Raw genomic sequence first — 56,428 nt, forward strand, 5'->3', positions numbered from 1 at the left:
GTCGCCACATAACCGGCCATGCGCACCACTGCCTCGCCATACTGGCCGGCAAACACCGCGGCGAGCATCGCCACGATAAAGACCGCAAGCAATCCGAGTAGTGGTTTCATCTAAGAGCCCCTCCGCAGTTGGCTCAAGAACCAGCGTCACATCTGAATAAGAAGCGTAATGGATGAAACGCGCAAGTGCGGCAAACCCGAAACGTTGGCGACGGCTGGTTGCGAGCGAACGGCTGGCGGTTGCCTGCTTAAGGATCGCGCAGTTCGCCGCAACCGCCGTGTGCCTGGCTGCCAAAACCTAGCTTCCAGAATAGAGATTGCAGAAGCTGACCGGACCGACGCAATCCGCTGCCTTGAGCGGCATGTGGGCACCGCTTGAACTGGAGCCCGACATGGCGCCGCCCACGCTCGCCGCATCGACGGACGCGTCATTCGCGACGCGCTCGTTGCCTTGAGCGGCAAGCTTCGCTTCGGCAGCCTGAACGTCGGCCGGATAGCTCGTGTCGCTCGACGCGGCGGGATTGTAGCCGGCTTGCTCGACACGCACGAGGTCGGCGTAGACCTCGGCACGGCTCGTTCCCTGTGCGAAGGCAGTTGAAAACACGCCCGTCGAAGCGAGAAGGGCAACCGAAAGGGTGATCTTTGCAAAGCTTTTCATTTCAAACTCCTAACTGATAGTGGGTGGGTGACGCATTCATCGAGGTGAACATCAAAACTGCGTCGGGTATTCCAGATTTTTCAACAAAATCTAAACAGAAATATCTTTCTCTTACTGATTCGCACTACTACCTGATTCGTAGACGGCAGCAATCTTGCCGTCATTTGCCGACGATGCCCGCGCCTGTTGCTGCAGCCGCTCCACCTGTTGCGCGAAGATCGGGTTGACGTCCGGGTATGACGAGTCGGTCACATAGCCAAGACCGTTTTGTTGCGCTTCGATCAGTTCCCGATACACCTGAGCCCGTGTCTTTCCTTCGGCGAAAGCGCTCGATGAAGCGAGTACGGCGACAGACAACACGGCAAATGCGATTTTCTTCATGATGAACTCCAGTGAGTTTGGGTCGGCCTACGTGATGGAGAACCCAACTTGCACAGGGTTTATTCCCGGCAAAGCAAAAAAAGACGTGCAACGGAACGTCGCTATGCGCCTGGAACGCCGTTTAAGCGCGAAACGCAAGATCCCGGGGAATAAACCGCCTCGTCATCGTGTTAGCGCAATTGGCACAGGCTGATCCTTGCGGACGCGCCAGCGGTTGTGCGTCGAAGCATGGCTCTGCATGCCATTTTCGTCAGAGGAAACGCTGGTCAGGATGAAAGCGCTGTTGGGCAGGCGTTCGAATGCGTCTTGTCCGAGGACGCGAGGACGATGCTGGGGAATACCGGTTGCAAGGCCGCACGCCACCGCCTGGCACTCGACGCAGCAGAGTGGCTACCAGTCAAGCGCCACCGCATGGGCTGTCCGGCTCGGCGCACCACCCGGTCCGGCAGGATCGGGATTGCCGAAACGCGGCAGGGCGCCGTCCGAACGGGCACGCTCGACCTCCATGCGTACCTCGGCGCGGGTTTTCGGCGCCTGAGTCGACACCGTTGGCGTCGGCGCGCGCACGGGATCGCTTTGCGTCGTCTGCACAACGTGTGTCGCCGGCGGTGGGAGCGCAACCGATTGCGCGGAGGCTGACACTTCGGCGGCTGGCTGGGCCAACACGGGCGAAGCAATAGCTAACTGCGGACTCGCCGGAATGGAACGTGATTCTTCAGGCTTATTGCTCGTTCCGCTTGCCGATTCGACTTCGGGCGTCCACGTACTCCGCGCGTATTGCGGCGGACGACCCGCACGCTCGTGGCTCAACGCCAGGACGCGGTGCGCATGCTCCATTGGAGACGAGGATCGCGAGGCAAACCGATGCGGGTGCAACGTTGCCGGTGCCTCGACCACATGCCCAGGCGGCAACGCACGGTTCACGCCGCCTTCGCGCGCCTGCAATTCGCTTTGCAGCGCGATGAGCCGCGGATCGTCTTTGTAAAGCGTCTGCTCTGCACCCAGCAACACCCTCGCCGAAGCAAGGTCGTTACGTTGCAGGCTTGCGCGAACAGCATCAAGAACGGCCGCATGGCTCGCGTCCAAACGGCGATCTGCCTGGACCGCGACCTTGCCCGTCGCCAGCCATGCGGCATGCGGACCATCCGGAGCACCGGCAGGCAGCACGCCCCGATGCTCAAAACTGGCCGGATCGGCGGGCAAGCCGCCCTTGCCCGGACGCAGCATAAAGACTGTGACCGTGAGCGCGCCCATCAGAACGCTAGCCAGAATCGCTACCTTTGGATTGCCGATCGGGTTTGTGATCATGAAGCCGGTTCCGTTAAGCCTTGGACGGGATACGCGCATTGCCGCGTCGCGCTATGTCCACGCGCTTTATCCAAGCGCTGTGTCCACGGTATGCCTCTACCCAGGTAACGTACGGAGTCACATATCGATTGGATGCGTCAAGCTTTAGTCGCTATCCGCCAACATCAGGGTTGCAGCCGGTGTGCAATCAGGATCCCGCCTCCCCCGGCTGGGCCGCGGGCACCGTGGGCTGCGCCGCTTCCACCACCTCGGTGAGATCCCGTCCGCGTGTCTCCGGCAGCATCCATGCCGCTGCCACCACCAGAAAGTACGACAGCGCCGCGCACAATCCCATTGCCGCGCCCAACGGCATGCTCGCACTCAGGACGCCGACTAGCGTCGGCATCACCGCGCCCAGTGCGCGACCCGCGTTACCGCAGAGGCCCTGCGCCGAGCCGCGGATGCTGGTCGGGAACAGCTCCGCGATATACGCCCCCGTGCCGGCTGCCGTCCCCGATTGCAAGGTACCCAGTACGAAGCCGAACAACATCGTCACGCCAAGACCGATCGGCGCAAAGGTATAGATCGCGACAGCAACAGCCTGGCAGCAGGCGATGGTGATAAACGTACGGCGGCGTCCGAAGCGATCGGCCATCCAGCCGTTCAGAAACGCTCCTGCGAAAGAGCCCAGGATATTCAACGCCAGATAACCGCCGACGTCATTGATCGACAGATGCAAGCCGAGCTTCAGATAGGCGGGCAGCCATGTGATCATCACATAGTTGCCGCCGTAGATACCGAACGTGAGCAGAATGGCTTTGAGGGTGGTGCCGCGCAACGGCGCTGCAAACACGTCCCACATGCTCGCAGTACTGCGTTGGCGCTGCGCGTGTGTCCTGGCATAGACAGGCGCCTCCTGAATATTGCGCCGGATCCATAACACCAGCACGGCGGGCAAAATCCCCAGGCCAAACAGGACACGCCATGCGATAGCCGCAGGCAGATAGTCGAACATGACGGTAGACAACAGGACGGCAATGCCGTAGCCGACCGCCCAGCCCGCCTGCAGCGCGCCCACCACCCGGCCGCGCACTTCACGGTTGATGGTTTCGCTGATCAGAACCGCACCCACTGCCCACTCGCCGCCGAAGCCGATGCCTTGCAGGCTACGCGTCAGCATGAGTTGCCAGAACGAACCGGTGAAGGCGGACAGCAGCGTGAACGCGGAAAACCATACGATCGTCCACTGCAGCACGCGCACGCGGCCATAACGGTCGGCCAGAATACCCGCGCCCCAGCCGCCCAGCGCCGCCATGATGAGCACCGTCGTGCCCAGCAGTCCCGCTTGCCCGCGCGTCATGCCCCACAGCGCGATCAAGGTCGGAATCGCAAGGGCATACATCTGGGTGTCCATGGCGTCGAGGCCCCAGCCGCTGAAACAGGCCCAGAAGGTGCGCTTCTCGGGCGTCGACAATTGCGTGAACCACTTCAGCATTGCGTGTCTCCTGTGGGGTCGGCGACAAGCGGCGACCCTCTATATCTCTGTGGCAGGCGGCTATTCCGGTCCGCGCCCATCCGATGAGCATAATAGTGGCACGCAGGCGGTCACATCCGCTAGCCAACACGGTTGCGATCTCTTTTGTTTGTCATCTATTTTGCTTATCCCTACCCCGCGGTGCGTCTCCGGTCGCGCTGTTCAAACGTCGTGCCCGGGATTGTCATAAAACCTTATTCAAGCGGCGCTTTGTGACATCTGCGCTGGGCGCTCCCGCAACATGACGATCACATCAAGCCGCTTTTCACGCGTCGAATCTGGTTAACCCGCACTTTCGGAGCGCAGTGGCTTTTCTATATCTTCGCGTCTCAACGTATCGTGGTTCGTCTCCGATGCAACCCGATACGGAACAGGACGCCGCTCAAAAAAAAACAAACCGGTTCATTCGATTTGCAGTACTAAAACAAGTAAGGAGATCTTCAAGCATGAGAAACAAGCAGCGCACGTTGGCGGTCCTCGTCGGGGCCTGCGTGACGACAGCGGCACACGCGCAGAGCAGCGTCACCCTGTTCGGCATGGTGGATACCGGTATTACCTACGTCAGCAATCAGTCCGGTCAACATAACGTGAAAATGGACGACGGGGTCAACGGACCGAATCTCTGGGGTTTCCGCGGCGTTGAGGACCTGGGTGGCGGTACCAAGGCCATCTTCGAACTGGTCGACCAGTTTCAGGTCGACAACGGCGAGTTCATGCCGAATTCGAGCCTGTTTAGCCGGCTTTCGTTTGTCGGGCTGGTGGACGACAAGCTCGGCAAGGTCACGATGGGGAACCAGTACGACTTCATGACCGACTCGCTCTACTTCGCCGGTGACGATCCGGCGGAACTCTCCGGACACTTTTACGACTTCCGCGCCGGCCCGTTCACGAAGCTCGATCTGCCCAGCAACGCGACCGGTGCTTTCGACTGGGACCGCATGGCTGGCGAGCGCGTAACGAATTCGCTCAAGTACGTCTCACCGGTCTTCGCGGGTTTCAGCGCAGGCGCGATGTATGGCTTTGGCGGCGTAGCCGGATCGATCGGCGCGGGCAACTCCACGAGCTTCGCGCTCAACTATGCTGCCGCGTCGTTCGGCGCCAACGCGGCCTTTACCAACATCAAGTACTACACGGCCGGATCGCCGCAAGTCAGTGTGCGTAACTGGGGTGTGGGCACGCATTACCGCTTCGGCGGCTGGGTAGCGAATGCTTTGTTCACGACGGTCCACAACTCCGCCAACGGTGCTGCGGTGTATGAAGGCTCGGCCGGCGTGCACTATAACTTCACGCCTGAGCTGAGTGCAGGTGCCTCGTACATGTACATGAAAGGCAATGAGACCGTCGACAACAATCACGCTCACCAGATTGCCGGCATCCTCGACTACGCACTCTCCAAGAGCACCGACGTGTACGTACTTGGCGTCTATCAACGGGCCAATTCCGGCGCAGACGCGCAAATCAACGGCATGAACGATTCGGGTGACGCCTCGGACACGCCGACCCAGGCCGTTGTCCGGGTCGGTCTGCACACCCGCTTCTAGGCACGAGGCATCCTCGTTCCAGTGGCCGCGATCACGCTTGCGGGATCGCGGCCACTGCCGTTGAAGCGGGTCCGGTTCCTGCAATGAGCGCCGCGATCATGCAGACGGCCGGTTTAAGCGCGATGCCGCTCCGCGCTATGCCGGCTCCATGCCATGACGACGCTTGGCGGCGTCAGCCTCGGGTGAGGCCAGGAAGGCGAGCAGCGCCGCCACAGCCGCTTGCTGCGGCGAGCTCCTGCATACCGCCGCCGAGAAAACGGTAACGGCCTCGATCTCTGGCGGCAAGGAGCCGATCACATCGATACCCGGCAAGTGCATCAACTCGCTCCATTGCTGGAAACCCAGTTCGACCTCCCCGCGTGCGATCAGCGTGCCCACCGGCACACCGGGGGGAGCCTGCACGATGCGCGGCGCGATCGTCTCAGCGATATCCCAGCGCTCGAACAGGCGAGCCAGGTGCGAACCGCTCGGTCCCGTCGAATAGCCGATGCTGCGCGCGGCCAGAATGGCATCGCGCAGCGACCTTTCAGTGCGGATGTCGGGGCGCGGCGCGCCGCTTGCCACCGCCACAGCCACGCCCGAACGGGCCAGATCGACCTTGCTCCCCGGATCGATCCTGCCGGCATCGGCCAGCCGATCGATTGCGTCGGCTGCAAGCACGGCCACGTCGAACGGCTCGCCGTCCTGCACACGCCGGGCAGCCTCAACGCCTCCGACCGACTCGATGACGACCCGCTGCCCAGAACGCCAGTGATACTCTTCGACGAGTTCGGCCAGCACGCCACGGGTGGCCATCGAAGAGATGCCGGCAAGCGGCTTCGAAATCTGATCCATGACCCGGTTTGCCGTCATGTTCAGTCGAGATAGCGCAGCCCGGCTTGCCGCAACGGTTCGCGCATGTTGTACATGTCGAGACCAAGCACCCCGCTCGCCAGCTTCGCGCGCTTCTCGCTTTCGAGGGCTTCACGCGCCGCCGCCTTGTCGAGCACCTTCCGCGCGGATGCCGCGGGCACCACGGCCACACCATCATCGTCCGCGACGACCACGTCGCCTGGATTCACCAGCGCCCCAGCGCACACCACCGGTATGTTTACCGACCCAAGCGTCGCCTTGACCGTCCCTTTGGACGAGATCGCCTTGCTCCATACCGGGAAGCTCATCTCCGTGAGCACGCGCACATCGCGCACGCCTGCGTCGATAATGAGCCCCCGCGCGCCGCGCGCCTTGAAGCTCGTCGCCAGCAGGTCGCCAAAGAAGCCGTCAGTGGAATCCGCCGTGACCGCGGCAACGACGATATCGCCCGGCCGGATCTGCTCGGCCGCAACGTGCAGCATCCAGTTGTCACCCGGCTGCAGCAGGACCGTGACGACCGTGCCACCCACCTGCGCGCCAGAATAGATTGGACGCAGATAGGGCTTCATCAGGCCCACACGCCCCATCGCCTCGTGGACGGTCGCGGACCCGAGCGCGCCAAGCGCGGTGGCCGCATCGCCATCGGCGCGCTGAATGTTTCGGTATACGACTCCCAGTTCATACATGATCACTTTCCTTTCGTTTTGAGCGCTGCGTCGAGGCGCGGATAGACACGTCGTGCGTTACCCTCGTAGATCTTGTACCGCTCGTCTGCATCGATATGCGCGGCTTCGATATAGCGCTTCGTGTCGTCGAAATGGTTGCCCGTCTCCGGATCGATGCCACGCACCGCGCCGATCATCTCGCTCGCGAACAGGATGTTGTCCACGGGAATGACGCGCGTCAGCAGGTCGATGCCCGGCTGGTGATAAACACAGGTATCGAAGAAGACGTTGTTGAGCAAATGGTCCTTCAGCAACGGCTTTTTCAGCTCCTGCGCCAGCCCGCGGAAGCGGCCCCAGTGATACGGCACAGCGCCGCCGCCATGCGGGATCACAAAGCGCAGGCTTGGAAAATCGCGGAACAGGTCCGAGGTGAGGCACTGCATGAATGCCGTTGTGTCCGCGTTCAGGTAATGCGCGCCCGTGGTATGAAAGCACGCGTTGCAGCTCGTGCTGACGTGGATCATCGCGGGGATGTCGTACTCGACCATCTTCTCGTAGATCGGGTACCAGTAGCGGTCCGAAAGCGGCGGGCTGGTCCAATTCCCCCCCGACGGGTCCGGATTGAGGTTGACGGCAACGTTGCCGTACTGCTCCACACACCTGACGAGCTCGGGGATGCAGGTGGCGATATCCACGCCAGGGCTTTGCGGCAACATCGCAGCCGGAATGAAATGATCGGGAAAAAGCCGGCTCACGCGATGGCACAGCTCATTGCAGATCGCAGCCCAGGTGCTGGAGACTTCAAAATCCCCAATGTGATGCGCCATAAAGCTGGCACGAGGGCTAAAGATGGTCAGGTCGAGACCGCGCTCGCGCATCAGGCGCAACTGGTTGCTTTCAATCGACTCTCGCAACTCATCGTCGCTGATGTGCAATTCCGACACCATCGGCATCGCGGACGGTGTGCCAATGGCCGCAATCTGGCGGTTACGCCATGTCTCCAGCGCTTTCGGCGCGGTCGTGTAATGGCCGTGAATGTCGATGATCATCGTTGCTTCCAAAAAATGAATTCATTGCCGGCGCGCTTTCCTGAGTGTCCCGCGCGCCGGCTTCCCTAGTGTGCCGCGTTGACTTGCACAGCAGCCTCGGCGATTCTGGTGCGCTGGGCCAGCAAGATCGCAATCGCAGCCAGCGCGGCGGGAATGGCCAGCATGGCCAGAATCGCGCCAAACTGCCAGCCGAGCCCAAGCAGCGCGCCGCCGATAGCAGACCCGAAGATGCTGCCGAAGCGTCCCATGCCTAACATCCAGCTCACCCCGGTCGCACGCGCCGCGGTCGGGTACCGGCCCGGTGCAAAAGCATTCAGCCCGGTCTGCGCGCCACTCATGCAAAAGCCCGCGAGGAAAACCAGCAAGGTGAGCGACGAAGACAAAGCGCCGATCCATCCCAGACCGAGCACACACAGCGCGCCGCCGACATAGGCAGCACTGATCACGGGTGCCGGGCGGATCTTGTCCATCGTCCAGCCGACCAGAATCGCGCCAATCGTTCCGCCGATCTGGAACATGGCCGTAGTGTTGGCGGCCGTGGTCACACTCAGGCCGGCGTCCTTCATCAAGGTGGGCAGCCACCCGGTCAGCAGATAGATCACCAGAAGGCCCATGAAATAGGTGACCCACAAGGCCACCGTCATCAGGCCATAGCCGTGCGAGAACAGTACACCGATCGGCTTGCGCGTGGGCAACCGCGGTTCGTTGGAGACGAACACCTCGTCGCCGGAAAAGCGCGCGCCGCATACCCGGGCGAGGACAGCGCCGATACGCGCGGACGGTGCGCCGCGCACCGCCAGCAGACGGGCCGACTCCGGCAGCAGCCACAGTTGCAGCGGGATCAACGCCAACGGCAGGGCGCCACCGAAAATCAATACCGAGCGCCACCCGTGGGCGGGAATCAGCCAACCGGCAGCAAAGCCGATCAGGGCCGAGCCCAGGTTGAAACCGGTGAACATGATGGTGATCAGCAGCGAACGCTTGCGCTGTGGCGCGTATTCCGACAGGAGCGTCGTCGTATTGGGCATGGCGGCGCCGAGGCCGATGCCGGTCAGCAGTCGCAACAGGGCCATCGCCATCGGCGACTGGGTCAATGCCGTCGCAATCGTAAACACGCCAAACAGAGACACCGAGGCGATCAATACCCCCTTGCGCCCGACACGATCGGAAGCGGGCCCTGCTGCCAGGGCGCCGATCACCAGACCAATCGGCGCGGCGCTCATCACCAGGCCGAAAGCGGGGCGAGAAATGCCCCAGTCATGGATGATCGACGGCGCCACAAAACCCATGATGGCGACGTCCATCCCATCGGCAATCACCACGAGGAAACACAGCGCCACCAGTAGCCACTGGTAAGGCGCGATAGGTCGCTCGTCGATAAAGGCCTTGATATCGATCATCTTTCCATTTGTCATCACTACTGTCTCCGTCCCATGCAATAGGGTTGCGATTTATTTGCGTTGTTATGTGCGTGGTTATGTACGCTGGTACCGATCAACGCTTTGCTTTATCCGCACTGTCCCAATCGAGCTTTCCACCTGTCTTTCCCGCTACCGAATACAGTGCGCCGGGCGCGTTACGGGTGCGCTGGAAGGCTTCGAGGGTTTCTCCGCGCATTGCCGCGTAGATGTGCAGATTCGACACGCCGGTCACCGCCCCAAGCTTTTCGAGCATGAAGAAGATCACGCCGTAATGCAGCAGGCCGCGCCAGTCACGCCGGCGGATCAGATCCCGCTCCTCTTCGCTCAGGCCGGCCGCCTCGAAGCTGGTCTCGGGGTCGCGCTGGAAGGCTGTGCGATGGGCCGGCTCCACCATCCGATGCAGATAGTCGTTGATGCGGAACGCCTTCACTGCTGTCTCTAGCGTGAAGGGATAGGTGCCCTCGAGCTTCTCGACGCCGGTCAACTGAAGCGCCATCTGCTGCCGATGGCGTTCGAGAATCGCCGGGTTCGTCTCGCCAGCGGTGCTCTCGTAGATTGCGGTCGCAATGCCTGCCATCGACGGCAGGTAGTAGCTGCGATGCTTGCAGACGACGTTCGCCGGCAACGCCCCGCGCATGGTGAGCCACATGACAACCTCGGCGCCCTCGAATCCGCCAAGCTCGGCGTATTCGGCAATCGTCATCCCGGCCAGTTGCTCAGGGTCGCTTTCGAACAGGTCGAGAAAGCGCTGGTCCCAATCCGTATTGTTGAAACCGGCGCGCTCGCCATGCACCTGGTGCGACAAGCCACCTGTTGCGACGATCGCGACCTTGAGATCTTCAGGATAGCTTTCGATTGCGCGTCTTAGCGCCTGGCCCAGCTTGTAGAAACGTCGCGCACTGGGGATCGGCAATTGCAGCACGCCCATCTGCAACGGCACGAGCTTGACCGGCCATTCGGGCTTGTGCGGGAAAAGCATCGACAAGGGTGAAAAGCAGCCATGATCGAGCGCCTTGTTCTGAAAGAACGACATGTCGAACTCGTCGCTCATGAGCGAGTTGCCGATATGCGCGGCCAAACCCGGATGGCCTTTGATAGCGGGCAGATCGCGCGCCCCACCGCCCTCGTCGGCGACGGGCCACTCGGGCCCGACGCCTAGTGCAAACGCCGAGTAGTGATCGAAGAAAAACGAGGTGACATGATCGTTGTAGATGGTCAGGATCACGTCGGGACGCTTGTCGGCGAACCACTCGGCCAACGGTGCGAAGTTCTCGAAGATCGGCGCCCAGACGGGATCGTCACGCTTGTTCTTGTCGAAAGCAAAACCGATAGTGGGGGTGTGCGAGGCAGCGATGCCTCCGATGATCCTTGCCATACCTGTAGTCCTTGAAAAGCCCGCTCAAACCGCCAGAAAAACCGTCAAACCCTGCGAGTGCGGAATGCAGCAGGCGTTGCACGCCTTCGATGCGTCTCGATGCGATGCGTCACCGCGCAGGCGAAGCCAGCATCCTCTTCACGATGAGAGCAAGCGGAACCGTGAAGCAGAAGTGAGACATGAACCCGCCGATGATCACCGCGGGATCGTAGTAATTGGGGTGGTTGTCCGAGGCGATCGAGATGGCTACGTGCATTACGATCCAGGCGAAGATCGCGTAGAACAGCGCCACAAGCGTTGCCTCATATCCGCGCTGGCGGAAGTAAGGCCAGATCGCGGCGAACAGGATGCCCCACGCAATCGAGAAGGCGAAATGGATTCCAGTGCCGAGCACATAGGCCCAAAAACCTATCGATTCCTGAAATGCCTTGCCAAAGACCAGACCCGTGGCATTGCGCGGAATGCCGGCTAACGGCATCAGGTGTTGTGCGCCCACCCAGACAAGGGCCTCGTAAATCCAGATGCAGACAGCCCCTGTCAAACCTCCGGCGATGCCCGCCCGAATGATTGCCCGACGGCCCGGTTCTGCCGTTGCGTCCGACATCCAACTCCCGTTGAATCCGTTACCGCTTGTGCCAGGACCGCTGCGCATGTCTGTCTCCTTGAATACTCGGACTAAAGATAAACAAGTCGCATTGCTTGGCGAAAGTACGGGTTAACGCCAGGAAAGCACACTTATCGTGGGATCTTTGGCGCCGCTCTCATCACCGTTGCAAGGCTGGAAAACTCGGGAAGCCACGCCCATCAACGCAAAGACCCGGTCAGCCCGGATTTCCGGGCCAAAGCAGTCAAGACGCGGTGAACCAGGGCAGCCCATAAACAAATCAGATGGCGAAAGTACCAAGTCGCAAGACGCGAGTCGCGCGTGGTGAGGCGGTGAACATCTGGCTATACTTGCGCCAGACGAAACGGGTCGATCTGATTGCCGGCGCGCGGCATGGCTGCCGGCGTCAATCATGCCCCTGTCATCGGACTCCACGCATCGGCACCTCATCCGTGAGCAACAGCGAACTTCTCAATCTCGCCCATCTGCGTGCCTTCAAGCTCGTTGCCGATACGGGCAGCGCGACGCGCGCAGCCTCGGCACTGTTTCGGGCTCAATCCGCCGTCACGCGCTCGGTGCAGGAACTGGAAGCCGCACTCGGCGAACAGCTCTTCGAGCGCAAACCGTCGGGGATGTTGCCGACGCCAGTCGGCCGTGCCGTGCTCGAGCGTTGCGAGCGGATCTTTGCCGAACTCGAAGAGCTCGCGCGGTGGTGTGCCGTGCGGCAAGTCCGGCGACGCGCCCTCGCGGAAGGCACACTGCCGGCCTATCTGCTGAATGCACGCCGGCTCCAGTTGTTCGTCGCGCTCGCACGTCATCGGCACATGCCGACGGCTGCCAGCACGTTCGGCATCAGCCAGCCGGCCGTGAGCAGCGCCATCCGGGTCCTCGAAAGCGGCTCGGGGCTGCGCCTGTTCCATCGAAACCCGCGCGGCATTCTGCTGACCACCGAAGGTGAAACCTTCCTGCTGCATGTACGCCGTGCATTGAACGAGTTGCGGCATGTGCCGGACGATATCGCCGCGTTGCACGGCAGCATCCAGGGCGCGGTAACGGTCGGCGCGCTTCCGCTTGGCAGGACACTGATTCTTCCGAATGCGATTGCGCGGATGACCGCGCAGCATCCCGGCGTGCGCGTGGTAACGGACGAGAGTGCCTACGAAACGCTCGTCGCGGGGCTGCGTGCAGGCGACATCGACTTTATTCTGGGCGCGCTGCGTAGCAACGATGCGGCGAGTGGTCTTCAGAACGAGCGCCTGATGTCGGAGGAGATGGTGGTGCTGGTGCGCCGGGATCACCCTCTGGCAGCGGCAAGGCGGCTGACCATTGCGGACCTGCGCGATGCGCAATGGATACTGCCGCGCAGCCACGCCCCGGCACGCGCACTCTTCGAATCGCAGTTCCGCCGTTTGAAGCTGAGGCCGCCCATGCCTACCGTCGAAACGGCCGACCTTGCCGTGATTCGCGGCCTGCTGCTAGGGACCGACATGGTGGCGGCGCTGTCCGCGCAGCAGCTGTACCACGAGTGCGAATCCGGCCAGCTCGCGGTTCTCGACATTGCGCTGCATAACACCCAGCGCGACATCGGGCTCACGGTTCGCGCCGAGGGGACGCCTTCGCCCGCTGCGCGTGCACTTATCGACGCAATCCGGCTCTCGGTCTCCAACGTCCCGCGGGCAGTGCGAAGCGCCGATCGCAAATGAGCCTCGCCACAGACGGATGCCGTTACAGGCGGCCATAGCGTTCGCCCGGCATCTCATTGCGGCCAAAACTCCATCGCCCCTTCATTCCCGATTTCGGTAATAAGGCCCGATCCTTGTCGCTATTCATCGGATCAATCGACGGCGCAGTCAGTATGATCGACTGTGGGTAGCTACGACGATTGCGTTGTGGTTGCCCACACACATGCTCCAAACACACCGATAAACAAAATGCCAATAATTAAACTTCGAACGCTCGTAGCTTTCGCCGTGTTCGCCACGGATCTCGCCGCGCTCACGCCGGCTCATGCGGCACTGGGCAGCAGCCCGACATACGCCGTCATCTCTAACGCCGGTAACGCCGCAAGCAGCGCCACCGCGCGGCTCGCGCAAGGCGCGAGCAGTAGCGCAGGGGGCTACACCGTCAACCAGACCACGCTCGCCTCGGGCACCGTCGTCAACGAATACGTGACGGCCAACAACACCGTGTTCGCGCTGAGCTGGCAAGGCCCAACGCTAGCGCCGCTGCAAACGCTGCTCGGCGACTACTTTCCGACCTACGTGCAGGGTCTCTCCGCAGCGCATGCCGCGAACGGCGGCGGCTATGGGCCGGCGGCAGTTCGTCAGTCGGCGCTGGTAGTCGAAAGTGGCGGTCACATGGGCGCGTTCCACGGGCGCGCCTATTTGCCCCAGGCATTGCCGCAGGGCGTAAGCGCCGACGACATCAAATAAGCAACCAATAAAAATATCGAGGAAACACTATGCGCCAAATCGCGTGGATCATCGCCGCGACGCTCGGACTCTCCATGGCTGCCTGCGGCGGCGGAGGCGGAGGCAGCGACGCACCGGCAAGCACCGCTGTATCGGCTACCCCAGCGAGCAGCACCACGTCGTCGACCGGTTCGAGCACTACCACGAACACCAACGGCACGAACTCCAGCACCTCGTCAACCAACGTGCTGGCAGCGGACGCAACCGCCGTGCCGACGACTGCCGGCCTCACCAACACACTGGCGGTCTCGGTGTCGGGCACCGGCATCCATAATCAGCCCATGGTCAGCGTCACGATCTGCGGCAGCAACACGGGGGCCTCGGGTAACTGCACGACCATTCCGAATGCGATCGTCGATACCGGTTCGTACGGGCTGCGCCTGTTCCGCTCGGTCATTCCGGATGCGACATTCAATACGCTCGCAGCGGTGCCGGATTCGTCCAACCAGACGCTCGCCGAATGTGCCGGCTTTACCAGCGCTTACGGCTGGGGCACGGTGCACCTCGCGGACATCAAACTGTCCGGAGAAACCGCAACCGCAGTGCCGATTCACGTGTTGCAAGACCCGTCACTGACCACCGCCGTACCGAACACCTGCAAGTCCGGCACCGCGCTGACAACACCGGCCGCGCTCGGCGGAAACGGCATCATGGGCATTGGTGTGAATCTGCAGGACTGCGGGACCCCGTGCGCACTGGGGCTGGTATCCGGTGTGTATTACACGAACGCCGGCGCCGTCACGACGGTGCCCGTCAACCAGCAGGTGGCCAACCCCGCCGCGATGCTGGCGCAGGACAACAACGGCGTGATCCTGGAAATGGCGCAGGTCGCCGACAGCGGCAGCGCGACAGGGAGCGGCACCCTGGTGTTCGGCATCGATACGCAGAGCAACAACACGCTATCGGGTGCGGGCGCAACGCTATTCCCCAACGCGGCCGGCGGCAACTTCACGGCGGCCTACAACGGCACCACGTACACCAACGAAGCGTACTTCGATTCGGGATCGACCGCCCTGTTCCTCCAGGATACGTCGATTCCTCACGACGGCAGCAGTCTGCTCTATATACCGACCACCACGCAGGGCCGCACTGCTACGCTAAACGCCAGCGGTTCGAGCACTGTGACGCTCGGCTTCAACATTGCAAACGGGAACACGCTGAGTACGTCGGGCAACAACGCGTTCAACGACCTCGGCGTGTACGCAACAGGTGCGCTCGACTTCGGCCTGCCGGCCTTTTACGGACGGCATGTGTATTACGGCTTCCAGGGTCGCACCTCCACGGGCGGCGGTACCGGGCCTTACGTCGCTTATGTTTCGAACTGAGAACTGAGTCGCGTTTGATGGATTGATGATTTAACGCTGCGCGTTGGCGGGTCCAGCGGGATTCGCCAACGCGCGGCGCTACGGATGATCGGGCGCTCGCAATCAATCGTATTGCATGCGGTATTATGGTCAAAGGATTTAACATTCTCCGGTATTCTCCGGAGTAAAAACTCCACCGCTCCCTCCATCAGCAGCATCAGGTTCTCTGACGCCGGACGCGCATGAAACGAGGTTTTTACACGATCATTGCCGCGCAGTTCTTCTCATCGCTTGCCGATAACGCGTTGCTGATCGCGGCCATTGCCCTGTTAGCGGAGCAGCATGCGCCGCCGTGGATGACTCCCGTTCTGAAGCTGTTCTTTGTGCTGTCCTATGTCGCGCTGGCGGCATTCGTGGGCGCGTTCGCCGATGCCTTCCCTAAAGGCCGCGTCATGTTCGGCACCAATCTGGTCAAGGCAGCGGGTTGCCTCGCTATGCTGGCGGGCATTCCGCCGCTGATCTCATATGGCGTCGTGGGTCTGGGCGCGGCCGCCTACTCCCCGGCCAAATACGGCATTCTTACCGAGCTGCTACCACCCGACAAACTGGTCGCCGCCAACGGCTGGATGGAAGGCACCACGGTGTTGTCGATCGTCCTCGGCACCGTGTGCGGCGGCATCCTGATCAGTCCGCATATCGTGCATCACCTGCTGCACAAGGCGCTGCCGTTTGCGGACCATGCGGCGAGGCTGGCGATCGTCTTTATTACGGCAATCTATGCGATTGCCGCCCTCTTCAATCTGCGCATTCCGGACACCGGCGTTCGTTACCCCCCGCAGCAACACGGTCCCATTCGCCTCGTGCAGGATTTTGCCAACTGTTTTACGGTGCTGTGGAAGGACCGGATTGGACAGATATCCCTCGCGGTGACCACCTTGCTGTGGGGTGCCGCGCAGACATTGCAGTTCATCGTCCTGCAATGGGCTCAGCACTCGCTCGGGTTGTCGCTCTCGCAGGCTTCGATATTGCAGGCGTTTGTCGCGATCGGCGTCGCAATCGGCGCGGTTGTCGCGGCAGCGAAAATTCCGCTTCGACGGGCGTTAAATACGCTACCCGTGGGGCTGGCGATTGGCGCAGCAATCCTGCTCATGGCTTTCTTCTCGCGTGATCTGTTCCCCGTTGCATGGGTCATCCACATCGGCCACTTGCATATACCGGCCTATATTGCGGTAGCGTGCCTGTTCCTTGCGTTCATCGGCGCGCTATCCGGGTTCTTTGTCGTGCCGATGAACGCCGTGCTGCAACACCGCGGGCATGTCCTCCTTTCGGCTGGACATTCGATCGCCGTGCAGAACTTCAACGAGAATCTGTCGATCCTCGTTACCCTGTGCCTGTACACGGTGCTCGTGTGGTTTCACATTCCCATCACGACGATCATTGTCATTTTCAGCTCGTTTGTGATCGGCGTGATGTTATTGATCATGCGGCGGCATCGGGCGAATCAGTTGCGCGATCAGGCCATGCTTTGAAGAGATCCCAAGGACGGAGAATACGATGACGACCGAAACGTGGAACGCGGTAGACGACTACTTTTCGCGCGGACTGGTCAAGTCCGACGCGGCGCTCGACGCAGCGCTGCAAGCCAGTTCGCGGGCCGGCTTGCGTGCAATCAACGTGGCGCCCAACCAGGGCAAGTTTCTGCACCTGCTGGCGAGAATCCACGGTGCGCGCAGGATTCTGGAACTCGGCACACTGGGCGGATATAGCGCCATCTGGCTCGCTCGCGCGCTGCCCGAAGGCGGCTCGCTCATCTCGCTCGAAGCCGATCCGGACACCGCCGACGTGGCGAGGAAAAATATTGCCGTGGCGGGCCTCGCCAGCAAGGTTTCAGTGATCACCGGGCTGGCCGCGGAAAGCCTCGAACAGATGATTGCCAGCAAGACGCCGCCGTTCGATTTCATCTTTCTCGATGCGGACAAGGTCAGCTACCCAGAGTACCTGCGGCTCACATTGCAGCTATCGCGGCCAGGCACGGTTATCGTCGCAGACAACGTCGTACGTAACGGCAAGGTAGCCGACATGGCCAACGACGAGCCCGACGTTATCGGTGTGCGCGAGTTTTTCGACATGCTTGCCGCTAACCCGGAAACGGATACGACGGCGGTGCAAACGGTGGGCGCGAAAGGTTGGGATGGTTTTTCGATTACGATCGTTTCGGCGCCGCCGGGCATTACGGACTCTCGTACGTCGCGCTGACCGTGGACCCCGGCAATCCTGCGTCGCAAACGGTGATCGGGGCGAACAAGGATCAAGGACCGGGGTGAGGACGCGGGGCACAGCCGCCGTGGCGTCCTGAGCCGCCCGGCACTTGCACAATCGTTCAAGACAACTCCCGCCGCCGGGCCTACCATCCCGGGTTGATGCCTCATCGCAGGCAGCGGCTTCAGCAAAGGATGGAGAAAGACATGGACATTGGCTTTATCGGTCTTGGCGTCATGGGACAGCCCATGGCGCTCAATCTGGCTCGCGCGGGTACCAGACTGATCGTATGGAACCGCTCGGGCGAGCGCAGCGAACCGTTGCGCGCGGCGGGAGCGACGCTTGCCAGCCACCCTGCGGAGGTGCTCCGGCAAGCCCCTGTGGTAATCCTGATGCTGGCCACCGGCGAGGCAATCGACGCCGTACTCGGCCGCGGCACGCCGGCGTTCGGCGACAACGTCGCACAGCGCACCATCGTCCACATGGGGACCACTTCGCCCGAATATTCGCGTGGCCTCGAAGCCGCGATTCGCGAAGCCGGCGGAAGCTATGTGGAAGCCCCGGTCTCCGGCTCGCGCAAGCCTGCCGAGGCCGGACAGCTTGTTGCGATGCTTGCCGGTGATCCCGCCGCCATCGAGCGTGTGCGTCCCCTGCTTAAACCCATGTGCCACGAGACGATTGTGTGCGGCGCCGTTCCGAGCGGACTGCTGATGAAGCTCGCGGTCAACGTGTTTCTGATCACCACGGTCACCGGCCTCGCGGAGGCAGCGCATTTCGCGCAGCAAAGCGGCCTGGATATGCAGCAGTTTCGCGCCGTCGTCGACGCGGGTCAGATGGCAAGCAGCATCTCGCGCGTCAAAGTCCTCAAACTGGTGACGCGCGATTTCGATGTGCAGGCCTCTATCACCGATGTGCTAAAGAACAACCGGCTGATTGCCGAAGCCGCGCGTGAGGCCAAAATCGCGTCGCCGCTTCTCGACGTCTGCTATGCGCTGTTCGGTGAGACGCTGGCGCTCGGACACGGCCACGAGGATATGGCGGCTGTGGTCCACGCAATCGAGGCCAGAACCGAATCCGGCGCGTAACCGGCTTCGCGTTCCAGAGCCTCCGTCCGGGTCCGGCGTGAGCGGCGCGAGCGGCTATGAGCGGCTATGAGCGGCTAGCCTAGCGCCTCGGCCCATTTCGCCGGCGTAAGGCCATAGGCACGCTTGAACTGCCGCGACATATGACTTTGATCGGCGAAGCCCGCATCGAGCGCGGCGTCCCTGAGACTCGCGCCGCCCTTCACCGCGCGGCGCAGTTGATCCAGTTGACGGTGGGTCCGAAAGTGGCTCGGGCTGGTTCCAAAAGCAGCGCGAAACTGCCGCGCCAACGCCCAGCGGTCAAGACCCGCCACGCGTTCAAGCTCGTCCATCGAATGACGCACGGCCGGCGTGCCGGCGAGCAGATCCCGCACTTGCACGAGACGCTCGAGCGCGAGCGGAGCGGGCTTCTTCTGCGGATCGGCTGAAGCATGCACGAGTAACCTGGCCAGCGACGCTATCAGATCGACGCGGGCAAGATCGTCGATATCCTCGTCGATGTCCCAGACATCGGTCACGTCGAGAGCGGCCAGACGACGCGCATCGACCACCGGATTTGCAACGAACGGCAGCGGCTGACCATGCAGCGCCTGCTGAACCAGCGCCGGATCGACGTACACCATTCTGTAGCTGAAACCTTCTTCGGTTCCGGCGCTGCCGTCGTGCGTTTCGTCGGGATGAAGAATATGGCATTCGCCTGGCAGGCAGTGCCAACGTTGCCCTCTGAAATTGAAGGTCTGCACGCCGGAGATCGTCAGGCCGATTGCATACGTGTCGTGACGATGCGGCGAAAACGGCCGGCCATGGAAGCTCGCTTCCATGCGCTCGATGCCCTCTGCACCGATGCCATTCCTGATGCGGTCTCCTGCGGCCATGTCGTTTCATCCTTGCTGTGCCGTTTGAGGCGGCGGCTCTGGCTTGCCGGGCAATCTTAGCACTCGACGCGAGCGGGTGTCTGGCAGGGAATTCGTCCGCCTGGTCGCCTGCAAAGCCACAAAAGGATAGTTTTGTTCAATACGCATCACGCTGCCGCCCGCTACCTTCGGAGCTCGAGCATTCCGAAACAATCAACAGAGGGCAACGGATGAGCGTCATTCTCTCCATGGCAGCGTTTTCGCTGGCTACATCGATTTCTCCCGGGCCGGTCAATATCGTCGCGCTCAGCACCGGCGCTCAATACGGGCTCGGGGCAAGCCTGCGGCACGTCACCGGCGCGACCCTGGGCTTTACGCTGCTGCTCCTGCTGACAGGCTTCGGTCTGCACGAACTGCTCAACCACCGGCCGCATCTCACCGAGCTCATTCGATGGGCCGGCGTGGCGTTTCTGCTCTTCATGGCCTACAAGCTGGCCACAGACGACGGAAGGCTCGCAGACGCCCAGGCCCAGCGAGGCCAAGCACCATCCCTGCTATCCGGAGCAGCCATGCAATGGCTCAATCCCAAAGCCTGGCTCGCATGCGTCGCCGGCATGGGCGTCTACGCGGCCACCGGCGGGCGCACCGAGGTCTGGCACTTCACGGCCATCTACTTTGTGATCTGCTATGCCTCTATCGCGTGTTGGGCTTATGCGGGGTCATGCCTGCGACATTACCTGAACGATTCCGTACGGATACGCCTGTTCAATCGCGTGATGGCGCTCCTGCTAGCCGGCAGCGCTCTGTACCTGCTCAAAGCCTGAGCCGGCGCGCATTGCGCTCTCCGAACCCGGCATTCACCCGCGATATTGACCGGGTGTCGCCGCGACGAATTTCCGGAAGGTCCGCTGCAAATGGGCCTGATCGGCAAAGCCGGCTTCAGCGGCAACCTCGGCAATTGCACGTCCACGCCTCAGTTGCGCGCGGCTATATTCAACGCGGCTATTCATCAGATACGCATGGGGCGTCATGCCATAGCGAAGCTTGAACGCGCGGATCAGATAGGACGCGGAAAGATCCGCCGCGGCGCAGATTTCATCCAGCAGCAGAGAACGCTGGCAATTGTCTTTGATGTAGTCCGCAGCGCGCGCCAGCCTGCGGTTTTCAGCGGTCTTCAAGACCGGCGCCCGACTGAGTATTCGGTGCACTTGCGCAAAGAAGTCGACAACCGCGCTGTGCCGTTGCAGCGTGTCCGAGTCCGCATCGCTGAGTATGGCGTATAAACCGTTCAAGCCGTGATAAAGAGCCGGTGATGTCGTCAGCGTGGTCGAAAACGCATGAAAATCGCCGCCTTGGTGCATACCCAGATCGCGCTGAAGCTCGCCTAGCCAGACCGCATCTGCGTAAATCATGCGGTATGCCCAGAGCCGGTTGTCGAGCGGATTGCAGGCGTGAACCTGTTCCGGGTTGATGACCACCACCGCCCCCGCACCGATGCGCTCCACCGTCCGTCCGTTCAGATAGGTACTCTCTCCGCCCGTGACAGCGCCGATTGAGAACGTAGCGTGCGCATGTTTGCCGTAGCAAACGCCGCGGCCGTCCTCGATCGATCGCGCTTCGATAAACGGCAACGCGTCGTCGCGCCAGAAGCTCGGTGCGGTCGGTTCGTTCTTCGTCAAGCTCACGCCGTTTGCCATGATCAGCCGTTGTCCAACGTTCGGAATAGAACGAGGATACGACGAAACGAACACGTGTGGATGGAACCGATTAAGTTAACACCAATCCAACGAAGTTAACAGCCCCGTTGTGAAATTTCGCAACATCCCCTGGCGCCCGAATGCGGTTCCTGGCAAGCTATGGAAATCGGCTGCCGTTCTCAGGTTTTTCTCCTGGCGTATCGCCAGCGAAAGTGGTGTAATCGTCACAGTCTGCAGGTTGCCTGGGACTGCCACACTATCCATCCGGATTGGCAATGTCAGGCTGGCGCGCTACTCGCCGCGTCATCACGCCATACCTGAGCGGGAACGCAGCGACATATAGCGGTCATATAACGGCCCCGCCAACAACCATCCTGTTTGATTTAAAGAGTGGAGGTACCCCATGTCGACCCATGCACATTCGCGCGAGGCAAGTGCTGCCGAACGATTTGTTCGTGCAACCAGGCAAGTAGATATTGCGTTTCGCGTGGTGAGGGGAGAAGATATGCCGCAAAGTCGGCAGATCGAGCATTCGCTGGCATTGCGCCAGCTCGAGCAGGCATTGGACGAACTCGCAGAGGCTCAGGATTATTTCGACTCGGCTGTCGGAAAGATCGCACCCAAGCCGAAGCGCACCAACTGATCCGGCTGCCCCGCTATTGTTTCCGGCTTATCAGGAATCATGTCTACCACGATTGAACGGCTTGAAGGCGAAGCTCGCGAGCGTCTGATCCGCTGGATTCGCCATCGTATGGACGAGTTCGGTATTACCTTACCCGCCCTCGCGCAGTCTCTCGAATCGGATCGCGAAGAGGAAGAGGCGGTGGTTTACCGCGACGCGTGGGGCAACACCTGGAACGGCCGCGGCGATCTGCCCGAGTGGTTGCAACGGGCTGTTGCCGCCGGTCAGAGCATCGAGCATTTTCGCTGCTAACCTGGCATACCCGCTGGCACCTCCGCTGACGTACCCGCAGGCAATCCAGCGGACGTCTCCCCGGGCGTCTCCCACCCCAAGCCCAGACTCTTCTGCAGCGCGACGTAGTCCTTGATCAACTGCGCGTCGCTCTGAATCCGGTTCTGTTCCGCCGAATAGCGGGTACGTTCGGCATCTAGCCAGTCCAGCGCCGTGGTCGTTCCTGCCCGATAGCGCTGCTCGGTCAACACGGCAGCATGCGTCGCCGAGTCTTCCACCTCGCGAAGGCTCAGCGCGTTTTCGCGCTCGTGCCCATAGCGCGACAGCGCCACATCCGCATCCTTCAGCGCACCCAGCACGGTGTTTTCATACTTCGCCTCAGCCTCGTCGCGCCCGGCCTTCGCCTGATCGACGCTCGCCTGGGTGCGGCCGAAATCGAGCACGTTCCATTGCAGGTACGGCACGCCCAGCCATGTGTAGTTGCTCTTGCGGAACAGATGTCCCGGCTCGGCCGCGCTAAAGCTCAGATCGCCAAATAGCGTGACCTTCGGAAACCAGTCCGCTTCATGCTCGCCGATCTGCGCGTTCTGCGAGGCAAGCCGCCGTTCGGCCGCGCGAATGTCGGGACGCTGACGCAGCAAGCGCGCAGGGTCACCCACGGCCACGCTCGCCGGCAAGGTGGGGAGCGGCTTCGGCGCGGCCAGTTCGGCATCCAGCGCACCGGGCTCGCGCCCCGTCAGCACGGCCAGTTCGTCGAGCGATTCATCGACCTGGGCGTCGAGCGGAATGATGCTCGCGAGGGTGTTCTCGACCTGCGAGCGAATCCGCTCAACGTCGAGATCCGAGGCGACGCCGCGCGCGCGCCGCTGTTCGGTAAGCGTGAGAATGCGCGCTTCGAGATCCGCGGATTCATGCGCAATAGCCACGCGTTGCTGCTCGTCGCGCAAGCCGACATACGCCTGGGCGACTTCGGCAGCTAGCTGTACATGCGAATCCGCGAGATCCGCTTGCGAGGCGTCCGCCTCCGCCGAAGCGGCCTCAATAGCCCGTCGCGTGCCGCCGAAAATATCGAGCTCCCAGCTTGCATCGAAACCCGCGAGATAAAACCCGATCGGCCCGCCGCCGCTCGACGCTGCGCTTTCCGAGCCTTCGAGCGACTCCAGATTGGGAGAACGCGAGCGCAGGTACCCGGCGCTCGCCTGAACTTTGGGCAGCTCGTTGCGCTGCTGCGCCGTAAGCCCGGCGCGCGCTTGCCGCACGCGCGCCTCGGCGGCGTGCAGGTCCGGGCTGTTCCTGAGCGCGGCGTCGACCAGCGCATCGAGTTGCGGGTCGTTTAGCGCACGCCACCACGCGGCGGCGACGGGCGCCGTCGCCACCGTTCCCTGCGGCGCCCGGTTGAACGCAGCGGCGTTTGCCGCGACCGGTGCGGCCTGCGGCGCGCCGTGGTAGTCCGGCCCCACCGTGCAGCCGGCCAGCAGCAGCGCAGCCGCGAGCGGAACCAGGCCATGACCCAGAGCAGTGTTGAATGGCTTCATGTTGTATTTAGTGTCCCGCCGACGGCGTACCGGCAGTCGGCTTCTTCAGGAAGAACGCGAGCGGAATGCAAAGCAGCAGTGCGACGCCGAGCACGTAGAAAGTTTCGGAATAGGTGATGACCGCCGCCTGCTGCTGCATCTGCGCGGTCAACTGGGCAATCGCCTGCAGCTTGGCGTAGGCCATATCGCCGCCTTGCGCGAAAAAGCTCGCAGCGCTGCTCGTCATGTGGTCCTGTCCAATCAGTGAGTTCGCGCTCAATGAATCGCGGATCACGTCTTCGTGGAAAGTATTGCGCCGGTCGATGAAGGTGCCTAGCAGCGCGAGGCCAACCGAGCCGCCCAGGTTGCGCGCCATGTTGTAAAGGCCGGCGGCGTCGCCCGCTTCCTCGCGCGGAACGGCCGCCATCGACGCCTGATTGAGCGGCATCATCGCCAGCACCTGGCCCACGCCGCGCAGCAGTTGCGACCACGTGAAGTCATGGCCGACGCTTTGCGCGGTGAGCGAGATGTCGAGCATGCAGCTCGCGGCGAAGCAGCACAACCCGGCGATCACCATCAGGCGCGTATCCACGCGGCCCATCAGGCGCGGCAGCACCGGCATCAGCAGGAACGCGGGCACGCCGGACACCAGCATCACCGCGCCGGATTGCTCGGCGTTGTAGCCCGAGATGCCGCTCAGGAATTGCGGCAGCAGATACGACACGCAATACAGCCCCGCGCCGACCGTGAAGACGATAAAGATCACACTCGCGTAGCGTGTGTTCTTCAGCAGCCTCAGGCGCACGATAGGCGCTTTCGCCACAACCTGGGCGATCAGCAGCAGGCTGATGCCCAACACCGAGACGATGCTCAACCAGACGATCATCGACGATTCGAACCAGCGCTCGCGCTGCCCCTCTTCGAGCACCACAGTCAGCGAACTGAGACCCGCGGCCAGCCCGACAATGCCGAGCCAGTCGGCCTTGATGAACTGCGCCCAGTCGGTGCGCCCCTTGTTCAGTCCGACGAACAGCAGGGTCACCAGCGCCACGCCCACCGGTATGTTGAGGAAGAAGCACCAGCTCCAGTCGATATTCTCCGCGAGCCAGCCGCCCACCACCGGGCCGAGCAGCGGCCCAAGCAGCACGATCAGGCCGAACATGGTCATGCCGATCGGCATCTGATGGCGCGGCAGGCGCGTTGCCACAATGGTCTGTGCAGTCGGAATCATCGCGCCGCCCACAAAGCCCTGGCCGATGCGCCCCGCGATCATCTGCGGCAGGCTGTGCGACAGGCCACACATGATGGAGAACATCGTAAATAGCGTCGCGTTGCCAAGCAGGAAATTGCGCAGCCCGAACACGCGTGTGAGCCATGCGGCAAGCGGGATCATCACGATCTCGGACATCAGGTAGCCGGTCGAAATCCACGTGCCTTCGGTGCCTGTCGCGCCGATTTGCCCCTGGATCTGCGGCAAGGCCGAGTTCGTGATGGAGATGTCGAGCGTCGCCATCAGCGCGCCCAGCGCCCCGGCGGCCACGGCAATCCAGTCGGATGCGCTGGCGTTGGCGGGATGCGCGGCCTGGGCCGGCGTGCCGGCCATGTCGTTCGGCGGCGTGCCGGATGAAGTGCCGGACGCAGTGCTCGAGTTAGCCACGCCCGTTTTCCCGTTCGATGCGCTCCGCGGTGTCGCGAGCGCTGCGCGTATCCACATCCACGTTGACCGACAAGCCCGGCAGCAACACCTTGCGCGTTTCCGGGCCGGCCGTGATGCGGATTTTCACCGGCACGCGCTGCACGATCTTCGTGAAGTTGCCGGTAGCGTTCTGCGCCGGCAGCAGCGCGAACTGCGAGCCGGTGCCCGGTGAAAAGCTGTCCACCGTGCCGTGCAGATCCTCACCCGAGAGAGCGTCGACACGGATGGTCGCCGGTTGTCCGACACGCATCAGGCCGATCTGCGTTTCCTTGAAATTCGCCGTGAGATACACGTCCTGCACCGGCACGATAGTCATCAGACGCGTGCCCGGCTGCACATATTGGCCGACGCGCACCGTGCGGTCGCCGACGCGCCCGGCGATGGTGCTGCGCAACACCGTGTCCTGAGCGTCGAGCTGCGACTGGCGCGCGCTGGCAAGCGCCGCTTCGAGCTGGGCGCGGGACTGGACGATCTGCGCCTGCAGGTTTGCAACCTGGCGTTCGGCGACCTGCAGTGCCGCGGCGTCCGCAGCGCGCGTCGCACTCGCCTGGCGCGCTGTGTTGCGCAAGTCGGCGACCCGTTCCTCGGTCTCGGCCCCGGTCACGGCAAGCGGCTCGTAGCGCTTGACCTGGGCCGCCGCATGGGCCTCGTTGGAAACCGCGCCGTCGAGCTGGGCGCGCGCCTCGCCGATGCTCGCCTGCTGCTGCGCCAGCTCGGCCTCGCCGCGCACGATATCGGCCTCACGCGCGGCCACGGTGGCGTTGGCCTGTTCCAGCGCAGCCTCGTACTGGCGGCTGTCGAGCCGCACCAGTGGTTGTCCGACGGCAACCGTCTGGTTGTCGCCCACCAGCACCTCAGCAATGTAGCCCGAGATCTTCGGCGCAACCGTCATACTATCGGCTTGCAGGTAGGCGTCGTCCGTGCTCTGGATGAAGCGCCCCACCATCCACCAGCGCACACCCCATGCGGCCGCGGCGAGCAAGGCCAGCAGCCCGGCTGCCATCAGCAGCCGGCGCGCGCCGGGACGGCGAGCCGGGGCCGCGCCTTTGGCTTCATTGACGGGAAGGGTGGCCGACATGACGACTCCAAATTTTTTCCAGTTGATATAATTATTCCAGTTGGAATATTTCTGTCAATTGATATATTTGTGACTCGCTTACAAAAACTTTGAAGGATCAACCGGATGTCCCCTTCCCCGAGGCATCGCCACGCCGTCGACGGCGGCTACCAGCGCGGCGAAGAAACCCGCGCGCGCATCGTTGCGGCGGCGCTCGCCCTGTTCGGCGAACGCGGCTTCGACGGCGCCTCGACGCGCGACATCGCCGAGCGCGCGGGCGTCAACGCGCCAGCCATCGGGTATTACTTCGACAACAAGGAAGGGGTTTACCTCGCGTGCGTGGAGCACATCGTGAAGCGGGTGTGGTCAGTGGTCTCGGCGCCGGTCGAGGCTGCAGAGGCGGTGCTCGCAAGCAACGCCGACGACTGCGCACTCATCGAAGCGTTTTGCGCCATCCAGGCCTGTGTTGGCGAGTTCCTGTTCACCTCGACCGAATCGGAAGACTGGCGCCTCTTCATAGCGCGCGAGCAAGCCGGTCTCGGGCCGTCAGCGGGCTTCGAGATGATCGAACAGAGAATCAGTTTCCGTATGACCAACCTCAATGCGGCAATTGTGGGCCGCTTGCTCGGACGTCCTGCGGACGACGAAGAAACGCTGATACGCACGCTCACCCTGAACGGGCCGATCGCCGCGTTTCACCTGCACGGCCGCAAGTCGTTGCGAGTGTTAGGGTGGGACGGCTTCAATGCCGCCCGGCTGGCAAAACTGATGGGCATTGTGAAAGAACAGACGGTCACGCTGCTGCAAAGCATGGCTGAAATGAGACGCAAGAGAACCGGCACCGCCGCCTGAAGCAGCCCCCTCACCGCCGTGCGTTCGTCACGGCGTCAATACACTCTGCAAAATCGGCCGCCGCCGTCTGCTGATTGCGGCTGTTCCGCTCGACGAGCCCAACTTCGCGTACGAAGTCGGGCTCGCCAAGCGAGAGGGCGGCCACCGTCTTCGGCATAAACAGCCCCGCCGCCTGCGGCACGATGGCCACACCGACGCCTTGCGCCACCAGCCCGACAATGCCTTGCAATTCGTCGAGCTCGACCACATCGTGAACCGTCACGCGGATTCTGCGGAGAAAGCGGTCCACGAGGCGGCCGCCAAATGAATTGCGGTCGTAGCGGATGAAGGGTTCCGATTTGAGCAACGAGCGCCACGGGCGCTCAGCCAGCTCGCGCCGCACGAGCAACACGAAAGGCTCCGACATCAGCGTGCGCCACTTCAGCTCGGCGGGCAGCGCGAACGGCGGTTTGATGATCACCGCCATATCCGTCTCGCCCGAATCCACCTGGGCCAGCAGATTGAGCGACACGCCCGGGATGACGCGAATGCGCCAACCCGGCGCATCCTGGCGAAACCGTTGAATGGCGCTGACCAGAAACGAGGCTTGCGCCGAGGCGATCGACCCTACACGCAGCAAGCCCGATTGCTCCGCCGCGCCGCCCCGGTCGGCAAGGCGCGCATAGACCGAGAGCAGTTCTTCGGCTACGTCGACGGTGTGTTTGCCCGCTGCGTTGAGTGTCGCCGAGCGGCCGGTTCGATCGAACAGCGGATAGCCGAGGTCCTCCTCCAGACGCTGGATTTGCGCGCTCACCGCCGACTGCGTCAAGCCGATGTGCGAACCGGCGCTCGCAAACGTGCCGTAACGCACGACCGCCAGGAAGGTTTTGAGCTCGCGCATCATGATGGGATTGATCGATTTTTTTGTTTCTGAGGGCAAAAATATATCGCTATTCGATTATTTTTGCCATCCCTAGACTGGTTTGCATGACGCGACTTTGAACCCTCTGAGGATCACAGCATGACCGACACGACCACTGCCCTGCCCCCCTTTCACCTTGCCTTTCCGGTTCACAGCATCGCGGCTGCGCGTGAGTTTTACGGCGACCTTCTCGGTTGTCCTGAAGGCCGCAGCGCGGAGGACTGGGTCGATTTCAATTTCTACGGACACCAGATCGTGGCCCATCTTGCGCCGGACGAAATCGGCCACCGCAAGACGAGCGCGGTGGACGGCGACGCGGTCCCGGTCCGTCATTTCGGCGTGGTGCTCTCCATGGACCAATGGCATGCCGCCGCGAAAACGCTCACCACCGCCGGCATGCAGTTCATCATCGAACCTCACATCCGCTTCAAGGGCGAAGTGGGCGAGCAAGCCACCATGTTCTTCCTCGATCCGTCGGGTAACGCGCTCGAGATGAAGGCGTTCGCGAACATCGAGTCGTTATTCGCCAAGTAAGCAGAGCCCTGGGTCCCAGATCCGTTTATCCGTGCGCCGCCCTTCGCGGGCGGCTGAAGGAGTACAAGCGTGAGCGCCGCGATATCCGTCAATGACGCCGCAGAAGCCATCGAACCCGATGCACCCGGATGGACCATCCATGCGTCCGGCGAACGCCTGCTGATCATTGAACTGCAAGACAGGGACCGCGCCGCAGCCAATCGCCGGGCGCGCGATTTCGCGGCGCGGGTGGCGGCCGAAAACCTGCCGTATGTCAGCGATATTGTGCCGGCCATGACCACTGTCGGCATTCACTATGCACCCCATAAGGTTCCAGCGGACAAAGACAGTCACGCGCCTTATGACGCGATCGTGGCTGCGCTGAACCGTCTGTTGAAAACGGTCAGCGAGACCGGCAGCGCAGCGCCGCGCGTGGTCGAGATTCCGGTTTGCTACGGCGGCGAACATGGGCCGGATCTGAGCGAAGTTGCACAGACCTGCGGCCTCTCCGTAGCGGAAGTCGTCGAACTTCACAGCGCGAGCCTCGTGGACGTGATGATGCTCGGTTTTGCGCCGGGACATCCCTACCTCGGCATGCTCGACACCAGGCTGAATCCGCCGCGGCGCGCGACGCCGCGCACCGCCGTCGCCCCGGGTTCGATCGGCCTTGCCAACCGGCAGACGGTCATTTACCCGCTGACGTTGCCGGGCGGCTGGAATCTGATCGGGCGCACGCCGCTCGCCATCTTCGACGCGGCGCGCGAGGCCCCGTGTCTCGTCAACGCGGGGGACCAGGTCCGCTTTGTGCCGATCACGGCGCAGCAGTTCGACACGCTGAGTCACAACGCGGGAGTGTCGCCATGAGCATCGAAGTCGTCAAACCCGGTGCCTTGAGCACGTTTCAGGATCTCGGCCGCACGGGCTATCAGCATCTTGGCATTCCCGTGAACGGCGTGATGGACGAGCGCGCTCATCGCCTCGCCAATGCGCTCGTCGGCAACCTGCCGTCGAGCGCGACGCTTGAGATCACCTTGATGGGACCGGCGCTCAGGTTTCACGAGGAAGCGGTGATTGCAATCAGCGGCGCCGACCTCGGCGCCCAGTTGAATGGGCAGCCTCTTGCAATCGGCCAGATGGTTGCCGTGGCTCAGGGAGGCGAGCTTTCGTTCGGCAAGCGCTCTCTCGGAATGCGCGCCTATCTTGCCGTGCGCGGCGGCTTTGCCTGCGAGCCGGTGATGAGAAGCGCGAGTACCTACACCCGCGGCGGCTATGGCGGCCATGCGGGACGTCCGTTGAAAAAGGGCGATCTGCTTGCGATCGGTCCGGCGGCACGCTCCAGCAAGCTGGCGAAGCTCTCGCAGGCAGCAAGAAGCCTGAGCACGGCGTTCGACGACGACGTCGTGTCAGCACCGGACGCGCCCATCCGCGTCATTCCCGGCCGCGAGTGGTCGTGCTTTTCAGCGCGCGCCCGCGAGGCGCTGAACGGCACGCCGTATCGCATCTCGCCACAGTCCGACCGAATGGGCTATCGCCTCGAGGGCGAGAAGCTCGAACTGACGGCGCCGCGCGAAGTGATATCGGAAGCGGTCGGCTTTGGTTCGATTCAGGTGCCGGCCGACGGTCAGCCGATCATTCTGATGGCGGACCGGCAAACGACCGGCGGCTATCCGAAGATTGGCCATGTTTGCGCAGTCGATCTGCCGCGCCTCGCGCAAACGATGCCTGGTGAAACCATCCGCCTGCAAGTCGTCGATCTAGGCACGGCCCAGCGACTGGCGATCTCTCAGGAACGAAGCTTCGCGGCCCTCGAGCAGCTTTGCCAGGCATCGAACTGACGCACGCCTGTGCCCTCGTGAGCCGGGGCCGGATGACGTAGCCCTGCCGGGCGCCACCGCGCGGTCTAGCCGGACTGCGCAGACAGAATTTCAGGCAATACGTTTTCATATTACTTAATACAACTGAATTATCGCAACACCCAAACATTAATCCCTTGCACGGCACGCGCCATCCACCCTGGAACCGATCATGTCGAACGCCTCAACTGCAAACTTCGATGTAGACACGACGCCTTCAACATCGACGGCACGGCAGGCCGCGCGCAAGGCAGCGATTGCCGCAGCCGCCGGAACGGCCATCGAGTACTACGAGTTCGGCGTCTATGGCTATATGGCCTCCCTGATCGGCCCGCTCTTCTTTCCCGCCGGCAACGCCACGGCGGCCCTGCTCTCGGTGCTGGCGATCTTCGGCAGCGCTTTTCTGATGCGCCCGGTCGGCGGTATCGTGCTGGGCCGCCTCGGCGACAAACTGGGGCGCCGCAGCATACTGCTTGTGACGGTGATCGGCATGGGTATCGCCACCGGGGTGGTTGGGCTGCTGCCTACCGCATCTCTCGCAGGAGGGCTCGCGCCGATCGCACTGCTGCTGGTTCGTCTCGCGCAGGGCTTTTTTGCCGGTGCTGAAGTGACCGGCTCAGCGGCTTACGTCGCGGAATGCGCGCCGCGCGGCCGGCGCGGTTTCTACGGCGCGGCTACGCCGGTGGGCGTGGCAATCGGCGGCGCGCTCGCCGCGGCCGTATGCGGCTTGACCACCGGTTTGATGAGTGCCGCGCAACTGCACGACTGGGGCTGGCGCATCCCGTTTCTGATGGCGCTCCCGCTGGTGCTGGTTTCGGCTTACGTGCGCAAGCGCATCGAAGAATCCGCCGCGTTCAGGAAAAGCCTCGAGAACGGTGAGCCGCCCAAGGCGCCGCTCAAAGAAATCTTCACGCACCACCGCGGCGCGATGCTCAAAGTCTTTCTGATCTCCTTCGGACAGAATGCCGGCTACTGGGTGGGCTTCGTCTTCATGAATATCTACATGATCACCTACCTGAAGTACGACAAGACGAGCGTGTACTGGCTCATGTCGGCGGTCAGCCTCACAATGGCAACGCTGATGCCGCTCTGGGGCGGACTGTCCGACCGCATTGGCCGCCGCAAGGTGCTGGCCGTCGGTTTTGCTGCGTACATCGTGCTGGTCTTTCCCATGATGATGCTGATGAACCACCAGAATGTGGGCCTGGCCTTCCTCGCGATGTTCATCGTCGCGCTGCCCATGCCCATCGTACAATCGGTAGGATACCCAACCTACGCAGAACAGTTTCCCACCCGTGTACGCCATACCGGCATGGCCTTCAGCTTCAACTTCGGCACGATCCTGGGCGGCGGCGTCACACCCTATATCGCCACCGCGCTGATCGGCACAACCGGCAACCTGCTGAGTCCCGCTTTCCTGCTGGTAGGCGCTGCCCTCATCGGGCTCCTTGCGCTGACGAAAACCCGCGAAACCTCCGCTTCGTCATTGCAATAATGAAGCGGAGGAGCGCCGGCCGACCCGTCATCCACCGGCTTCAAAGCAATCGCATCGGGAGTCTGTTCCATGAAGCACCTTACTCGCACGCCGTCTGAGAGCTCGCCGCCGGGCGCATGGGCGCTCAGCCCTCGTGGCGCCCGCGAGCGTATCCGCGCCGGCTTCAACGGCAACACCAGCGGCATGGCGCCGGGTTACGCGCAAGGCAACCTGGTCATCTTGCCTCAGGCATGGGCAGAGGACTTCGCAGGGTATTGCCGCGCCAATCCCACGCCCTGCCCGCTGATCGGCATGACGGAGCTCGGCAAGAGTCTGGTTCCGATGCTAGGTGACGACGTGGACTTACGCACGGACCTGCCGCGCTATCGGATATGGCGCGATGGCGTGCTGGTGCAGGAACTCGATGACATCTCGGCGATCTGGCAAGAGGACTTTGTCGGCTTCGTGCTCGGCTGCTCGCTATCGTTCGAGCACGCGCTCGAGTCGGCCGGCCTGCGCGTACGCCACGTCGACGAGGGCAAGATCGTCCCCATGTATCGCACCTCCATCCAGACGCAACCGGTTGGACGGTTTCGTGGCCCGATGATAGTCTCGATGCGACCTTACACGGCCGAGGAGGCGGCCATCGCCTACGAGGTCTGCGCACGTTTGCCGGGCGCACATGGCGCCCCCGTCCATATGGGCGATCCTGGCGCGATCGGCATTCGCGACATCGCCATTCCGGACGAGGGTGAGCCGACGGACATCCTCGAGGGCGAACTACCCGTGTTCTGGGGCTGCGGCGTGACGCCACAAGCCGCGGCCATGGAGGCACGGCCGCCCATTTGCATTACGCACTCGCCGGGCCATATGCTGATCTGCGATGTACCGGTGGAAGAGCTGGTGCTTATCTAGGCTGAGCTTGCACGAGGCGCGCCAAGCCGGCGCCAGGGCGATCCGGCTCGCGCGCTTGTGACTTAAAGCACGGCAATCCGCGCGCGGAAGTGCTCCGTCCCGGCAACGATTTTGTCCAGCACTGCATCGAGCGCCCAGAAGCGTTCGCGCACGTCGTAGTCGATCACGCGGCAGCGGATCGAGCCGAACGTACCGATACGCTGGTGGTACATCTTCGCGAGCGCCGGGTAACCCAGCGCTTCAGACACCGCTGTCACAACCAGGAAAGTCGACAACTCGTCGGCCAGCGCCGGATTCCGTGCGCTCTCGCTGCGCAGCCACTGGTACAGATCGGGGTGGAAGTTGGTGAAGACGCCGTTGAAACCCGCCGAGCCGGCCTTCATTGCATCCCATGCGATTGCGGCGTTCGCATTCAGTATCTTTAGCGGCGAACCTTCGGCCAACGCAACGCGCCGCTTCACGGTGCGCAGATCGCAACTCACGTCCTTGAGCATCACAAAACGGCCGGTGTCGATACAGGCTTTCAGCTCATCATCGGAGAGCAGACGTCGATACGGCGCGGGACACTCGTAAAGCCCGAGGGGAACCTCGGACGGCAAACGCTCGAGCAGTCGTCGCAGGTTGGCGAGGAAGGTATCCGTGCCCTCGCGCTTCGGATCGAGCCGGTTCGTGACCAGTACAACGCCTTGCGCCCCCGATGCGGCGGCGGCCGTCAGTTCCTCGGCCTGTGCATCGGGATCGTCGCTGATATGACCGGATGCGACCACCGGCACTCTGCCGGCCACCTTGTCGACCACGAAGCGTGCAAGCGCGGCCCGCTCGGCGAGACTCAGAAACTGCATTTCACTCGACTGCGCGACGGCGAACAACGCATCTGCGCCATATTGCAGATACCACTCGATCAGGCGTTCGAGCCCGGCATAGTCGATTGCGCCGCTGTTGTCGAACGGTGTCAGCATCACCGGAACAATGCCCTCGATAACACCCGTGGGCTTCGAAGTATTACCCATCAACCTCTCCTCAAAAGATTCGCTTCCCGTTGCTATGCGGGTCTTATGGCCTTGCCCATCAGGCGGGCATATGCGCCGTTGCCATGGCGGGCTCATGTTCGGGAATCGGCTTGCGCACCAGCAGCAGATAGGCCATCGCTCCGACGAACGCGATGCCTGCCGCAGTCAGCAGCGCCGGGACGAACGACGACGCCTGGGCGATATAGCCGGTCATGACCGGCGCCAGCGCACCGCCAAGGAAGCCGCCGAAGTTCTGGATCGCGCCGAGCGAGGCGATCCGGCCAGGCGGCGCCGCCGCTGTCGCCAGCGCCCACGAACAGGCGGACGCGGCGTTGCTCAGGAAGATCACGACCGATATGCAAGCGAGCGCGATGGTGTTGCTCTCCACGAGCGCAGCCGGAATCGTGAAGGCCACCATGCCGAGCATCGCGACGACCACTGCGTTGCGACGGCTTGCCACCGGCGCACGGCTGCGCCGCGTGATCAGATCGGAGAACCAACCCGCCAGCAGCGAGCCCACGAAACCGCACAGGAACGGCACGGATGCCGCAAAGCCGGTACGCATCAGGCTCATGTGCCGCTCGATGCTCAGATAGCCCGGCAGCCAGGTCAGGTAGACCCAGTTGAGATACACCGAGCCGAAGAAGCCGATCAGCATGCCCCACGTCGTCCCATACGAAAACAGCTTGCGCCACTCGGCGAACGTGAGCTTGCGGGACGGCTGGCCGGCGGACTGCATAGCCTCGTCCTCGTCGAGATAACGGCGCTCCGCCTCGCTCATCTGCGACTTGTCCGGATCGCGATAGAGGACAAACCACACGAGCGCCACCATGAGACCCAGCGCGCCCGTCGCAATGAAAGCCCAGCGCCAGTGGAACGACACGACGAGAATCGACAGGCACAGTGGCGCCAACGCAGTCCCCAGCGGCGAGGCTGCATTGAAGATGCCGGTAGGTGTGCCGCGCGAGCGCAGCGGAAACCAGTTGCTCACCACCCTGGCGGCCGAAGGAAACTGCGGCGCTTCGCCGATGCCGAGCACGATACGCGCGACGATGAAATAGCCGAAGCTCGACGCCATTCCACCGGCCGCTTGCGCCAGCGACCAGATGATCAGGCCTGCACCTAGCAGGCGGCGCGGTCCAATGCGATCCACCAGGCCGCCTACCGGCAGTTGGCACAGTGCGTAGCTCCACGAGAACGCCGACAGCAGCAATCCCATCTCGCCGAGCGAAAGCCCCATATCGGCGCGAATCAGGGGATTGGCGACCGCGAGCGTGCCGCGGTCCAGGTAGTTGACGATACCGCTGACCATCAGGAGCGCAAGCGCCACCGTCTGGGCGCGACGGATTCGCGGTGGGGTGGTCTGGCTTGCCGGGATATCACTCATGCTGGTTGTCTCCCTGCTTCAGATCTTCGCGCGCAGCGGCTCGGTTGAATCGGCCGCATGGCGGTCCGTCGGGCGGCGCTCCGTCTGCGCGGGGCGCAGCATCGCAATCAGAAGCGCCGCCACCACGCCGCTCGCCGCCAACACATAGAGCCCCGCGGCAACCGAGTGAAACGACGTCTCGACCGCGTTGCGCACAGTCGGCGCAAAGAAGCCACCGAGATTGCCGATCGCGTTAATCACGGCGAAGCCCCCCGCCGCTGCCGTGCCGCCCAGATAAGCCGCTGGGAAGGTCCAGAAGATCGGCTGGACAGTCATGATGCCCATGGTCACGAAACAGAGCGCCGCGATCGCTGCGGCGGGGCCCGTGTTGGCCGAGACGGCAAGACCGCCTGCAATCGACAGCGCCGAGAGCACGGCAAAGCCGCGCCGGTATCCGGTGCGCACTGCGAACCCCGGATAAAACGCGCCCGCCACAATGGCGCAGGCCCACGGAATGGCTGAGATCAAACCCACGTGCAGGCCCACCTTGACATGCAGCAGCGCGCTCACCTGGGTCGGCAGATAAAAGGCCACCCCGTAGCCCGCAATCTGAATCGAAAAGTAGAGGAGCGCGAAATGAAACAGCTTCGGATCGGCCAGTGCGGCCCGAAAAGTCATTCTGCCGGTCTGCTGTTTCTGCCGCTCCTCGGCGGCGAGTGCGCGAGCAAGCGCTTGCGCTTCAGCACGTGGCATCCATTTCGCGTCTTCTGGACGATCGCACAGGTAAAAATACCCCCATACGCCCACCAGCGACGCCAGCAACCCCTCGACCAGAAACATCAATTGCCAGCCGTGCAGGCCGAACAGACCGTCAAGCTCGAGCAGCATGCCCGACAGCGGGCCGCCCACCATTAGCGCGAGCGGCGAGCCAAAGTAGAAGATGCCCATGATCTGTCCGCGCGCGCGGGCCGGAAACCAGTACGTCATGTAGAGGACCGCGCCGGGGAACAGTCCCGCCTCCGCCGCCCCGAGAAAGAAGCGAATGAAGGAGAACAGCGAATCGCTCCTTGCATACGCCATGGCCGCCGAAATCAGCCCCCATGTGACCATGATGCGAGCGAGCCAGACGCGCGCGCCGACGCGATGCATCATCAGGTTGCTTGGGACTTCGAAGATTGCGTAGGCGATAAAGAAAATCCCGGCGCCAAACGCAAATGCGGCGTTGCTCACGCCGGTCGATGCCTGATAGGCCTGCTGCGCAAAACCGATGTTCGCGCGGTCCAGATAAGCCAGCATATACATCAGGATCAGAAACGGCACGAGCCGCCACTTCGCACGCCTGATCGCGCGTTCCAGCAACGCCTCTTCGTCCCCGGCGCCGGGGTGCAGGTTCGTCTCCATCTCGTCTCCTTGTAGTTCCCTTGGCGGGATACGGCGTCCGGTCTCGTGCCGGTATGCGTTGGCGGCGGTTTCAGACCACCTTGCCCGGATTGAGCAGGTTCTGCGGGTCCAGCGCGGCTTTCAGGCGGCGCATCAGGGCGAGTTCAGGTTCGCTGCGTGAGTACGGCAGCCACTTTTTCTTGGTGAGGCCGATACCGTGTTCGGCCGAGACAGTTCCACCGAATTGCTGCACAAGACCGTACACAATGGCGGTAATGTCCTCTTTCGGTTGCGGTACGGCGCCCGGCACGCAGGCCACAATGTGCAGGTTGCCGTCGCCTATGTGCCCATAGAAGAGCGCGACCGCGTCGGCGAAACGTGCACGCAATGCCGCGCGGCAGGCGCTCACGTATTGATCCATCACCGCGACCGGCAAGCCAATGTCGAACGGCTCGTGCGGTCCGAGTACCTGGGGAAATTCGGCACAGGCATCGCGCACACCCCAGAACGCCTGAACGTCTGCGAGCGACTGGGCAAGCGCCGCATCGGCGAGCACACCTTCTTCCATCTGGCGCGTCAACCAGGCTTCGAAACGCGGGGCGTCAAATGCTTCCTCCATCCCCTGGGCTTCGATCAGCACATAGCACGCGTGCTCGCCAGGTAGCGGATTGCTTACGCCGGGCACGCGTTGCGTAACGGTGTGCCAGTAATCCGGCCACATCACCTCGAAGGCGGACAAGAGCGGTCCGAGGCCCCGGCGCGCCGCGTTCAGCAATGCGACCAGCTTGTCGTAGCTTTCGAGCGCACAGAGGGCCGCCATCGTGCAGCCAGGCTTGGCAGACAGGCGCAGCACAACGCGCGTGATAATGCCGAGCGTGCCTTCGCTACCGATGAACAGATGCTTGAGGTCATAGCCCGCATTGTTCTTCAGCATCTTGTTGAGGTTCGTAACCACGCTGCCGTCGGGGAGCACGACTTCGAGCCCCAGCACCATTTCGCGCGCCATGCCGTAACGGATCACGCGATTGCCGCCTGCGTTGGTCGACAGATTGCCGCCGATCGCGCATGAGCCGCGCGCACCGAGATCGAGTGGCACGAAAAAACCGGCCTCGTCCGCTGCCTGCTGCACGCTCTGCAGCGGCGTGCCCGCCTTGACCGTCATGGTGGCCGAAGCCGGGTCGATCTCCTCGACCCCGACCATGCGCTCGAGCGACAGCGCCACGGCCCCCTCGATGGGCCGGGCGCCGCCACACAGGCCGGTCAACCCGCCCTGCGGCACCACCGGCACTCGGTACTGCGCGCAGATGCGCATCGCGGCGGCCACGCCCTGCGTGTCCGCGGGACGCACAACGGCGAGCGGCGGCTGCGGCGCCAGCGTGCTCCAGTCCTGCTGGTTGCGCGCGGGAATATCCTCGCCCGTCAGCACGGCCGCGTTGCCTAGCGCCTCGCGCAACGCGGCGAACAGCATCCCGGCCGTACCGTCGGACCGCTCGGGCAGGCAGATCTCATGATCCATGGTGTCTCCTCCTTGTCTTCAGAGCGTGGGCGCAAGCGGGGGGCCGGTTCACATCCAGACCAGCCCACGGCATTCACGCCACCGCGCCGGATAGAAGCGCGCGCGGCAATCCTGCTGCTGCATCTGCGCCCATGGCCACGAGCGGCGCCCGTACCCGGCGCCAGCCGTCATTGCCCTCGCGAGCGGCCAGCCATGCCTTGAGAAGCGGCACGAAGGGCCGGCCCTCGACCGCCCGTAGCAGTTCCGTTATCACACCGGAGTCCTGGTCCCGTTCGCCGTCGTAGGACGCGCGGACCTGCTCCGGCGCGATATTCGCAAGCCCGCAGATCGATCCGGCTCCGCCGGCCGCCCGCGCCCGTCCGATCGTGTCTTCAGCACCCACATAGACTTTGAGGCCGGGATGGTTGCGAATCAGCGCGAGCGAGTGGTCGAGGCTCCCGGTGCTGTCCTTGATGCCGTCGATTACCTTGCCGTAACGCTGGCGCAGTGTCGTAATGGCTGCGTCGTCGAAGCCGACTCCGGACACCTGGGGAATGTGGTACAGGATGACGCGCAGACCCGGATCGCCAGCGCCATCGATCACCTGTCCGATCGCTTCGGCCACGCCGGCGCTGCTGACACCCTTGAAATAGAACGGCGGTAGCAACAACACGCGGCGACAGCCCTGTGCAAGCGCATGCCGCGTCAGGAAGACTGCGTCGGCCAGTGCGGCCGCACCCGTGCCGACCACCAGTTCGCTGCTTTCGATGCCCCGCGCGAGCAGCTCGTCGAGGGTCGTGCTCCGTTCTGCCAATGTGAACGACGGCCCTTCACCGGTCGTGCCGAACAGCGTAATGCCGTGCAGGCCGCGCCGCAGGAGTTCGGCGCAATGCTGCGCCAGCAGCGGCAAATCCACGCGGTTTGCTGCGTCGAGCGGCGTCGTCACCGCGGCCAACACGCCCTCTCCGTCGAAAGGCATAACCCGTCTCCTACAGTCTGACGCGCTGGCGGCGCCACCTCCGCCCTCTGCGTTCGAATTCGCCCCGGCACCACCCAATGACGCACCGACTTCCAACTGACATGTTAGTTAGAAATCAGTGAGGCGTCAAAGAAGAATTTTCACGAAATGCGAGAGACGCGCTGTGGCCGTCGCGGACGGCCCGGCCCGCGCCCGGTTAGCCGAAGTTGCCCATCGAACGCTGCCGCGCGTTCTCAATGTGCGTATTGAGCAGATTCACCGCTTTTTCCACATCGCGCTCCTTGAAGGCCGCGATCAGTTCGAGGTGCTCGTACATCGTCGGCAGCACCACTTCGGGCTTGAGGACCACGTGTTCAAGGCGGATCAGGCGGATGCGCAAGCTGTTGACCCGGTAGATGTTCGACACGATCTCGTTGCCCATCGCATCGATCATCATGTCGTGCAGCCCCCAGTCGACTGTTTGCGCGTCGTTGAGAAGACGGTCGTCGATTTTTTTTGCCAGGGCCCGGCGCACGATATCCCGGTGCGCCCGTTCGATCTTCTCGAGGTCGGCGTCGGACGCGCTGCGGGTGAAATTCGCCACGGCCTCACGTTCGAGCAGAAGGCGCAGCTGGAAGGCGTTGCGAATCAGCCGCAGATCGACATGGCAGACCTGCAGGCCGCGGTTCGGCACCGTCTTGATCAGCCCCTCGGCTTCGAGGCGCGGCACCATTTCACGAATCGCGCCAAGCGGCATATCGGTCAGAGCCATCAGTTCGCGCTGCGACACGAATTGCCCAGGCCGGATATTGGCGTTCAGGATTTGCTGCGTGAAATTTTCATAGGCGACGAGGCGGAGAGATTTTCCCTGGCTTTCGTCCGACTCGTTTTTCGCCGGTGCCAATGTATTCATAGCCGGTCTCGCGTACGTATTGGTAGGTACGTGTTGGTTGCACGGCGACATGTTAGCACGTACTTGTGCGCGGCCGGCCCGGACGAGACAGGTCTTGCTGCCCCGGCGAACGGTTTGGAAAAGCTGGGAAAGTATGACGAATCGTCTGGATGAGGAGTCCAGTTTCGCCCCAGCCGGGAGCTAGATTCGCCATGTGTGAGATTATGCGTGGCACGCTGGCCACTGTCATTACCCGACTCGACAAAGCACCGTTGTCAATTCCGTCACAATCGTGCGCCCGAGAGGGTCACCCATGGACGTTGATGCGACGATCGCGGCAGGCAACCGCCACCTCATGAGATGAGGCCTCAGCTTAGGCCAGTCCGCAGTTAGCGCGATGAAGTTTAACGAATTTTCTGAAATATCGACGTGAGTCACACGATTTCGACAGCATGCACCGCGGAACTCGAAATCCGCAAAAGCCGCTTTATTGCCCACGCGATCCCCGTCGCGGACCGCGACGCGGCGATGGCGGAATTACGCCGCCTGCGTGCAGAAAACCCGACGGCGACGCACGTCTGCTGGGCCCTGCTGGCGGGCGGCCAGTCCGGCATGTCGGATGACGGCGAGCCGTCCGGCACCGCTGGCCGGCCGATCCTCGAAGTGCTGCGTCACCATGACCTGGACGGCGTGCTGGCGGCTGTGGTGCGTTACTACGGCGGTGTGAAGCTCGGCGCGGGCGGGCTTGTGCGCGCCTATACGGATGCGATCGCGCGCGTGCTGCAGGACGCGCCGCGCATCGAACGGATTGCCCAGGCACTGCTGACCGTGGAGATCGGCTATCCGGACGAGGCGCGCGTGCGCCGCTGGATCGAACAGGAAGGCTATGCACTCGCCGATAGCGGGTATCAGATGGCCGTGAGGCTGACCATCAGCATGCCCGTTACGGCGGTGGACGCGGCGCGTGACGCGCTAAGAGATATGACGCAAGGGCGAGCGGTATTTGATGAGGAAAGCTGAGGAGGCCATGCCTCCCCTCAAACCTCAATGCGTCGCCGCCAGCTCCACCTGACCACCCACGACCGCCTCCTGCGCCAACGCATCCTCGAGGATCATCTCGGCGCCCTTCTCCGCCACCATCATGGTCGGCGCATTGATGTTGCCGGACGTGATATTCGGGAAGATCGACGCATCCACCACCCGCAAGCCGCCGATGCCATGCACGCGCAAGCGCTCGTCGACCACCGAGGTCTGCACATCGGCCCCCATCGCACATGATCCGCACAGGTGATAGATCGAGCCCGATTGCTCGCGGAAATACTGCAGGAAGCCTTCGCGGGTATTCACCTGCGGTCCCGGCGAAATCTCCTCGACGGTAATGCCCTGCAACGCGGGCGCCGCCATCACCTTACGCACCAGTTCGCAGCCCTGGATCACCTCGTCGATGTCCTTGTCTGTCGTCAGCGCGTTAATGCGGATCTTCGCGGCATCCTCCACCCGGTTCGACGCAATCTCGATCGAACCGCGGCTCGTCGGCCGGCACGGATTGAAGGCCAGCAGAAAGCCCGAATACGGTTCCGGCTCGAGACTCGCCTTGTTGCTCTTCGGAATGCGGTATGACAGCGGGTTGAAGTAAAGCTGCAGGTTAGGTTGCGCCTGCTGGTCGTTGCCCTTGAAGAAACCGCCCGACTGGTTGACGCTCATCGCAAGCGGTCCCTTGCGCGTCAACAGATACTGCAGGCCCAGCTTGAGCTTGCCGAGCAACGGCCGCATTTCGTCGTTCAATGTCTTCACATTGGCGCGGTAGTAGAAGCTCACGCACAGGTGGTCCTGCAGATTCTGCCCCACCGCCGGCAATTCATGCACCAGCGGAATGCGATGCTGCGCAAGCAGCGCCTTGTCGCCAACACCGGACAGTTGCAACAGCTTCGGCGTATCCACAGCGCCCGCCGCGAGGATCACTTCGCGCTTCGCCGTGAACGTGCGCGTGCTGCCGTTCTGCTTGACCACTACGCCGGTCGCACGCTTCGCGTTGTCGAACAGCACCTGACTCACCAGCACGTCGCGCTCGACCCTCAGATTCTTGCGATCGAGCACCGGATGCAGATACTCGAAGCTGCTCGACGAGCGTTGCCCGTTGCGCGTGTTCACGTCGTAAATGCCCGAGCCTTCGAACTGCGCGCCGTTGAAGTCGTCGCTGCGCTTGTAGCCTGCCTGGTCGCAGCCCTTCAGGAACACGTGACAAATCGGATGCACGGCATCCTTCATCGGCGAAATGCGGATCGGGCCGTCGGCGCCGTGATATTCGGTATTGCCAAGCGGATGCGATTCCAGCTTGCGGAAATACGGCAGCACGTCTTTAAACGACCAGCCCTTGTTGCCGGCCGCCGCCCAGTCGTCGAAGTCATGCGGTTGGCCGCGCACGAAGATCATTGCGTTAATCGAGCCCGAGCCGCCCTGGACCTTGCCACGCGGGCAATAGATAGGCCGGTTCTCGAGTTCCTTTTCCGGCTCGCTGTAATACATCCAGTTATAGGTTTCGTTGTAGTAAGTCTTGGTGAAACCCACTGGAATCTTGAACCAGAACGAGCTGTCCTTGCCGCCTGCTTCGAGCAGCAGCACGGAATACTGGCCCGAGGCCGTCAGGCGATTGGCGAGGATGCAGCCCGCAGAGCCCGCGCCGACAATAATATAGTCGTAATTCATGGTGTATCTCGCCTGACGGCGTCCGCTTCAGTGAATGCGAAAGTAAGTCTCTAGCTCAACCCTTGGCCGGGGCGAGATCCTTGACGTCAACAGGTTTCGAGGCCATCTGCAGATGCAGGCGTTCACCCGTATAGGGCGAGTGCCGGCGTACGACGTCCATGTTCAGCTCGACGCCCAGACCGGGTTCCTGCGACGGAATGATGTAGCCGTCTTCCCAGCGGATCGGCGTCTTGAGCACTTCCGCATGGAAACCGCCCCACGTGCCGATGCTTTCCTGAATCAGGAAGTTCGGCGTGCATGCCGCCAACTGGATGCTTGCCGCAGCGCCGATCGGGCCGTTGTACAGGTGCGGCGCGATTTGCGCGTAATACACCTCGGCAATGCTTGCCACTTTCTTTGCCTCGAGCAGACCGCCAACGCGCGCCACATTCAGTTGCAGAATCGAGGCTGCGCCCGCTTCCAGCAGCTTGAAGAATTCGTACTTGGTGGTCAGGCGCTCGCCGGCTGCAATCGGAATGCTGGTGTGCTGCGCCACTTGCGCCATCGCACCTTCCTGCCCAGGCGGCACCGGCTCTTCGAACCACAGCGGGTCGTATTTCTCGAGGCGCCTGGCGAGCCGGATGGCCGACGACGGCACCATCTGGCCGTGCGTGCCGAACAGCAGATCGGCCTTGCTGCCCACCGCTTCACGCACCTTGCGGCAGAACGTTTCGCAGCGGTCGAGCACTTCCAGAGACAGTTGATGCCCGGAGTACGCGGTATACGGTCCGGCCGGATCGAACTTGACCGCGGTAAAGCCACGCTTGACGTTCTCTGCTGCGCACTCTGCGGCAAGATCAGGATCGTCGTAGTCGTACTCGCCGCGGCTATTCTTCGGGTACAGGTAGGTGTACGAACGAAGCCGTTCATTGACCATGCCGCCCAGCAGTTCGTAGACCGGCTTGCCGGCAGCCTTGCCGATAATGTCCCAGCATGCCATTTCCAGACCGCTGACCACGCCCATCATCGTCAGGTCGGGGCGTTGCGTAAACCCGCTCGAATACGCTTCGCGCCATAGCCGTTCGACATGGTGCGGATCCTTGTCGAGCAGATAGCGGCTAAACACGTCGTCGATGATGTGGGTCATCGCGTTCGGGTGGAACGTCGCCGAATAGATTTCCCCGACGCCTTCAATCCCGCAAGCCGTCTTCAGCTTGACGAAGATCCAGTACATGCCGCCCAGATGCGGCGGCGGTACGGCGACAATATGCGTTTCGAGCGAGACGACTTTCATTTACGCACCTTCTTTCCTGTTAAGCATGTTTCTAAGCGCGAGTGCGGCACAGCCACCCAGCGCGGCCACTGCGGCCACATAGCCGAAGTAGAGTTGATAACCAAAGACACCGGGGTAAGTCTGCGTCAGATAGCCGTTGATGAGCGGCAGAAAGACGTCCGGCGAATAGCCCAGTACCGAGATCAGGCCGATCGCTAGCCCCATCGTTTCGACCGGCACGTTGCAGCGGTCGAGCAACGACCAGTACAGGCCGCGAATCGCGTAAGTCAGAATGCCGATGAACAACACGAGGAACACCAGCGCCAGGTGGCTGCCGATCCCCGGCGCTGCGATCAATCCCAGCAGCGAGAGAGCCGCCAGGAACAGCGCAATCACCAGCACCGAAATCTTCGAGAAGCGGTCGCCGAGAAAGCCGCCGCCAATGCCCCCAATAGGCCGCATCCACAGCTTGAGCGTGGTAATCGTGCCGGCCATCACCACGGAGAGGCCAATCGCGCCTTCATGCAGATAGGCGGAAAAGCTGTAGGTTGCCCAAAACACCTGATAACCGCAGAACACAATCGCGGCCACCAGCCACAACTCCGGAATCGCGGCGAGCGTTTTCAGATCGACGAGCACATTGCTGCGTTTGCGCGAGACGGCGCTTGCGGCGGCGTCCTTGCTACCCTGCGGATCCTTCACGAGCGCGAGCAGCAGACCGAGCGCAATGCACAGGAACGCGTACATATAGACCACCAGCCTGAAACCCGCCGCGACCGGTTCGCCGCGCGTCTGCGTGACCCAGGCAAACAACGTAATGGCCACGGTTGCCAGCATCGCCTCGATCAGGCCACGGCCGCCGTCGAGAAAGCCGAAGAACCGGCCCTGCTCATCGGGACCGGCGATCATCGACACACGCTTGATCACCGCGGCCCAGAAGGTCAGGCCGGTCGAGAGGCCCCAGCCGCCGAAGATGACCATCAGCATATGGAACGACGGCGCAGTTGAATACCACAGGCCCAGCAGGCCGGTTGCAATCAGCGAGAAGCAGATGAGCAGACGCGGTGCGATGCGGTCAGCGAGCCAGCCGCTCGGCAGATAGCTCAGCAGGAAGATGGTCCCCAGCGACGAATACAGGTAACCGAGCTGGCTGTCCGTGATATGGAACACTTCCAGCATGGTCGGCTGATACACCTGCCGCAGATACAGAATCGGGTAGATCGCGCCGGCGGCGATTACCAGCAGCAGCAACTGGATATAGCGCTGCGCTTTGGTTTCGCGCAAGGCGGCCTCGTGAGAAACGGCCAGCGAGGCGTTGGACTGAACAGATTGAGATGACACTGAGGTGCTCCTGGGAGACACACAAGGCCAGCAGCGCGTGGCTGCGCCGGCTCTGCCGAGTCTCCGATATCTTTGTTATGGTTGCAGTGCGCTTGCGCGTGTCTGCAGGTTCAGAAAAGGCGCGCCGCCATGAGCGGCACGCCGGATTGGGTTGAGCGGCGACTCAGTACTTCATCACCACGAGACGCGTCTGCGTGAATTCGAGCATGCCGTGCTTGCCGTCGTCGCCGCCGAGGCCCGAGCGTTTCCAGCCTGCGTGGAAGCCCTGGTAGGGATCGGCCGGCGTGCGGTTCACATACAGTTCGCCTGCTTCGATGCTGTTGGCGATCTTCATGGCCGTGCGATAGTTCTCGGTATAGAGGACCGAGGACAATCCGAACTGGTGATCGTTGGCCATCTCGAGCGCCTCGTCGAGCGTGCTGTACTTGACCACCGGCATGATCGGGCCGAAGGTTTCTTCCTGGATGATCTCCATGTCCTGGCGGCAGTTCGTCAACAACGTGGCCGGATAGAAGAAGCCTTCGCCGCCGGGGAGTACGCCGCCCGTCTCCAGCGTCGCGCCCGCATCAAGCGCACGCTCGACCATCGCGTGAATCGACTGGCGCGAAGCTTCGTTCACGAGCGGCCCCATCAGCGCGGGATTGCTGGCGCGGTCGCCGAACTTCACAGCGCTCATGTGCGACTTGAGCAGCGCGACGAAACGCTCATGCACGCTCTCATGCACATATACGCGTTCGATTGCCGTACACAACTGGCCGCAATGCGTGGTCTTGGAGGCGACCAGTTCGCGCGCGGCCTTCTCGAGATCGGCATCCGGTTCGATGATCGCCGGCGTCTTGCCGCCCAGTTCGAGCGAGGGCTTGGCGATATTCGCCTTGCAGTATTCGAGCACCTTGCGGCCGGCGCTGACGCTGCCCGTCAGCGTAATCATGCCCACGGCCGGATGCGTGCAGACTTCTTCAGCCGTCGCATGGCTCATGGCGAGAATGTTGACGACCCCTGCCGGCAGACCGGCGCGTTCGACTGCCCGGGCAATTTCAAACGCCGAGGTCGGCGTGTTGTTGCTCGGCCGCACCACCACCGTGTTACCGGAGATCAGCGCAGGCGCGATCTTGCGCATGAACGTGTAGACCGGATAGTTGAACGGAATCAGGCACGCAACGACACCGATCGGCTCGCGATGCAGGACCAGGTTCTCGTCAGGGGTGTCGCTCGGAATGACTTCGCCTTCGATACGGCGCGCCCATTCCGCGTGATAGCGGGTGATCTGGCCGGCGTAGATGGCTTCGCTGGCCGCATCGGCTACGCTCTTGCCCGACTCCAGCGCCAGCGCGGCGCCAATAGCCGGTGCGCATTCGGTCAAGGCATCGGCCAGCTTGTGCAGAAAGACCGCACGCTCGGCAGCGGGCAACTTACGCCAGCCTTTCTGTGCCGCCGCAGCGGCGTTGACCGCGGCAATCGCTTCGTCCTTTGAAGCACCCGCAACCTGGGCAATCAAGGCCCCGGTTGCGGGGTTGTAGACGGAAATGAGTTCGTCGGTTGCGGGTTCGATGAACTGGCCGTTAACAAAATTCCGATCGAGTCGCATAGTCCTTACCTGGTGGCGTAGTGCGAAAAACGCAGCGAGAAACGCATTACCGGCGGCTATGGACTCCATGCCACCGGCGCATGGGCAGGATTCTTCTCCGCGTGACGAGGGTGGACAAGCGACTAATTTGGGAACCAAACATTCTAAAAACTCATGTTTGGCGGAGAAAGTGGGGAGGGATGTGCGCTCAAAGGCGCAGTAAGGATGCCTGGCTTTCCAGCAGGGCCCGCAGTTCGGCCGAATCGGGACGTGTGCCCCAGTTGCGGGCCCCGGCCACCGAGGCAATGGCGATCCACGAATTCGGCGGAAACCACTCCCTTAGCACGGTGTTGGCCTGGAGAATCCGTAGCCGGCCGGTTTGCCCGCAGTAGTCGGCGCATAGCTGCGTGCCGTCCAGTTGGGCGGTGACTAGCGGATTACGTATTCGTTGCATTGGTCTCTCCCGCAAGGTAAAGCTAAGCACGCTCAGCGATAGAGGCAGTGACGGGAGTTTATGGACGGTTCTCATTTACAGGTGAAACGTCTGTGCGAGATTGGTAACGCGAGGTTACGGCTCTTGTACTGTGGAAGGCGACGCAGGTCGTGCGTCGCATTGTGCGGCCAGTGTTAAATGCTTAAAGCGGCTTCACCAACGTGCAGATCCAACGCGCGCTCGAGATAAGCCGGCGCTTGCGGGCGGCACAAGAAAAAGCCTTGTACGAAGTCGCATTTCACGCCGCGCAGAATATCCAGTTGCTGCTGTTCTTCGACGCCTTCCGCGACGACCTTGATACCCAGCTTGCGCGACAGACCGACAATACCTTCCACGATGCTCTGGGTAGCCGGGTCGCTTACCAGCTTCGATGTAAACGAGCGGTCGATCTTGAGCGTGTCGGGTGCGAAGTCTGCGAGATACTTGAGCGTGGAATGCCCGGTGCCGAAATCGTCAATGGCAATGCGCACGCCGAGTGACTTCAGCGCCGCAATCACCTTTTGCGCGCGGTCCGGATTTTCCATCAATGCCGTTTCGGTCAACTCGATTTCAAGCAGCGCGGGTGGAACGCCGAATTTCTTTAGCGCACGGTCGACCTCCCAGACGATTGCGTCACCGCGAAGCTGGCGGGCCGAGACGTTCACGGACATGCCGAGATTGCCGGCGCCCAGACGCCGCCAATGCGCGAGCTGACCCAGCGCGTGATCGAGCACCCATGAGCCGATCTCGGCGATAAAGCCGGTCTCTTCCAGAATCGGCACAAACACGCCAGGCGGAATCAGACCGCGGCGCGGGTGTTTCCAGCGAATCAGCGCTTCGGTGCTGTGCACCGACAATGTACGCGGCTCGTGAATCGTCTGGTAGTGCAGCAGGAACTGATTGGAGGCCAGCGCTTCTGGAACGTCGCGTTCCAGTGCGAAATCGTCGATGGTTTCCGCAGCCTCCTTGCCGGCGAACATGAAGCAATTGCGACCCGCCTTCTTGGCGGCGTACATCGCGACATCCGCACTCGTGAGCAGCGCCTCGTGATGCACACCATGCTCCGGATACAGCGATATGCCGATCGACGCGGTCACGAATGTGCCCGCGCTGTCGTTGCGGCCACTGCGCGAGAGTTCGGTCAGCAGCGCCTGCGCCAGCGATTCGAGTCCTGCTTTATCTGCGATGCTGCCGATCAGGACTGCGAACTCATCGCCGCCGAGCCGGGCAACATAGGCGTCCGGCGGCAGCGCCGCCTTGATGACAGCGCCGATACCCTTTAGCAGGCGATCCGCCGCGACGTGCCCGAGCGTATCGTTCAACACCTTGAAGCGATCGAGGTCCACGAACATCAGACCGAATGGCGCACGCACCGCACAACGCTCCTCCATCTCGCGAAACAGCGCCGCCCGGTTCGCGAGGCCGGTCAGCGAATCCGTGAAGGCCAGCTTGTCGAGCGTGGCGATGCGCTCCTGCTCGCCGGTAATGTCTTCGGCTGTGCCGATGATGCGCAGCACGGTGCCGTCGCTCGCGAGCACCGGGTAGCCGGTGCTGCGCAACCAGCGGATCGAACCATCGGTCTTGCGAATGCGGTACTCAGCCCGCCCTTCGACCGACTGGCTCACGATCCGATGCATTTCGGCGCGCAGCAACGGCAGATCCTCTTCGAACACCAAGTCCATCCAGGCGGTTGGATTGAGCTGCAGTTCGTGAGGTTCGATGCCGAACACCTTCGAGCTACCCGCGCTGACATAGTGGAACGACTTGAAATCGGCGCTATACGTGTAGAACACCACCGGCGTATGCGCTTCCATCTCCGATACAAGTTCGTTCTTGGCCTGCAACTGCGCCAAAAGATCGGTCTGGTTCGTCACGTCGAGCGCGGCGCCCACGACTGCAACCACGCGTCCCGCATTGTTCTTGACCGGCGTGAGCCGGCTATCCCACCATTTCGGCTGTCCGGTCGCCGTACGCGAAAGCCCGCGAAATGAGGTGCGATGTCCCGCCAGTGCTCCTGCAAACGCCGTTGCAGCCGGCGCGCAATCGGCGTCGTTCCAGAACGAGAGCCATTGCGCACCGGTGAGCTGCGCAGGCGAGTCGGCGTCGATCAGGCATGCGCCATACTCGGACATGCGCAGCAGGCGGCCGTCGAGTCCAATCAGGCTCACCCATTCCCGGTTGGCGTCCAGCAACGCGCCGGCGAGCGACGTCGCCGCGGCCTGCTTCGCGCGCTCGGTAACGAGCGAGCAATAGAGCAACGTTGCCAGCAAGGCTCCTGCGATGACGGCGGCCGTCATCACCGCGTGTGACGGCGTGCAACCGGTCAGACCCAACCACTGCGGTATCAGCAGGCACAGCGCGACCGTGCCGAAGCCCGCTGCCGTCGCCACACCGGCGTAACGGACATCGACGCTCTGATGACGCCGGTACCACGCGAAGAAGTACGACAGAAAGAGCTGGTTCTGAGGCGCTAAGCTATCGCTGTCGATTGCGAAGTTGTGCGCATCATACTGGCTGGGCGAACTGGGGGCGCACGACGGTTTCAATTTGATGCCTGGTCGGTTACGAGACGGGAGCCATGCGTCGTGAGAGCCATGCTGAATCCCACTACGTGAGTCAGTTAACGGCAAGGGGGTGCGGAAATTGAGGTGCTGGCGCATCGCGAATGGCGCGCCGGTAAGAAAGCGTAAGCGTGCGCGTCGCCCGCGAGGATGACGCTGGATTCAATCAGAACAGCTTGTTATTGTCAGATGATTACAACGAGGCGCCGCGTGCACCGCCCCGGAGATAGAACGGGGCGACGCGACGCGGCAGTTCAACACTCGGATCAGAAGCGCAGCAACACCTTGCCCTTGCGGCCGGGCTTGTCGCTGGCGGCAGCGGCCTGTGCGACATCGTTCAGATCGAAGATGGCTTCAACCGGCAAACGCAGCTCGCCACTGGCGGCAAGACGCAGCAGGTCGCCGAACATGCGCGCCTTGTCGGCACTCGAAGTGTCCTCCGAGACCTTCTTCGCCCAGAAGCCTTTGACGGTGGCCTGCTTGAAGATGGCATCGCCGGAGCTCAGCCGCATCAGCTCCCCCGACATCGCGCCGAACGAAACCAGCGTGCCGCCTTCGCCCAGCAAGCTGAACAACTCTCCGCTCGCATCGCCGCCCACGGAATCGACAGCCGCAGCGAGCGGCGCGTCGCCGTGCAGCGCACGCACCCGGTCTTTCCAGCCCGCGCTTTCCGTCGATACCGCATTGCCGATCCCCACCTCGGCCAATTCCGCCACACCCGCATCGCGGCGCACCACATTGACGACATGGATGCCACGCGCGGCAGCCAGCATTGCGAGCGTTTTACCCACCGCCCCGTTCGCCGTGTTCTGCACGAACCATTGGCCCGGCTGGAGATGGAGATACTCCAGCAGCATCACCGCGCTCAGCGGCATGGCAATCAGCTGGCAGCCGGTTTCGTCGCTCACGCTATCGGGCAGCGGCACCACAGCACCGGCAGGCGCGAGCACGTACTCGGCCCACGCCTCGTGCACGCCCGCGACAGCCACGCGCTGGCCGACTCGCACGTGCGCGACACCTTCACCCACCGCATCGATCACACCCGCCACCTCGCTGCCGGCCACCGCAGGCAACGGCGGCTTGTAGCCATAGTGCCCGCGGATCGTCCACAAGTCGTGGTTGTGAATCGGCGCGAGCGTGGCCTTGATGCGCACCTGTCCGGCACCGGGTTCCGGTGTCGGCCGTTCGCCAACAGTTAGGACTTCAGATGGATTGCCGAATGTTGTATGAATAGCGCTACGCAAATTGAACCTCTGCGGGGAAGGAGTTAAGGGATGACACCAGCACGGCCGTGAAGCCTTAGCGCTTCTCTTCGAGCAAGCCGAGCAACGCCTCGGCCACGCCTTCGGATGACGCCGGATTTTGCCCCGTCACCAGCAGGCCATCCACAACCACATGGCGCTGCCAGTCCGCGCCTTTGGTGTAATGAGCACCAAGACGCTTGAATTCGTCCTCGACAAGAAACGGCACCACGTCGGTCAACTGCACCGCGGCTTCCTCGCTATTCGCGAAGCCCGTGACCTCTTTGCCCTTCACGAGCGGACTACCGTCCTTTGCCTTGACGTGACGCAGCGCGCCTGGCGCATGGCAGACCAGGCCGACTGGCTTGTTAGCCTGGTCGAACGCCTGGATCAGCGCGATCGAATCCGCGCTCTCGGCAAGGTCCCACAGCGGGCCGTGGCCGCCCGGATAGAACACGGCGTCGTAATCGGCTGCGCGCACTTCGGCAAGCCGTTTCGTATGAGCCAGTGCCGCTTGCGCGTCCTTGTCGGCCCTAAAGCGTTCGGTGGCCGGCGTTTGCGCATCCGGCTCATCGCTCTTCGGATCGAGCGGCGGCTGTCCGCCCGCGGGCGAGACGAGCGTAAGCGTGACGCCCGCATCCTTGAACGTGTAGTAAGGCGCCGCGAACTCTTCCAGCCAGAAACCGGTCGCCCTGCCTGTGTTGCCAAGGCGGTCGTGGGACGTGAGAACCATCAGGATGTTCATGTCCATCTTCCTTTAACGTATGACTGTTGCTCAAAGGAACCGCGCAACGCGCGGCCGTGTCATGCACTGCGCAACATGTTCTGGGTGACCGACATGGCATGCGCAAGTGCGCCCCCATCTCTACGCAGCTTCGTCACGAGAGCAGCGCCGAGCCACAACTGATACAGCGTCTGGGCAAGCTCGCGCGCGTCGAGTGCGGGCGAGAGCGAGCCGTCCCTGCCCCCCTCCTCGATCAGCGCCGCAATCCGCTCGATCAGCCGCTGCACGCCGTCGCGCAATACGACACGCATGTCATCGGAGAGGTCGGCCACTTCGGCGCTGAGCTTCACCACCAGACATTTGTCCGGACAGTCGGCCTCCAGCTGCTCGCGTTGCCACTCGCTCCAGTAGAGCAGCAGCTTGTCGCGCGCGTTGACCTCGCCGCCCCCGAACAGTTGATCGAGGCGCTGCGCATAATCAGTGACGTATTGCTCCAGCAACTCGCGGCCGTACTGCTCTTTCGAACCGAAGTAGTGATAGAACGAGCCCTTTGGAACATCGGCCGTCTTGAGGATTTCGTTGAGACCGACTGCGACGAAGCCTCGATGAGTAATCAATGCCCTGCCGGAATCGAGGATGTGGCGGCGGACTTGCGGGTGGCTGGATCTCATGGTGGCGCTCATTCTCCAGCAAAGTAGACCAGTCGTCTAGTAAACGGCCCGAGAGGCCTTATCGCTTGTATGGAGAAGGATGCGACTGCGCCCGGTGGTTGGTTTGGCGCAACACCGCCCGTCGTGCGCGCCGCAACGAACCCGTTGCTATAGCTCCGGATTGGCCAGATCAGCGGCGACGATATGCTCGCCGTACACCTGCGCAGCGGCCAGCGCCTCGACTTTGGTCGGATAGGGTCCGAGTTCAGGCGCACCGTCGAACGGAAACAACAACTTGCCGTCGGTCTTGCGAACCACGCTCAACACCCCGAAAAAACGCCGATAGCCGGCGAGGCGCGACGACGCCGTCACCTTGAAGTCGCTCTCCGATTGCGCCGGGACGCTTGGAATGAATGCGGATTGGCTCATACGGTTAACCAATCAGTACGTTTCCCTGCACCGCGCCCCCAGGCAGCAGGTGCTTTCCCCCCGCAATACATTACATTTTCACAACGTAATTTACCCATTATTTGATCAATTAGAACGCGATACTGAGACATGGTGATTGGCAGGTTTGTTATCAGCGTGGTACAAAGGCATTCTTCGCGGTCGGTCGCGGGGCGAAGACGCGGCAAACGCGGACGCGACATTTAAATTGAATGGATTGAAAAATGGCAACCGGTATTGTGAAGTGGTTCAATGATGCAAAGGGTTTTGGTTTCATTACGCCTGATGGCGGCGGTGAAGACCTGTTCGCGCATTTCTCTGAAGTCCAGGGAAGCGGCTTCAAGTCGCTGCAAGAAAACCAGAAGGTCAGCTTCGAAGTGAAGCAGGGCCCGAAGGGTAAGCAAGCGGCAAACATCACGCCGCTGTAACAGGCCGGAACAACCGTTCCCCCTTGCTGCAAATGGCCCGCCTCGGCGGGCCATTTGCTTTTATGTGCTTTTGCAGGCCTGAAACGGCCATGCCCAGCAACGCTGCGCGCGGCTCAAAGCTCCAGCAATGCCGTTTTCATCCAGTCGTGCACGGCGTGGCTCAGCTCCTGCTGCGAGACGTCGCGAGACGAAAACTCCGGGCCGACGACAACCCGAATATGCCCCTTGCTGACCGGCCATCCCTTCGCCGGCCAGACTTTGCCGGCGTTGTGCACCACCGGAACGACCGGCGCGCCGGTCGCGCAAGCGAGACGAACACCGCCCGATGTCAGCCGCAGCGGCGCGTCGTGCGGCACACGAGTGCCCTCCGGAAAGATCACGACCACATCGCCCTTGGCGAGCCGCTCGGCACAGTCCTGCGTGACCGCCTGATGCGCCTGGCGCGGTGAACCCCGGTTCAGGCTGACCATATCGAGGCCGCGCAGCACCCAGCCGAAGAACGGAATGCGCAGCAGATCCTCCTTGAACACGAAACTGACACGCCGTGGAAACAGCGCGAGAAATGCGAGTGTTTCCCACGTCGATTCGTGGCGGCACAACAGGATGGACGGCCCAGGCGGAAGATGCTCGAGCCCTTCAACCGAACAGGTGACGCCGGGCAGCCAGCGCATCCATGCAACCATTGCACGACACCATTGCGCCGCCAGCCAGTAGCGCCCGGAGCGGCCGGCAAAAGGGAACAGCAGCAGGATCAGCGCCGAATAGACCGTACCGCTGCCGAGCAGGCAGACAATGAAAAGCCATTTGATGAACTTGGAATACATGAAGAGCCGAGTGAATAAACAATGAAGCCGCGAGCGAGTACGTCGCCGCCCTCACCTCACACTGTACCGTCTCACGCGCGGCGCTACCAGCATTGCGCCTAAGCCCGCTCGCTCGTTGCAAAACGATTAAAAACACTTAATCCGCCTGGCGACGCCAGGTTACAAGCACGCAGCGATGATAGCGAGGTGAGCCACTCAATCGTCCGCGCTGGAGGTGACCAGCGCGATGCGTGCCGGTTCGACTCACGCCCCTGCTACTTGCGCGTATGAACCATGCCCAAAGTTCTTTCTGTAGAAGACGACGAATTGATGATCCAGGAGATCCTGAGTTCGCTCTCCGGATCCGGCTATGAGGTCGACGTCGCGCGTTGCGGACGCGACGGCATCGCCAGAATCATGGCGTTTCCCTACGACCTCGTCACGCTGGACCGCACACTTCCGGATCTGGACGGTTTGACGATCCTCGCCGCCATGCGCGATGTGGGCATCGACACGCCCGTGCTGCTGGTCAGTTCCATGTCGAATGTCGATGAACGTGTGCGCGGCTTGAGGGCAGGCGGTGACGACTATCTGACCAAACCGTTTGCACGCGAAGAGATGGTCGCGCGCGCCGAAGTGCTGCTAAGACGCAAGGCGCCGGCGCCCCATGCCGAAACCCGCCTGCGGGTCGGCGAACTCGAGCTGGATCTGCTCAAGCGCAAAGCCACTCATCACGGCGAGGCCCTCGAGCTTCAGCCAACCGAACTCAAGCTGCTCGAATACATGATGCGTCATCCGGGTCAGGTGCTCACACGCACGATGATTTTCGAAGGCGTTTGGGGCTGCCGCTTCGATCCGGGCACCAACCTCATCGACGTTCACGTAGGACGCCTGCGCAAGAAAGTCAGCGCGGCCGGAGAGTATCCACAGATCCGCACCGTCAGGGGATCCGGCTACATTCTTGGCTAGGCGTTGCATCAGATTAAAAATCTCTTCACCTTCATGCTCGCGTTGCGATAGGCCTACCTCTCTATTCTGCTTCTTACCGAGACGCGCATCGCGTCAAGCGGTACAACCCAGGTCCCAACCCATCGTTCGCATGAAGGAGCAATCATGAAAGTCATTCACATCGCCGCATTGCTTGGCATTCTCGCAACCGGCACGGCCTTTGCGCAAAGCAACCCGGCCACGGCCGCTACGGCTAACGACACGTCGACTACCGTCGCCATGTCGAACGCCACGCCGCAAGACGGCGCGTGGGTGCCGCCGTATGGACAGGCCATCGCCCCGAAAACCCGCGCCCAGGTCTACGGCGAACTCGTCCAGGCAGAAAAGGACGGCCAGCTCAATTACCTGAACAGCGTCGTGTACGCGCATCCTTAAGCGCTTCGCGGAACACGCGTCGTCGAATCTCATGGGTCGCGCGAGGCGGGCTGCTGAATTGCTCTCTAGCCTGCTCGCCCCCATCGGCGGCGTCCCGCGGCGCGGGCCGCCCACCCCAGTTTTCGCTACCGAGGAGTCCATCATGAAGATCGTCATGCTGGCAGCACTCATCAGCCTTGCGGCTAGCACCAGCGCATTTGCCCAGACCGCTACCGGATCGAACAACCCGCAGCCGGGATCCGCCAACCCCAGCTTCACCACTGCCTCGAGCACCGACGCATCCGGACAGTGGGTCGCGCCCTATGGCCAGCCAGTCGCCGCCAGGAGCCGCGCGCAGGTGTACAGGAGTCTGGTGAAAGCAGAGCGGGATGGTCAGCTCTCCTATCTGGACAGCACGCTATATGCGCATCATTGAAACGGTACCTGCATAATCCGCCTCGCCTGGCGTTCGTGCCCGCTTCGCATGCGGGTGGGCAATCGCAAGGCGAGGCCGCGCCGCTTAGCGCGAGGCCAACTGATAGCCGTAGCGGCTAATGGTTTCCACTCTCGCCCTGAAGCCATGTGTCTCCAGCTTGCGCCGCAGGCGCGACACCACCAGGTTGACACTGGAGGGGTCGACATCCTCCTTGTCCGGCCACGCATAGCGGATCAACTGATCTCTCGCCACAGGCGCATTCGCCTGGCGCAACAAACACTCAATCAGCAGATACTCGCGCTTGGTCATCAATGCGCGCCTGCCGTCTTCAACCAGATCGCGCGTTAGCGGGTCCAGTCGCAGCGAAAGCACATGGGCCGACGGTTGCGCAGAGCGTGCCAGCGACGCACGATGCAACGCCAGCAGGCGCTCCTGCATCTCGAGAAACGAATACGGTTGTACAAAGCAGGCATCCGCGCCGGCGCGCAGCACGCGCGCGCGATCCTGCGAGGTACCGTTGACGAGCGCCACGATCACCGCGGGCGCACGCGGCAAGCGGGCCAGTTCGGGCAAGGCGTCAAAGAGCGCGGTCATCAGGACGATGCCCACGGCGGAA

At 62.4% G+C, this 56,428-nt stretch carries 56 protein-coding genes (2 of these 56 running past the window's edge); 21 read left to right on the top strand and 35 right to left on the bottom strand.

Translation table 11 applies throughout. From position 1 onward, the window contains the following. The 5 genes from FFS45_RS41545 to FFS45_RS01795 all read right to left on the bottom strand — a co-directional run. Positions 1-110, bottom strand: the 5' portion of a protein-coding gene (locus tag FFS45_RS41545) for a hypothetical protein (RefSeq protein ID WP_171029537.1). It extends 67 nt beyond the left edge of the window; only the first 110 of its 177 coding nucleotides appear in the window; the start codon lies at positions 108-110; the stop codon falls past the left edge of the window. Positions 111-297: 187 nt separating this feature from the next. Beyond that, complete coding sequence (locus FFS45_RS01780) at positions 298-657, bottom strand: DUF4148 domain-containing protein (RefSeq protein WP_137952946.1); 360 nt, start codon at positions 655-657, stop codon at positions 298-300. 111 nt (positions 658-768) lie between these two features. After that, positions 769-1,038, bottom strand: a complete 270-nt coding sequence (locus FFS45_RS01785; RefSeq protein WP_137952947.1) for a DUF4148 domain-containing protein — start codon at positions 1,036-1,038, stop codon at positions 769-771. Positions 1,039-1,428: 390 nt separating this feature from the next. Further along, positions 1,429-2,346 carry a DUF4148 domain-containing protein gene (locus tag FFS45_RS01790; protein ID WP_171029538.1) on the bottom strand — a complete coding sequence of 306 codons (918 nt, stop codon included), beginning with the start codon at positions 2,344-2,346 and terminating at the stop codon, positions 1,429-1,431. Between the two features lie 187 nt (positions 2,347-2,533). Next, positions 2,534-3,820 carry an MFS transporter gene (locus FFS45_RS01795; protein WP_137952949.1) on the bottom strand — a complete coding sequence of 429 codons (1,287 nt, stop codon included), beginning with the start codon at positions 3,818-3,820 and terminating at the stop codon, positions 2,534-2,536. Between the two features lie 485 nt (positions 3,821-4,305). On the opposite strand from FFS45_RS01795, the gene FFS45_RS01800 reads away from it, so the two are divergent. Further along, positions 4,306-5,400, top strand: a complete 1,095-nt coding sequence (locus FFS45_RS01800) for a porin (RefSeq protein ID WP_137952950.1) — start codon at positions 4,306-4,308, stop codon at positions 5,398-5,400. A 135-nt stretch (positions 5,401-5,535) separates the two neighbouring features. On the opposite strand, the gene FFS45_RS01805 is transcribed toward FFS45_RS01800, so the two are convergent. The 6 genes from FFS45_RS01805 to FFS45_RS01830 all read right to left on the bottom strand — a co-directional run bounded on the left by FFS45_RS01805 (position 5,536) and on the right by FFS45_RS01830 (position 11,366). Continuing rightward, positions 5,536-6,234 (bottom strand): substrate-binding domain-containing protein, encoded by a 699-nt coding sequence (locus FFS45_RS01805; RefSeq protein WP_249362538.1) that lies wholly within the window; start codon positions 6,232-6,234, stop codon positions 5,536-5,538. A gap of 20 nt (positions 6,235-6,254) precedes the next feature. Further along, entirely contained in the window at positions 6,255-6,938 is a 684-nt protein-coding gene (ligK, locus tag FFS45_RS01810) for a 4-carboxy-4-hydroxy-2-oxoadipate aldolase/oxaloacetate decarboxylase (RefSeq protein WP_137952951.1), read from the bottom strand. A 2-nt stretch (positions 6,939-6,940) separates the two neighbouring features. Further along, positions 6,941-7,966 (bottom strand): amidohydrolase family protein, encoded by a 1,026-nt coding sequence (locus FFS45_RS01815; protein ID WP_137952952.1) that lies wholly within the window; start codon positions 7,964-7,966, stop codon positions 6,941-6,943. 65 nt (positions 7,967-8,031) lie between these two features. Further along, the gene (locus FFS45_RS01820; RefSeq protein WP_137952953.1) at positions 8,032-9,381 is read right to left on the bottom strand and encodes an MFS transporter; all 1,350 of its coding nucleotides are present in this window, start codon (positions 9,379-9,381) and stop codon (positions 8,032-8,034) included. 79 nt (positions 9,382-9,460) lie between these two features. Continuing rightward, a complete protein-coding gene (locus tag FFS45_RS01825) occupies positions 9,461-10,762 on the bottom strand; it encodes a gallate dioxygenase (RefSeq protein WP_137952954.1) in 1,302 nt (433 codons plus the stop codon). 109 nt (positions 10,763-10,871) lie between these two features. Next, positions 10,872-11,366: a DUF1440 domain-containing protein gene (locus FFS45_RS01830; protein WP_249362550.1), complete on the bottom strand. Its 495-nt coding sequence runs from the start codon at positions 11,364-11,366 to the stop codon at positions 10,872-10,874. Positions 11,367-11,818: 452 nt separating this feature from the next. Between FFS45_RS01830 and FFS45_RS01835 the strand changes: the two genes are divergently transcribed. The 6 genes from FFS45_RS01835 to FFS45_RS01860 all read left to right on the top strand — a co-directional run bounded on the left by FFS45_RS01835 (position 11,819) and on the right by FFS45_RS01860 (position 18,485). Further along, positions 11,819-13,069: a LysR substrate-binding domain-containing protein gene (locus FFS45_RS01835; RefSeq protein ID WP_137952955.1), complete on the top strand. Its 1,251-nt coding sequence runs from the start codon at positions 11,819-11,821 to the stop codon at positions 13,067-13,069. 228 nt (positions 13,070-13,297) lie between these two features. After that, positions 13,298-13,798, top strand: a complete 501-nt coding sequence (locus tag FFS45_RS01840) for a DUF2844 domain-containing protein (RefSeq protein ID WP_137952956.1) — start codon at positions 13,298-13,300, stop codon at positions 13,796-13,798. 29 nt (positions 13,799-13,827) lie between these two features. Next, positions 13,828-15,162 carry a DUF3443 family protein gene (locus FFS45_RS01845; RefSeq protein ID WP_137952957.1) on the top strand — a complete coding sequence of 445 codons (1,335 nt, stop codon included), beginning with the start codon at positions 13,828-13,830 and terminating at the stop codon, positions 15,160-15,162. Positions 15,163-15,383: 221 nt separating this feature from the next. Next, positions 15,384-16,670, top strand: a complete 1,287-nt coding sequence (lplT, locus tag FFS45_RS01850) for a lysophospholipid transporter LplT (protein WP_137952958.1) — start codon at positions 15,384-15,386, stop codon at positions 16,668-16,670. Positions 16,671-16,695: 25 nt separating this feature from the next. Next, positions 16,696-17,397 carry an O-methyltransferase gene (locus tag FFS45_RS01855; RefSeq protein WP_137952959.1) on the top strand — a complete coding sequence of 234 codons (702 nt, stop codon included), beginning with the start codon at positions 16,696-16,698 and terminating at the stop codon, positions 17,395-17,397. A 164-nt stretch (positions 17,398-17,561) separates the two neighbouring features. Continuing rightward, positions 17,562-18,485: an NAD(P)-dependent oxidoreductase gene (locus FFS45_RS01860; protein ID WP_137952960.1), complete on the top strand. Its 924-nt coding sequence runs from the start codon at positions 17,562-17,564 to the stop codon at positions 18,483-18,485. Between the two features lie 74 nt (positions 18,486-18,559). Here FFS45_RS01860 and FFS45_RS01865 read toward each other — a convergent pair whose 3' ends face one another. Then, positions 18,560-19,357 carry an AraC family transcriptional regulator gene (locus FFS45_RS01865; protein ID WP_137952961.1) on the bottom strand — a complete coding sequence of 266 codons (798 nt, stop codon included), beginning with the start codon at positions 19,355-19,357 and terminating at the stop codon, positions 18,560-18,562. A 209-nt stretch (positions 19,358-19,566) separates the two neighbouring features. Between FFS45_RS01865 and FFS45_RS01870 the strand changes: the two genes are divergently transcribed. Further along, the gene (locus FFS45_RS01870) at positions 19,567-20,160 is read left to right on the top strand and encodes a LysE family translocator (RefSeq protein ID WP_137952962.1); all 594 of its coding nucleotides are present in this window, start codon (positions 19,567-19,569) and stop codon (positions 20,158-20,160) included. A gap of 33 nt (positions 20,161-20,193) precedes the next feature. Here FFS45_RS01870 and FFS45_RS01875 read toward each other — a convergent pair whose 3' ends face one another. After that, on the bottom strand, positions 20,194-21,033 hold the full coding sequence (locus FFS45_RS01875) for an AraC family transcriptional regulator (protein WP_137952963.1): 840 nt from the start codon (positions 21,031-21,033) through the stop codon (positions 20,194-20,196). A gap of 403 nt (positions 21,034-21,436) precedes the next feature. On the opposite strand from FFS45_RS01875, the gene FFS45_RS01880 reads away from it, so the two are divergent. Beyond that, positions 21,437-21,676: a hypothetical protein gene (locus FFS45_RS01880; RefSeq protein WP_137952964.1), complete on the top strand. Its 240-nt coding sequence runs from the start codon at positions 21,437-21,439 to the stop codon at positions 21,674-21,676. A 39-nt stretch (positions 21,677-21,715) separates the two neighbouring features. After that, positions 21,716-21,967: an H-NS family nucleoid-associated regulatory protein gene (locus tag FFS45_RS01885; protein ID WP_137952965.1), complete on the top strand. Its 252-nt coding sequence runs from the start codon at positions 21,716-21,718 to the stop codon at positions 21,965-21,967. Here FFS45_RS01885 and FFS45_RS01890 read toward each other — a convergent pair. The 3 genes from FFS45_RS01890 to FFS45_RS01900 are packed head-to-tail and all read right to left on the bottom strand — an operon-like array spanning position 21,964 to position 26,234. Continuing rightward, positions 21,964-23,481: an efflux transporter outer membrane subunit gene (locus FFS45_RS01890; protein ID WP_137952966.1), complete on the bottom strand. Its 1,518-nt coding sequence runs from the start codon at positions 23,479-23,481 to the stop codon at positions 21,964-21,966. The two genes, FFS45_RS01885 and FFS45_RS01890, sit on opposite strands and share 4 nt — an antisense overlap. A 7-nt stretch (positions 23,482-23,488) precedes the next feature. Next, positions 23,489-25,063, bottom strand: coding sequence for an MDR family MFS transporter (locus FFS45_RS01895; RefSeq protein WP_137953104.1), 1,575 nt, complete (start codon positions 25,061-25,063; stop codon positions 23,489-23,491). Between the two features lie 46 nt (positions 25,064-25,109). Further along, positions 25,110-26,234, bottom strand: coding sequence for an HlyD family secretion protein (locus FFS45_RS01900; RefSeq protein WP_137952967.1), 1,125 nt, complete (start codon positions 26,232-26,234; stop codon positions 25,110-25,112). A gap of 105 nt (positions 26,235-26,339) precedes the next feature. Between FFS45_RS01900 and FFS45_RS01905 the strand changes: the two genes are divergently transcribed. After that, positions 26,340-27,065 (top strand): CerR family C-terminal domain-containing protein, encoded by a 726-nt coding sequence (locus tag FFS45_RS01905; protein ID WP_137952968.1) that lies wholly within the window; start codon positions 26,340-26,342, stop codon positions 27,063-27,065. Positions 27,066-27,075: 10 nt separating this feature from the next. Here the strand turns inward: FFS45_RS01905 and FFS45_RS01910 are convergent, their stop codons facing one another. After that, positions 27,076-27,948: a LysR family transcriptional regulator gene (locus FFS45_RS01910; protein WP_137952969.1), complete on the bottom strand. Its 873-nt coding sequence runs from the start codon at positions 27,946-27,948 to the stop codon at positions 27,076-27,078. Positions 27,949-28,065: 117 nt separating this feature from the next. Here FFS45_RS01910 and FFS45_RS01915 point away from each other — a divergent pair, with 117 nt between their 5' ends. The 5 genes from FFS45_RS01915 (at position 28,066) to FFS45_RS01935 (ending at position 32,721) form a co-directional block, all read left to right on the top strand. Next, positions 28,066-28,500 (top strand): VOC family protein, encoded by a 435-nt coding sequence (locus tag FFS45_RS01915; RefSeq protein ID WP_137952970.1) that lies wholly within the window; start codon positions 28,066-28,068, stop codon positions 28,498-28,500. A 69-nt stretch (positions 28,501-28,569) separates the two neighbouring features. Next, positions 28,570-29,343: a 5-oxoprolinase subunit PxpB gene (pxpB, locus tag FFS45_RS01920; protein ID WP_249362541.1), complete on the top strand. Its 774-nt coding sequence runs from the start codon at positions 28,570-28,572 to the stop codon at positions 29,341-29,343. After that, positions 29,340-30,314, top strand: a complete 975-nt coding sequence (locus tag FFS45_RS01925; RefSeq protein WP_137952971.1) for a biotin-dependent carboxyltransferase family protein — start codon at positions 29,340-29,342, stop codon at positions 30,312-30,314. The genes pxpB and FFS45_RS01925 overlap by 4 nt, the downstream gene beginning before the upstream one ends. 190 nt (positions 30,315-30,504) lie before the next feature. Then, the gene (locus tag FFS45_RS01930; RefSeq protein WP_137952972.1) at positions 30,505-31,827 is read left to right on the top strand and encodes an MFS transporter; all 1,323 of its coding nucleotides are present in this window, start codon (positions 30,505-30,507) and stop codon (positions 31,825-31,827) included. Between the two features lie 69 nt (positions 31,828-31,896). After that, positions 31,897-32,721 carry a putative hydro-lyase gene (locus FFS45_RS01935; RefSeq protein ID WP_137952973.1) on the top strand — a complete coding sequence of 275 codons (825 nt, stop codon included), beginning with the start codon at positions 31,897-31,899 and terminating at the stop codon, positions 32,719-32,721. Between the two features lie 62 nt (positions 32,722-32,783). On the opposite strand, the gene FFS45_RS01940 is transcribed toward FFS45_RS01935, so the two are convergent. The 6 genes from FFS45_RS01940 to FFS45_RS01965 all read right to left on the bottom strand — a co-directional run bounded on the left by FFS45_RS01940 (position 32,784) and on the right by FFS45_RS01965 (position 39,843). Continuing rightward, a complete protein-coding gene (locus FFS45_RS01940; protein ID WP_137952974.1) occupies positions 32,784-33,731 on the bottom strand; it encodes a dihydrodipicolinate synthase family protein in 948 nt (315 codons plus the stop codon). A gap of 58 nt (positions 33,732-33,789) precedes the next feature. Continuing rightward, positions 33,790-35,118, bottom strand: a complete 1,329-nt coding sequence (locus tag FFS45_RS01945) for an MFS transporter (protein ID WP_137952975.1) — start codon at positions 35,116-35,118, stop codon at positions 33,790-33,792. A gap of 18 nt (positions 35,119-35,136) precedes the next feature. Continuing rightward, positions 35,137-36,498 carry an MFS transporter gene (locus FFS45_RS01950; protein ID WP_137952976.1) on the bottom strand — a complete coding sequence of 454 codons (1,362 nt, stop codon included), beginning with the start codon at positions 36,496-36,498 and terminating at the stop codon, positions 35,137-35,139. A 70-nt stretch (positions 36,499-36,568) separates the two neighbouring features. After that, positions 36,569-37,993: an FAD-binding oxidoreductase gene (locus FFS45_RS01955; protein ID WP_171029539.1), complete on the bottom strand. Its 1,425-nt coding sequence runs from the start codon at positions 37,991-37,993 to the stop codon at positions 36,569-36,571. Positions 37,994-38,066: 73 nt separating this feature from the next. Beyond that, complete coding sequence (locus FFS45_RS01960; RefSeq protein WP_137952977.1) at positions 38,067-38,951, bottom strand: dihydrodipicolinate synthase family protein; 885 nt, start codon at positions 38,949-38,951, stop codon at positions 38,067-38,069. A 196-nt stretch (positions 38,952-39,147) separates the two neighbouring features. Then, positions 39,148-39,843, bottom strand: coding sequence for a GntR family transcriptional regulator (locus tag FFS45_RS01965; RefSeq protein WP_137952978.1), 696 nt, complete (start codon positions 39,841-39,843; stop codon positions 39,148-39,150). A gap of 408 nt (positions 39,844-40,251) precedes the next feature. On the opposite strand from FFS45_RS01965, the gene FFS45_RS01970 reads away from it, so the two are divergent. Then, positions 40,252-40,842 (top strand): YigZ family protein, encoded by a 591-nt coding sequence (locus FFS45_RS01970; protein ID WP_137952979.1) that lies wholly within the window; start codon positions 40,252-40,254, stop codon positions 40,840-40,842. A 24-nt stretch (positions 40,843-40,866) separates the two neighbouring features. Here the strand turns inward: FFS45_RS01970 and FFS45_RS01975 are convergent, their stop codons facing one another. The 10 genes from FFS45_RS01975 to FFS45_RS02020 form a co-directional block, all read right to left on the bottom strand. Continuing rightward, positions 40,867-42,528, bottom strand: a complete 1,662-nt coding sequence (locus FFS45_RS01975) for a GMC family oxidoreductase N-terminal domain-containing protein (RefSeq protein WP_137952980.1) — start codon at positions 42,526-42,528, stop codon at positions 40,867-40,869. Between the two features lie 55 nt (positions 42,529-42,583). Then, positions 42,584-43,801 (bottom strand): mandelate racemase/muconate lactonizing enzyme family protein, encoded by a 1,218-nt coding sequence (locus FFS45_RS01980; protein WP_137952981.1) that lies wholly within the window; start codon positions 43,799-43,801, stop codon positions 42,584-42,586. Further along, positions 43,802-45,121, bottom strand: coding sequence for an MFS transporter (locus tag FFS45_RS01985; RefSeq protein WP_137952982.1), 1,320 nt, complete (start codon positions 45,119-45,121; stop codon positions 43,802-43,804). It lies immediately after the preceding gene. A 163-nt stretch (positions 45,122-45,284) separates the two neighbouring features. Continuing rightward, positions 45,285-46,709: an aldehyde dehydrogenase gene (gene aldA / locus FFS45_RS01990; RefSeq protein WP_137952983.1), complete on the bottom strand. Its 1,425-nt coding sequence runs from the start codon at positions 46,707-46,709 to the stop codon at positions 45,285-45,287. Positions 46,710-46,896: 187 nt separating this feature from the next. Continuing rightward, a complete protein-coding gene (locus FFS45_RS01995) occupies positions 46,897-47,142 on the bottom strand; it encodes a hypothetical protein (protein ID WP_137952984.1) in 246 nt (81 codons plus the stop codon). A gap of 173 nt (positions 47,143-47,315) precedes the next feature. Further along, positions 47,316-49,706, bottom strand: coding sequence for a GGDEF and EAL domain-containing protein (locus tag FFS45_RS02000; protein WP_249362542.1), 2,391 nt, complete (start codon positions 49,704-49,706; stop codon positions 47,316-47,318). A 281-nt stretch (positions 49,707-49,987) separates the two neighbouring features. Then, on the bottom strand, positions 49,988-50,875 hold the full coding sequence (locus FFS45_RS02005) for a zinc-binding dehydrogenase (protein WP_249362544.1): 888 nt from the start codon (positions 50,873-50,875) through the stop codon (positions 49,988-49,990). A gap of 145 nt (positions 50,876-51,020) precedes the next feature. Then, the gene (locus FFS45_RS02010) at positions 51,021-51,707 is read right to left on the bottom strand and encodes a type 1 glutamine amidotransferase domain-containing protein (protein WP_137952987.1); all 687 of its coding nucleotides are present in this window, start codon (positions 51,705-51,707) and stop codon (positions 51,021-51,023) included. A gap of 59 nt (positions 51,708-51,766) precedes the next feature. Then, entirely contained in the window at positions 51,767-52,357 is a 591-nt protein-coding gene (locus FFS45_RS02015; protein ID WP_137952988.1) for a TetR/AcrR family transcriptional regulator, read from the bottom strand. Positions 52,358-52,504: 147 nt separating this feature from the next. Next, the gene (locus FFS45_RS02020) at positions 52,505-52,765 is read right to left on the bottom strand and encodes a DUF6723 family protein (protein WP_137952989.1); all 261 of its coding nucleotides are present in this window, start codon (positions 52,763-52,765) and stop codon (positions 52,505-52,507) included. A 242-nt stretch (positions 52,766-53,007) separates the two neighbouring features. Between FFS45_RS02020 and FFS45_RS02025 the strand changes: the two genes are divergently transcribed. Further along, positions 53,008-53,211, top strand: a complete 204-nt coding sequence (locus FFS45_RS02025) for a cold-shock protein (RefSeq protein WP_074266313.1) — start codon at positions 53,008-53,010, stop codon at positions 53,209-53,211. Between the two features lie 113 nt (positions 53,212-53,324). Here the strand turns inward: FFS45_RS02025 and FFS45_RS02030 are convergent, their stop codons facing one another. Further along, entirely contained in the window at positions 53,325-54,035 is a 711-nt protein-coding gene (locus FFS45_RS02030) for a lysophospholipid acyltransferase family protein (RefSeq protein ID WP_137952990.1), read from the bottom strand. A 273-nt stretch (positions 54,036-54,308) separates the two neighbouring features. Between FFS45_RS02030 and FFS45_RS02035 the strand changes: the two genes are divergently transcribed. From FFS45_RS02035 to FFS45_RS02045, 3 genes are all read left to right on the top strand, one after another. Continuing rightward, the gene (locus FFS45_RS02035) at positions 54,309-54,983 is read left to right on the top strand and encodes a response regulator transcription factor (protein ID WP_137952991.1); all 675 of its coding nucleotides are present in this window, start codon (positions 54,309-54,311) and stop codon (positions 54,981-54,983) included. A 144-nt stretch (positions 54,984-55,127) separates the two neighbouring features. Then, positions 55,128-55,397 (top strand): DUF4148 domain-containing protein, encoded by a 270-nt coding sequence (locus FFS45_RS02040; protein WP_137952992.1) that lies wholly within the window; start codon positions 55,128-55,130, stop codon positions 55,395-55,397. 142 nt (positions 55,398-55,539) lie between these two features. Continuing rightward, positions 55,540-55,812, top strand: a complete 273-nt coding sequence (locus tag FFS45_RS02045; RefSeq protein WP_137952993.1) for a hypothetical protein — start codon at positions 55,540-55,542, stop codon at positions 55,810-55,812. 84 nt (positions 55,813-55,896) lie between these two features. Here FFS45_RS02045 and FFS45_RS02050 read toward each other — a convergent pair whose 3' ends face one another. Then, positions 55,897-56,428: the 3' portion of a response regulator transcription factor gene (locus tag FFS45_RS02050; protein WP_137952994.1), read on the bottom strand. The gene runs 149 nt beyond the window's last position; the window shows 532 of its 681 coding nt (coding positions 150-681); its start codon lies off the right edge, out of view; it ends in the stop codon at positions 55,897-55,899.

Source organism: Burkholderia sp. 4M9327F10 (genome assembly GCF_005503145.1).
In the GTDB taxonomy this organism is placed as follows: domain Bacteria; phylum Pseudomonadota; class Gammaproteobacteria; order Burkholderiales; family Burkholderiaceae; genus Paraburkholderia.

Coding starts and splice junctions, on each gene's coding strand:
- FFS45_RS01780 (WP_137952946.1), bottom strand. CDS start 657: ATGAAAAGCTTTGCAAAGATCACCCTTTCGGTTGCCCTTCTCGCTTCG.
- FFS45_RS01785 (WP_137952947.1), bottom strand. CDS start 1,038: ATGAAGAAAATCGCATTTGCCGTGTTGTCTGTCGCCGTACTCGCTTCA.
- FFS45_RS01790 (WP_171029538.1), bottom strand. CDS start 2,346: ATGATCACAAACCCGATCGGCAATCCAAAGGTAGCGATTCTGGCTAGC.
- FFS45_RS01795 (WP_137952949.1), bottom strand. CDS start 3,820: ATGCTGAAGTGGTTCACGCAATTGTCGACGCCCGAGAAGCGCACCTTC.
- FFS45_RS01800 (WP_137952950.1), top strand. CDS start 4,306: ATGAGAAACAAGCAGCGCACGTTGGCGGTCCTCGTCGGGGCCTGCGTG.
- FFS45_RS01805 (WP_249362538.1), bottom strand. CDS start 6,234: ATGGATCAGATTTCGAAGCCGCTTGCCGGCATCTCTTCGATGGCCACC.
- ligK (WP_137952951.1), bottom strand. CDS start 6,938: ATGTATGAACTGGGAGTCGTATACCGAAACATTCAGCGCGCCGATGGC.
- FFS45_RS01815 (WP_137952952.1), bottom strand. CDS start 7,966: ATGATCATCGACATTCACGGCCATTACACGACCGCGCCGAAAGCGCTG.
- FFS45_RS01820 (WP_137952953.1), bottom strand. CDS start 9,381: ATGACAAATGGAAAGATGATCGATATCAAGGCCTTTATCGACGAGCGA.
- FFS45_RS01825 (WP_137952954.1), bottom strand. CDS start 10,762: ATGGCAAGGATCATCGGAGGCATCGCTGCCTCGCACACCCCCACTATC.
- FFS45_RS01830 (WP_249362550.1), bottom strand. CDS start 11,366: ATGTCGGACGCAACGGCAGAACCGGGCCGTCGGGCAATCATTCGGGCG.
- FFS45_RS01840 (WP_137952956.1), top strand. CDS start 13,298: ATGCCAATAATTAAACTTCGAACGCTCGTAGCTTTCGCCGTGTTCGCC.
- FFS45_RS01845 (WP_137952957.1), top strand. CDS start 13,828: ATGCGCCAAATCGCGTGGATCATCGCCGCGACGCTCGGACTCTCCATG.
- lplT (WP_137952958.1), top strand. CDS start 15,384: ATGAAACGAGGTTTTTACACGATCATTGCCGCGCAGTTCTTCTCATCG.
- FFS45_RS01855 (WP_137952959.1), top strand. CDS start 16,696: ATGACGACCGAAACGTGGAACGCGGTAGACGACTACTTTTCGCGCGGA.
- FFS45_RS01860 (WP_137952960.1), top strand. CDS start 17,562: ATGCCTCATCGCAGGCAGCGGCTTCAGCAAAGGATGGAGAAAGACATG.
- FFS45_RS01865 (WP_137952961.1), bottom strand. CDS start 19,357: ATGGCCGCAGGAGACCGCATCAGGAATGGCATCGGTGCAGAGGGCATC.
- FFS45_RS01870 (WP_137952962.1), top strand. CDS start 19,567: ATGAGCGTCATTCTCTCCATGGCAGCGTTTTCGCTGGCTACATCGATT.
- FFS45_RS01875 (WP_137952963.1), bottom strand. CDS start 21,033: ATGGCAAACGGCGTGAGCTTGACGAAGAACGAACCGACCGCACCGAGC.
- FFS45_RS01880 (WP_137952964.1), top strand. CDS start 21,437: ATGTCGACCCATGCACATTCGCGCGAGGCAAGTGCTGCCGAACGATTT.
- FFS45_RS01885 (WP_137952965.1), top strand. CDS start 21,716: ATGTCTACCACGATTGAACGGCTTGAAGGCGAAGCTCGCGAGCGTCTG.
- FFS45_RS01890 (WP_137952966.1), bottom strand. CDS start 23,481: ATGAAGCCATTCAACACTGCTCTGGGTCATGGCCTGGTTCCGCTCGCG.
- FFS45_RS01895 (WP_137953104.1), bottom strand. CDS start 25,063: ATGGCCGGCACGCCGGCCCAGGCCGCGCATCCCGCCAACGCCAGCGCA.
- FFS45_RS01900 (WP_137952967.1), bottom strand. CDS start 26,234: ATGTCGGCCACCCTTCCCGTCAATGAAGCCAAAGGCGCGGCCCCGGCT.
- FFS45_RS01905 (WP_137952968.1), top strand. CDS start 26,340: ATGTCCCCTTCCCCGAGGCATCGCCACGCCGTCGACGGCGGCTACCAG.
- FFS45_RS01910 (WP_137952969.1), bottom strand. CDS start 27,948: ATGATGCGCGAGCTCAAAACCTTCCTGGCGGTCGTGCGTTACGGCACG.
- FFS45_RS01915 (WP_137952970.1), top strand. CDS start 28,066: ATGACCGACACGACCACTGCCCTGCCCCCCTTTCACCTTGCCTTTCCG.
- FFS45_RS01925 (WP_137952971.1), top strand. CDS start 29,340: ATGAGCATCGAAGTCGTCAAACCCGGTGCCTTGAGCACGTTTCAGGAT.
- FFS45_RS01930 (WP_137952972.1), top strand. CDS start 30,505: ATGTCGAACGCCTCAACTGCAAACTTCGATGTAGACACGACGCCTTCA.
- FFS45_RS01935 (WP_137952973.1), top strand. CDS start 31,897: ATGAAGCACCTTACTCGCACGCCGTCTGAGAGCTCGCCGCCGGGCGCA.
- FFS45_RS01940 (WP_137952974.1), bottom strand. CDS start 33,731: ATGGGTAATACTTCGAAGCCCACGGGTGTTATCGAGGGCATTGTTCCG.
- FFS45_RS01945 (WP_137952975.1), bottom strand. CDS start 35,118: ATGAGTGATATCCCGGCAAGCCAGACCACCCCACCGCGAATCCGTCGC.
- FFS45_RS01950 (WP_137952976.1), bottom strand. CDS start 36,498: ATGGAGACGAACCTGCACCCCGGCGCCGGGGACGAAGAGGCGTTGCTG.
- FFS45_RS01955 (WP_171029539.1), bottom strand. CDS start 37,993: ATGGATCATGAGATCTGCCTGCCCGAGCGGTCCGACGGTACGGCCGGG.
- FFS45_RS01960 (WP_137952977.1), bottom strand. CDS start 38,951: ATGCCTTTCGACGGAGAGGGCGTGTTGGCCGCGGTGACGACGCCGCTC.
- FFS45_RS01965 (WP_137952978.1), bottom strand. CDS start 39,843: ATGAATACATTGGCACCGGCGAAAAACGAGTCGGACGAAAGCCAGGGA.
- FFS45_RS01975 (WP_137952980.1), bottom strand. CDS start 42,528: ATGAATTACGACTATATTATTGTCGGCGCGGGCTCTGCGGGCTGCATC.
- FFS45_RS01980 (WP_137952981.1), bottom strand. CDS start 43,801: ATGAAAGTCGTCTCGCTCGAAACGCATATTGTCGCCGTACCGCCGCCG.
- aldA (WP_137952983.1), bottom strand. CDS start 46,709: ATGCGACTCGATCGGAATTTTGTTAACGGCCAGTTCATCGAACCCGCA.
- FFS45_RS01995 (WP_137952984.1), bottom strand. CDS start 47,142: ATGCAACGAATACGTAATCCGCTAGTCACCGCCCAACTGGACGGCACG.
- FFS45_RS02010 (WP_137952987.1), bottom strand. CDS start 51,707: ATGAACATCCTGATGGTTCTCACGTCCCACGACCGCCTTGGCAACACA.
- FFS45_RS02015 (WP_137952988.1), bottom strand. CDS start 52,357: ATGAGATCCAGCCACCCGCAAGTCCGCCGCCACATCCTCGATTCCGGC.
- FFS45_RS02020 (WP_137952989.1), bottom strand. CDS start 52,765: ATGAGCCAATCCGCATTCATTCCAAGCGTCCCGGCGCAATCGGAGAGC.
- FFS45_RS02025 (WP_074266313.1), top strand. CDS start 53,008: ATGGCAACCGGTATTGTGAAGTGGTTCAATGATGCAAAGGGTTTTGGT.
- FFS45_RS02030 (WP_137952990.1), bottom strand. CDS start 54,035: ATGTATTCCAAGTTCATCAAATGGCTTTTCATTGTCTGCCTGCTCGGC.
- FFS45_RS02035 (WP_137952991.1), top strand. CDS start 54,309: ATGCCCAAAGTTCTTTCTGTAGAAGACGACGAATTGATGATCCAGGAG.
- FFS45_RS02040 (WP_137952992.1), top strand. CDS start 55,128: ATGAAAGTCATTCACATCGCCGCATTGCTTGGCATTCTCGCAACCGGC.
- FFS45_RS02045 (WP_137952993.1), top strand. CDS start 55,540: ATGAAGATCGTCATGCTGGCAGCACTCATCAGCCTTGCGGCTAGCACC.